Annotated in this window: 51 protein-coding genes and 2 pseudogenes (2 of these 53 only partly in view); 23 read left to right on the forward strand and 30 right to left on the reverse strand. The window is 65.6% G+C overall.

The annotated features are described in order from the left end of the window. The 6 genes from QX039_RS02200 to QX039_RS02225 all read left to right on the forward strand — a co-directional run. Positions 1-630, forward strand: partial view of a class I adenylate-forming enzyme family protein gene (locus QX039_RS02200; RefSeq protein ID WP_315771014.1) — the 3' portion only. The gene continues 963 nt to the left of window position 1, outside the view; 630 of the gene's 1,593 nt are visible here — the last part of the coding sequence; the start codon falls outside the window, past its left edge; the stop codon is at positions 628-630. Between the two features lie 177 nt (positions 631-807). Then, complete coding sequence (locus tag QX039_RS02205; RefSeq protein ID WP_315739356.1) at positions 808-1,461, forward strand: tetratricopeptide repeat protein; 654 nt, start codon at positions 808-810, stop codon at positions 1,459-1,461. A 46-nt stretch (positions 1,462-1,507) separates the two neighbouring features. Further along, on the forward strand, positions 1,508-2,038 hold the full coding sequence (locus QX039_RS02210) for a hypothetical protein (RefSeq protein ID WP_315771015.1): 531 nt from the start codon (positions 1,508-1,510) through the stop codon (positions 2,036-2,038). Between the two features lie 82 nt (positions 2,039-2,120). Next, entirely contained in the window at positions 2,121-3,491 is a 1,371-nt protein-coding gene (der, locus tag QX039_RS02215; protein WP_315771017.1) for a ribosome biogenesis GTPase Der, read from the forward strand. Positions 3,492-3,520: 29 nt separating this feature from the next. Further along, positions 3,521-4,774 carry a TCR/Tet family MFS transporter gene (locus QX039_RS02220; RefSeq protein ID WP_315771019.1) on the forward strand — a complete coding sequence of 418 codons (1,254 nt, stop codon included), beginning with the start codon at positions 3,521-3,523 and terminating at the stop codon, positions 4,772-4,774. A gap of 135 nt (positions 4,775-4,909) precedes the next feature. Then, complete coding sequence (locus QX039_RS02225) at positions 4,910-6,130, forward strand: PLP-dependent aminotransferase family protein (protein WP_315771021.1); 1,221 nt, start codon at positions 4,910-4,912, stop codon at positions 6,128-6,130. 99 nt (positions 6,131-6,229) lie between these two features. Here the strand turns inward: QX039_RS02225 and QX039_RS02230 are convergent, their stop codons facing one another. The 3 genes from QX039_RS02230 to QX039_RS02240 all read right to left on the reverse strand — a co-directional run bounded on the left by QX039_RS02230 (position 6,230) and on the right by QX039_RS02240 (position 9,480). Beyond that, a complete protein-coding gene (locus QX039_RS02230; protein WP_315739363.1) occupies positions 6,230-7,456 on the reverse strand; it encodes an ABC transporter substrate-binding protein in 1,227 nt (408 codons plus the stop codon). Between the two features lie 144 nt (positions 7,457-7,600). Next, positions 7,601-8,740, reverse strand: a complete 1,140-nt coding sequence (locus tag QX039_RS02235) for a hypothetical protein (protein WP_315739364.1) — start codon at positions 8,738-8,740, stop codon at positions 7,601-7,603. 101 nt (positions 8,741-8,841) lie between these two features. After that, positions 8,842-9,480 (reverse strand): TetR/AcrR family transcriptional regulator, encoded by a 639-nt coding sequence (locus QX039_RS02240; protein ID WP_315739365.1) that lies wholly within the window; start codon positions 9,478-9,480, stop codon positions 8,842-8,844. Between the two features lie 161 nt (positions 9,481-9,641). On the opposite strand from QX039_RS02240, the gene QX039_RS02245 reads away from it, so the two are divergent. From QX039_RS02245 to QX039_RS02255, 3 genes are read left to right on the forward strand one after another with little or no spacing between them, the layout of a single operon-like run. Then, on the forward strand, positions 9,642-10,559 hold the full coding sequence (locus QX039_RS02245) for a DUF3313 family protein (protein ID WP_315739366.1): 918 nt from the start codon (positions 9,642-9,644) through the stop codon (positions 10,557-10,559). Then, positions 10,556-11,797, forward strand: a complete 1,242-nt coding sequence (locus QX039_RS02250) for a patatin-like phospholipase family protein (protein WP_315739367.1) — start codon at positions 10,556-10,558, stop codon at positions 11,795-11,797. Before QX039_RS02245 ends, QX039_RS02250 begins: the two co-directional genes overlap by 4 nt. 35 nt (positions 11,798-11,832) lie before the next feature. Further along, positions 11,833-12,150 (forward strand): hypothetical protein, encoded by a 318-nt coding sequence (locus tag QX039_RS02255; protein WP_315739368.1) that lies wholly within the window; start codon positions 11,833-11,835, stop codon positions 12,148-12,150. Positions 12,151-12,211: 61 nt separating this feature from the next. On the opposite strand, the gene QX039_RS02260 is transcribed toward QX039_RS02255, so the two are convergent. The 5 genes from QX039_RS02260 to QX039_RS02280 form a co-directional block, all read right to left on the reverse strand. Further along, positions 12,212-12,955 carry an SDR family NAD(P)-dependent oxidoreductase gene (locus QX039_RS02260; RefSeq protein WP_315739369.1) on the reverse strand — a complete coding sequence of 248 codons (744 nt, stop codon included), beginning with the start codon at positions 12,953-12,955 and terminating at the stop codon, positions 12,212-12,214. A gap of 283 nt (positions 12,956-13,238) precedes the next feature. After that, positions 13,239-14,735 (reverse strand): amidophosphoribosyltransferase, encoded by a 1,497-nt coding sequence (gene purF, locus QX039_RS02265; RefSeq protein ID WP_315739370.1) that lies wholly within the window; start codon positions 14,733-14,735, stop codon positions 13,239-13,241. 59 nt (positions 14,736-14,794) lie between these two features. Further along, a complete protein-coding gene (locus tag QX039_RS02270; RefSeq protein ID WP_315739453.1) occupies positions 14,795-15,421 on the reverse strand; it encodes a CvpA family protein in 627 nt (208 codons plus the stop codon). A gap of 173 nt (positions 15,422-15,594) precedes the next feature. Continuing rightward, positions 15,595-17,073 carry a DNA repair protein RadA gene (gene radA, locus QX039_RS02275; RefSeq protein WP_315739371.1) on the reverse strand — a complete coding sequence of 493 codons (1,479 nt, stop codon included), beginning with the start codon at positions 17,071-17,073 and terminating at the stop codon, positions 15,595-15,597. A gap of 19 nt (positions 17,074-17,092) precedes the next feature. After that, positions 17,093-17,818: a sulfite exporter TauE/SafE family protein gene (locus QX039_RS02280; RefSeq protein WP_315739372.1), complete on the reverse strand. Its 726-nt coding sequence runs from the start codon at positions 17,816-17,818 to the stop codon at positions 17,093-17,095. 255 nt (positions 17,819-18,073) lie between these two features. On the opposite strand from QX039_RS02280, the gene QX039_RS02285 reads away from it, so the two are divergent. Together QX039_RS02285 and QX039_RS02290 are read left to right on the forward strand one after the other, a co-directional pair. Beyond that, positions 18,074-18,376, forward strand: a complete 303-nt coding sequence (locus QX039_RS02285; protein ID WP_315739373.1) for a hypothetical protein — start codon at positions 18,074-18,076, stop codon at positions 18,374-18,376. A 208-nt stretch (positions 18,377-18,584) separates the two neighbouring features. Continuing rightward, positions 18,585-19,445: an LssY C-terminal domain-containing protein gene (locus tag QX039_RS02290; RefSeq protein ID WP_315739374.1), complete on the forward strand. Its 861-nt coding sequence runs from the start codon at positions 18,585-18,587 to the stop codon at positions 19,443-19,445. Here the strand turns inward: QX039_RS02290 and QX039_RS02295 are convergent. From QX039_RS02295 to QX039_RS02315, 5 genes are all read right to left on the reverse strand, one after another. Next, positions 19,442-20,947: an MFS transporter gene (locus QX039_RS02295; protein WP_315739375.1), complete on the reverse strand. Its 1,506-nt coding sequence runs from the start codon at positions 20,945-20,947 to the stop codon at positions 19,442-19,444. The two genes, QX039_RS02290 and QX039_RS02295, sit on opposite strands and share 4 nt — an antisense overlap. 72 nt (positions 20,948-21,019) lie before the next feature. Further along, positions 21,020-22,828 (reverse strand): amidohydrolase, encoded by a 1,809-nt coding sequence (locus QX039_RS02300; RefSeq protein ID WP_315739376.1) that lies wholly within the window; start codon positions 22,826-22,828, stop codon positions 21,020-21,022. A gap of 317 nt (positions 22,829-23,145) precedes the next feature. Next, positions 23,146-23,499, reverse strand: coding sequence for a hypothetical protein (locus tag QX039_RS02305; RefSeq protein WP_315739377.1), 354 nt, complete (start codon positions 23,497-23,499; stop codon positions 23,146-23,148). Between the two features lie 73 nt (positions 23,500-23,572). After that, a complete protein-coding gene (locus QX039_RS02310; protein ID WP_315739378.1) occupies positions 23,573-25,069 on the reverse strand; it encodes an amidase in 1,497 nt (498 codons plus the stop codon). Positions 25,070-25,148: 79 nt separating this feature from the next. Then, positions 25,149-26,933 carry an amidohydrolase gene (locus QX039_RS02315; protein ID WP_315739379.1) on the reverse strand — a complete coding sequence of 595 codons (1,785 nt, stop codon included), beginning with the start codon at positions 26,931-26,933 and terminating at the stop codon, positions 25,149-25,151. Between the two features lie 420 nt (positions 26,934-27,353). Between QX039_RS02315 and QX039_RS02320 the strand changes: the two genes are divergently transcribed. Next, entirely contained in the window at positions 27,354-27,575 is a 222-nt protein-coding gene (locus QX039_RS02320; RefSeq protein WP_316219504.1) for a GlsB/YeaQ/YmgE family stress response membrane protein, read from the forward strand. A gap of 246 nt (positions 27,576-27,821) precedes the next feature. Here the strand turns inward: QX039_RS02320 and xth are convergent, their stop codons facing one another. After that, positions 27,822-28,592 (reverse strand): exodeoxyribonuclease III, encoded by a 771-nt coding sequence (gene xth, locus QX039_RS02325; RefSeq protein WP_315739381.1) that lies wholly within the window; start codon positions 28,590-28,592, stop codon positions 27,822-27,824. Positions 28,593-28,621: 29 nt separating this feature from the next. Here xth and QX039_RS02330 point away from each other — a divergent pair, with 29 nt between their 5' ends. Continuing rightward, the gene (locus QX039_RS02330; protein WP_315739382.1) at positions 28,622-28,855 is read left to right on the forward strand and encodes a hypothetical protein; all 234 of its coding nucleotides are present in this window, start codon (positions 28,622-28,624) and stop codon (positions 28,853-28,855) included. Positions 28,856-28,933: 78 nt separating this feature from the next. On the opposite strand, the gene QX039_RS02335 is transcribed toward QX039_RS02330, so the two are convergent. Further along, positions 28,934-29,761 (reverse strand): helix-turn-helix transcriptional regulator, encoded by an 828-nt coding sequence (locus tag QX039_RS02335; RefSeq protein WP_315739383.1) that lies wholly within the window; start codon positions 29,759-29,761, stop codon positions 28,934-28,936. 91 nt (positions 29,762-29,852) lie between these two features. Here QX039_RS02335 and QX039_RS02340 point away from each other — a divergent pair, with 91 nt between their 5' ends. After that, positions 29,853-30,743, forward strand: coding sequence for an SDR family oxidoreductase (locus tag QX039_RS02340; protein WP_315739384.1), 891 nt, complete (start codon positions 29,853-29,855; stop codon positions 30,741-30,743). Between the two features lie 224 nt (positions 30,744-30,967). Next, positions 30,968-31,528 carry a GNAT family protein gene (locus tag QX039_RS02345; protein WP_315739386.1) on the forward strand — a complete coding sequence of 187 codons (561 nt, stop codon included), beginning with the start codon at positions 30,968-30,970 and terminating at the stop codon, positions 31,526-31,528. 47 nt (positions 31,529-31,575) lie between these two features. Here QX039_RS02345 and QX039_RS02350 read toward each other — a convergent pair whose 3' ends face one another. The 7 genes and pseudogenes from QX039_RS02350 to QX039_RS02380 all read right to left on the reverse strand — a co-directional run bounded on the left by QX039_RS02350 (position 31,576) and on the right by QX039_RS02380 (position 40,466). Then, complete coding sequence (locus QX039_RS02350) at positions 31,576-32,325, reverse strand: hypothetical protein (RefSeq protein WP_315739387.1); 750 nt, start codon at positions 32,323-32,325, stop codon at positions 31,576-31,578. 15 nt (positions 32,326-32,340) lie between these two features. Then, a pseudogene (locus QX039_RS02355) lies at positions 32,341-33,834 on the reverse strand (PAS-domain containing protein); the annotation flags it as partial. Between the two features lie 168 nt (positions 33,835-34,002). Then, a pseudogene (locus QX039_RS02360) lies at positions 34,003-34,224 on the reverse strand (pentapeptide repeat-containing protein); the annotation flags it as partial. Further along, positions 34,196-35,038, reverse strand: coding sequence for a hypothetical protein (locus tag QX039_RS02365; protein ID WP_315739388.1), 843 nt, complete (start codon positions 35,036-35,038; stop codon positions 34,196-34,198). The gene QX039_RS02365 and the pseudogene QX039_RS02360, both read right to left, overlap by 29 nt. A gap of 791 nt (positions 35,039-35,829) precedes the next feature. Next, on the reverse strand, positions 35,830-37,020 hold the full coding sequence (gene alr / locus QX039_RS02370) for an alanine racemase (protein ID WP_315739389.1): 1,191 nt from the start codon (positions 37,018-37,020) through the stop codon (positions 35,830-35,832). Between the two features lie 45 nt (positions 37,021-37,065). Beyond that, the gene (locus tag QX039_RS02375) at positions 37,066-38,574 is read right to left on the reverse strand and encodes a replicative DNA helicase (protein ID WP_315739390.1); all 1,509 of its coding nucleotides are present in this window, start codon (positions 38,572-38,574) and stop codon (positions 37,066-37,068) included. A gap of 641 nt (positions 38,575-39,215) precedes the next feature. Further along, positions 39,216-40,466, reverse strand: coding sequence for a cyclopropane-fatty-acyl-phospholipid synthase family protein (locus QX039_RS02380; protein WP_315739391.1), 1,251 nt, complete (start codon positions 40,464-40,466; stop codon positions 39,216-39,218). Between the two features lie 422 nt (positions 40,467-40,888). Here QX039_RS02380 and QX039_RS02385 point away from each other — a divergent pair, with 422 nt between their 5' ends. Further along, complete coding sequence (locus QX039_RS02385; RefSeq protein WP_315739392.1) at positions 40,889-41,674, forward strand: hypothetical protein; 786 nt, start codon at positions 40,889-40,891, stop codon at positions 41,672-41,674. 61 nt (positions 41,675-41,735) lie between these two features. Here QX039_RS02385 and rplI read toward each other — a convergent pair whose 3' ends face one another. From rplI to rpsF, 4 genes are all read right to left on the reverse strand, one after another. Then, complete coding sequence (gene rplI / locus QX039_RS02390; protein WP_315739393.1) at positions 41,736-42,329, reverse strand: 50S ribosomal protein L9; 594 nt, start codon at positions 42,327-42,329, stop codon at positions 41,736-41,738. Positions 42,330-42,378: 49 nt separating this feature from the next. After that, complete coding sequence (locus QX039_RS02395; protein WP_315739394.1) at positions 42,379-43,329, reverse strand: hypothetical protein; 951 nt, start codon at positions 43,327-43,329, stop codon at positions 42,379-42,381. A gap of 132 nt (positions 43,330-43,461) precedes the next feature. Continuing rightward, positions 43,462-43,701, reverse strand: a complete 240-nt coding sequence (rpsR, locus tag QX039_RS02400) for a 30S ribosomal protein S18 (RefSeq protein ID WP_008963441.1) — start codon at positions 43,699-43,701, stop codon at positions 43,462-43,464. A gap of 5 nt (positions 43,702-43,706) precedes the next feature. Continuing rightward, the gene (gene rpsF, locus QX039_RS02405) at positions 43,707-44,171 is read right to left on the reverse strand and encodes a 30S ribosomal protein S6 (RefSeq protein ID WP_315739396.1); all 465 of its coding nucleotides are present in this window, start codon (positions 44,169-44,171) and stop codon (positions 43,707-43,709) included. A gap of 371 nt (positions 44,172-44,542) precedes the next feature. Between rpsF and fabD the strand changes: the two genes are divergently transcribed. The 7 genes from fabD (at position 44,543) to gmk (ending at position 51,681) form a co-directional block, all read left to right on the forward strand. After that, positions 44,543-45,502, forward strand: coding sequence for an ACP S-malonyltransferase (fabD, locus tag QX039_RS02410; RefSeq protein WP_315739397.1), 960 nt, complete (start codon positions 44,543-44,545; stop codon positions 45,500-45,502). Positions 45,503-45,535: 33 nt separating this feature from the next. After that, on the forward strand, positions 45,536-46,273 hold the full coding sequence (fabG, locus tag QX039_RS02415) for a 3-oxoacyl-[acyl-carrier-protein] reductase (RefSeq protein WP_315739398.1): 738 nt from the start codon (positions 45,536-45,538) through the stop codon (positions 46,271-46,273). A 436-nt stretch (positions 46,274-46,709) separates the two neighbouring features. Continuing rightward, positions 46,710-46,949: an acyl carrier protein gene (locus QX039_RS02420; protein ID WP_006610957.1), complete on the forward strand. Its 240-nt coding sequence runs from the start codon at positions 46,710-46,712 to the stop codon at positions 46,947-46,949. 220 nt (positions 46,950-47,169) lie between these two features. Further along, a complete protein-coding gene (fabF, locus tag QX039_RS02425; RefSeq protein ID WP_315739400.1) occupies positions 47,170-48,435 on the forward strand; it encodes a beta-ketoacyl-ACP synthase II in 1,266 nt (421 codons plus the stop codon). A gap of 278 nt (positions 48,436-48,713) precedes the next feature. Further along, positions 48,714-50,006 (forward strand): endolytic transglycosylase MltG, encoded by a 1,293-nt coding sequence (gene mltG / locus QX039_RS02430; RefSeq protein WP_315739401.1) that lies wholly within the window; start codon positions 48,714-48,716, stop codon positions 50,004-50,006. A gap of 124 nt (positions 50,007-50,130) precedes the next feature. Continuing rightward, positions 50,131-51,018, forward strand: coding sequence for a YicC/YloC family endoribonuclease (locus QX039_RS02435; RefSeq protein ID WP_315739454.1), 888 nt, complete (start codon positions 50,131-50,133; stop codon positions 51,016-51,018). Between the two features lie 3 nt (positions 51,019-51,021). Next, positions 51,022-51,681 (forward strand): guanylate kinase, encoded by a 660-nt coding sequence (gmk, locus tag QX039_RS02440; protein WP_315739402.1) that lies wholly within the window; start codon positions 51,022-51,024, stop codon positions 51,679-51,681. An 8-nt stretch (positions 51,682-51,689) separates the two neighbouring features. Here gmk and QX039_RS02445 read toward each other — a convergent pair whose 3' ends face one another. The 4 genes from QX039_RS02445 to pdxA all read right to left on the reverse strand — a co-directional run. Continuing rightward, positions 51,690-53,942, reverse strand: coding sequence for a hypothetical protein (locus tag QX039_RS02445; protein ID WP_315739403.1), 2,253 nt, complete (start codon positions 53,940-53,942; stop codon positions 51,690-51,692). Between the two features lie 381 nt (positions 53,943-54,323). After that, the gene (locus QX039_RS02450; protein ID WP_315739404.1) at positions 54,324-55,382 is read right to left on the reverse strand and encodes an alcohol dehydrogenase; all 1,059 of its coding nucleotides are present in this window, start codon (positions 55,380-55,382) and stop codon (positions 54,324-54,326) included. A 27-nt stretch (positions 55,383-55,409) separates the two neighbouring features. Next, entirely contained in the window at positions 55,410-56,270 is an 861-nt protein-coding gene (gene rsmA / locus QX039_RS02455; protein WP_315739405.1) for a 16S rRNA (adenine(1518)-N(6)/adenine(1519)-N(6))-dimethyltransferase RsmA, read from the reverse strand. Continuing rightward, positions 56,267-56,589, reverse strand: partial view of a 4-hydroxythreonine-4-phosphate dehydrogenase PdxA gene (gene pdxA, locus QX039_RS02460; protein WP_315739406.1) — the 3' portion only. It continues 679 nt past the right edge of the window; only the last 323 of its 1,002 coding nucleotides appear in the window; its start codon lies beyond the right edge, outside the window; the stop codon is at positions 56,267-56,269. Before pdxA ends, rsmA begins: the two co-directional genes overlap by 4 nt.

A 56,589-nucleotide genomic window follows, 5' to 3' on the forward strand; every position in this document is an offset into this window, starting at 1 on the left:
GTCCCCGGCCTGCGGCTGGTCAACGCCTATGGCTCGACCGAGACCACCTCGCCGGCGACCCTGATGCCGCCTGATCTCACCGCCCGTCAGATCGACAGCGTCGGGCTGCCGTGTCCGGGCGCCAGCATCCTGGTGATGGACGGGCAGGGGCGAGAGCTGCCACGTGGCGAGATCGGCGAGATCTGGATCGGCGGCGGCCAGGTCATCAAGGGTTACTGGAACAATCCCAGGGCCACCGCCGAGAGCTTCACTGCCGGCTATTGGCACTCGGGCGACCTCGGCTCGATCGATGCCGACAATTTCGTCCGGGTGTTCGACCGGCAGAAGGACATGATCAACCGCGGTGGGTTGAAGATCTACTCGGCCGAGGTCGAATCGGTGCTGGCGAGCCACCCGGCGGTGGTCGAGAGCGCGATCATCGCCCGGCCATGTCCGGTGCTCGGCGAGCGGGTGCACGCGGTGGTCGTGACCCGCGAGCCGATGAGCGCCGAAGCGCTGCGCAGCTGGTGCGCCGAGCGGGTCTCGGATTACAAGGTCCCGGAAACCCTGACCGTGACCGTGGACCCTTTGCCGCGCAACGCCAACGGCAAGGTGATGAAACGGCAGTTGCGCAAGGCCTTGACGGCGTGATAGCCGCGTTCGGACCTTGTGGCAGAACCGGGGAGTAACGCCTTGATTCGGCTGGACTCGCCTTGCCACCGCCATGCCGATGCGGTATCGGCGCCGGCGCGCGGGCAACGGGCCGCTCGCGCGGCACTTCAAACCCATGCGCGCGCGCTCGCAGCGAACCTGACGGGATGTCCTTAGGTGTCTGAATTCATTGATGAAGTAGACGAGGAGGTCCGTCGGGAACAGCTCAAGAAGCTGTGGGACCGCTACTCGATCTTGATCATCGCCATTGCCGTGCTGATCATCGCCGGCGTCGGCGGCTGGCGCGGCTACCAGTATCTCGAGGGTCAGAAGGCGGCCGAAGCCGGCTCGGCCTTCAACAAGGCCCTCGAACTCTCCGAGCAGAACAAGCATGCCGAGGCGGAGAAGGCCTTTGCGGATGTCGCGGCCACGGCCCCATCGGGATACCGCATGCTGGCCCGCTTCCACCAGGCCGCCGAGGCCGCGATGCGCGACAAGGCGGCTGCCGTGAAGCTCTATGACGAACTCGCCGCCGACCGCAGCATCGGGGCCGAGCAGCAGTCGATGGCGCGGCTGCGCGCGGCCGGCCTGCTGGCCGATACGGCGCCTTACGCCGACCTCAAGCAGCGCCTCGAAGGCGAAACGGCGCCCGGCGCGCCGTTCCGCCACGCCGCCCGCGAATTGCTGGCGCTGTCGGCGTGGAAGGCCAATGATGCCGCGGCGGCCCGCCAATGGCTCGACATGATTGCGCTGGATGGTGAGACCCCGCCGGGCCTGCGCTCGCGCGCTGAAGCGCTGCAGGCGCTGTTGCCTGCAGTCGCCAAGAGCTGATCGCGGACCTCGCGACGGCGAAACCGAGTTGATTGGAACGACGATCATGCGCCGCGCCCAACGTGCCATTGCCCTGACGGTCCTCATTGCGCTTTCCGGCGTGCTGGGCGGCTGCGCGAGTGGGGGAAGTTTCGACCCCTCGGACATGCTCGACTTCCTGGACACCAAGAAGAAGCTGCCGGGCGACCGCAAGCCGGTGTTCCCGGAGGGCGTGCCGGGTCTCGAGCAGGGCGTGCCGAAGGAACTCTACAAGGGTGCGCAGCAGCAGCCGATGACCGACCCGGGCGCTCAGGCGGCTACGCCGCCGGCGCCTCCGGTGGAGGAGCCCAAGGGCAGAAAGGGCCGGCGGCAGGCGGCCGTGACCAACGCGACGACGGCCGATCCGCAGGATGGCGAGGCTGCCGCGGTCGAGGAGGGCGCTGCCGCCGTTCCGCCGGCACCGAAGCCCAAGAAGATCGTGCGCCGCCGCACCACGGCACCACCGCCGGATGATGCTGCCCCGGCGCAGCAGCCGGCGGCCCAGCGATCCAGCGGCGGCTTCCCGGCGCCGATGCCGAGCGGCTCCTTCAGCCGTTAATCTCACCTGCGAATCGGCGGATCGCCCGTTCGGTTTTGCGGCCGAATGCGCTAAAGCTGCGCGCTCACGCGCACGGATCATCATGCCCTTCACCATCGCCATCATCGGCCGGCCCAATGTCGGCAAGTCGACCCTGTTCAACCGTCTGGTCGGGCAGAAGCTGGCGCTCGTCGACGATATGCCGGGCGTCACGCGCGACCGCCGCGAGGGCGAAGCTAAGCTGTTCGATCTCAACTTCACGATCATCGACACCGCCGGCCTCGACGAGGGGCCGAAGGGCTCGCTGACCGCGCGCATGCAGGAGCAGACGGAGACCGCGATCGCGCTCGCCGACGCGCTGTTCTTCGTGATCGATGCCCGCATCGGCCTGACGCCCGCCGACCGCGCCTTCGCCGATTTCGCCCGCCGCGCCGACAAGCCGGTGCTGTTGCTCGCCAACAAGAGCGAGGGCAAGCATGGCGAGCTCGGCGCCATGGAATCTTACGCGCTCGGCCTCGGTGATCCCATCCAGATCTCGGCCGAGCACGGCGAGGGCATGGGCGAGCTCTATGACGCCGTCAGCAAGCTCGTGCCGCCCACGGACGATGAGGAGGACGAGCACGAGGAGACCGACGAGGAGCGCGCCAACAGGCCGATCCGGGTCGCGATCGTCGGCCGTCCCAACGCCGGCAAGTCGACCCTGATCAACCATCTGCTCGGCGAGGAGCGGCTGCTCACGAGTCCCGAGGCCGGTACGACGCGCGATTCGATCGCGGTCGAAATCGAGTGGAAGGGCCGCGGTTTCCGCATCTTCGACACCGCAGGTCTGCGCCGGCGCTCGCGCATCGAGGAGAAGCTGGAGAAGCTGTCGGTGGCCGATGCGCTGCGCGCGGTGCGCTTCGCGGAGGTGGTGGTGCTGATGATGGATGCGCAGAACCGCTTCGAGGAGCAGGATCTGCGCATCGCCGACCTGATCGAGCGCGAGGGGCGTGCGCTGGTCATCGCCGTCAACAAATGGGACCTGATGGACGGCAACCCCGGCCAGATCTCGATGCTGCGCCGCGATGCCGACCACTGGCTGCCGCAGGTCGCGGGCGCGCCGATCGTGGCGGTGTCAGGCCTGATGGGCGAGGGCATCGACCGGCTGATGCAGGCGATCGTCGAAGCCTACGCGATCTGGAACCGGCGCGTGTCGACCGCGGCGCTGAACCGCTGGTTCGAGCAGGCGATCGCCGACAACCCGCCGCCGGCGGTGTCGGGCCGCCGGCTCAAGCTGAACTACATCACCCAGACCAAGGCGCGGCCGCCGAGCTTCGTGCTGTTCTGCTCGCGGGCCGACGCGATCCCGCAATCGTACCTGCGCTATCTCACCAACTCGATGCGCGAGACCTTCGAGCTGCCGGGCACACCGGTGCGCATCACCCTGCGCGAGAAGGCCAACCCGTTCGCGCACAAGCGCAAGCGGCCGAACTGATCAGTTGCGTCAGCGGAAGCGGTCCGGCCATGGAAGCAAGCCCGCCGAGCGTCGCGACAGAAGATGCGCCGCCCCCGCGCCGCGGCGCCGTCGCCTTCATCTTCGTCACCATCCTGCTCGACATGCTCGCGCTCGGGCTGATCATGCCGATCCTGCCGAAGCTGATCGAGAGCTTCGTGGGCAACGACACTGCGCAGGCGGCGCGCATCTTCGGCCTGTTCGGCACCGCCTGGGCGCTGATGCAGTTCGTGTTCTCGCCGGTGCTCGGCAGCCTGTCCGACCGCTTCGGCCGGCGGCCGGTGATCCTGCTGTCGAACTTCGGCTTGGCCGCGGACTACGTGCTGATGGCGCTGGCGCCGTCGCTCGCGTGGCTGTTCGTGGGGCGCCTGATCTCCGGAGTCACCTCGGCCAGCATCTCGACGGCTTTCGCCTACATCTCCGACCTGACGCCGCCCGACCGGCGTGCGGCGATCTTCGGGCGCATCGGCGCGGCGTTCGGCGCGGGCTTCGTGCTGGGCCCCGCCACCGGCGGCCTGCTCGGCGACATCGACCCGCGGCTGCCGTTCTGGGCTGCAGCCGCGCTCAGCTTCGCCAACGCGCTGTACGGACTGCTGGTGCTGCCGGAATCGCTGCCGTCAAAGCGGCGCAGTCCGTTCCGATGGCGAGCCGCGAGCCCGCTCGGCGCGCTGCAATTGCTGCGCTCGGATCGCATCCTCGGCGGACTGTCGGTCGTCAACTTCATCACCCAGCTCGCTCATGTCGTGCTGCCGTCGACCTTCGTGCTCTACGCGACCTATCGCTATGGCTGGGATACGCGCACGGTCGGGCTGACGCTGGCGATGGTCGGCATCTGCGCCATGGTGGTGCAGGGCGGGGCGGTGGGGCTGATCGTCCGCCTGCTCGGCGAGCGCGGCGCGCTGATGCTCGGCCTGTCCGCGGGGGCGGTGGGCTTCCTGATCTTCGGCCTTGCGCCGACCGGGCCGTTGAGCTGGCTCGGCATTCCCGTGATGGCGCTGTGGGGCGTCTCGGGCGCGGCCATGCAGGCTTTGATGACCCGCCTCGTCCCACCGGACAGGCAGGGCCAGCTACAGGGCGCGACGTCGAGCGTGCAGAGCGTGGCCCAGCTCGCAGGTCCCTTCCTGTTCACGCTGACCTTTGCCTATTTCATCGGAGCGGCCGCGCCGGCGCATCTACCCGGCGCGCCGTTCCTGCTGGCGTCGGCGTTGCTGATCGTCGCTCTCCTGATTGCGGTGCGGACGCTGTCCTCGGCAAAGAGCAGCTAGAGTAGCGCGCCGGCTGAAGGTTCTCATCCCCTGACCCTACCGATGCAGCTCTCGCGCTCTCGCGGGACGGGGATTGCACACGCTTCAAAATAGGTCAATAATACTGACATAAATAGCCGAATCACGGGAGGAATATTGGTGAGCTGGAAGCCCGTCTACGCGCGCCGCGCGGATCGCATGAAGGCATCGGAGATCCGCGAGCTGCTCAAGGTGCTGGAGCGGCCCGGCATGATTTCGTTCGCCGGCGGCATCCCCGATCCCGCGCTGTTTCCTGTAGCAGCGGCGGCGCAGGTCTATGCCGATGCGCTGGCGTCGCCCGACGTGGCTTCAGCTGCTCTGCAATATGCCGTCAGCGAGGGCTACGGTCCGCTTCGCCAGTGGATCGCCGAGCACATGACCACGCAGGGCATAGCGGCCTCGCCAGACAACATCCTCGTCACCGCGGGATCGCAACAGGCGCTCGATTTTCTCGGCAAGCTGCTGCTCACGCCCGCGGATACGGCGCTCGTCACCGTTCCCACCTATCTTGGCGCGCTGCAGGCCTTTTCGGCCTACGAGCCGCGTTACGATTCGATCGGTCCACGCGCTGCCAACCGCACCCCGGCCTCCTACGCGGACGAAGCCGCGAAAGAAGCTGCGGGGGCGCGCGTGAAGTTCGTCTACGTCGTGCCGGACTTTGCCAATCCGACCGGTGAGACGCTGTCGCGTTCGGCGCGCGCCGATGTCCTGGATCTCGCCGGCGAGCTGGACGTGCCGGTGTTGGAGGACAGCGCCTATTCTGCCTTGCGTTTCGACGGCGACGAGATGCAGTCGCTGCAGTCGTTGGACGTCCGTCGCCGCGGCTCGCTCGATGCTTCCCGCGTCATCCATCTCGGAACGTTCTCGAAGACGGTCGCGCCAGGCCTGCGCATCGGCTGGGTTTGTGCATCGCGCGCCATCATCAGCCGTCTCGTCCTCGTCAAGCAGGCGAGCGACCTCAACGTGTCAGCGATCAATCAGATCGTGATGCACAGGCTCGTGAAAGACGGAGGGCATGCCGGGCTGATCGCACGGGCGCGCGCGCATTATCGGCTCAAGCGCGATGCGATGCTGAGGGCACTCGAGGCACAGATGCCGTCAGAAGCGAGGTGGACGCGCCCCGACGGCGGGTTCTTCGTCTGGCTCACCCTGCCGGACGGCGTGTCCGGTGCCGCCTTGCTCGACCGGGCCGTGAATCAGGCCCAGGTGGCGTTCGTTCCCGGGGCTGCCTTCTTCCACGACGGCAGCGGCACCAACACGATCCGCCTGTCCTATTCGCTGCCCGAGGAAGCCGTGATCGAGGAAGGCATCGGCCGCCTCGCGAGTCTGCTGCGCTGACGATGACGTGATTCTGCGCAGCGAATGTCGTATCGTCTGCGCAGCGGCACTGGCGGGACGCGATGCTAATCCACCGCATCCCGCATCGGAGCTATCGGCTTACTTCTTCACCAGCGGGCACTCGCTGGCCTCGAGCGGCTTGGCGGCATCCTCAGGCGCGATCTTGGCGATCAGCTTGTAGTAGTCCCACGGATATTTGGACTCTTCGGGCTTCTTGACCTCGAACAGATAGGCCGGGATCAGGCGGCGGCCGTCGGCGCGCAGCGGGCCCTTGCCGAACAGCGGATCGTCGGTCGGAATCTCCTTCATCTTGGCCACGACCTTGGCGCCGTCATGCGGATTGCCGCCGAGTGCCTCGAGCGTCTTCAGGTAGTGCAGCGCGCCGGCGTAGACGCCGGCCACCGTCATCGACGGCATCGTGCCCTTCGGTGACAGCTTCTGGAAGCGGTTGGACCAGGTGCGGGTCTGCTCGTTCAGGTCCCAGTAGAACGACTCGGTGAAGGTCAGGCCCTGCGCGACCTTGAGCCCGAGCGCATGCACGTCGTTGACGAACAACAACAGTGCGGCGAGCTTCTGGCCGCCCTGGACGATGCCGAATTCCGAGGCCTGCTTGATCGAGTTGGTGGTGTCGCCGCCGGCATTGGCAAGCCCGATGACCTTCGCCTTCGACGATTGCGCCTGCAGCAGGAAGGACGAGAAGTCGGCGGTGTTGAGCGGGTGCTTCACCGAGCCCAGCACCTTGCCGCCACTGCTGGTCACGACTGCGGAGGTGTCGCGCTCCAGCGCATGGCCGAAGGCGTAGTCGGCGGTGAGGAAGAACCAGGTGTCGCCGCCGGCCTTGGTCAGCGCCTTGCCGGTGCCATTGGCGAGCATGTAGGTGTCGTAGGTGAACGAGATCGTGTTGGCGTTGCAGGCCTTGCCGGTGAGGTCGGCAGTGGCCGCGCCGGAGTTCAGGAGGATCGAGTTCTTCTCCTTGACCAGATTGGAGACGGCCAGCGCCACGCCGGAGTTCGGCGTGTCCATGATCACGTCGACCTTCTGGGTGTCGATCCACTGCCGGCCGATGTTGACGCCGACGTCGGGCTTGTTCTGGTGGTCGCCGCTGATGACCTCGATGGTCCAGCCCTTGGCCTTCAGGCCTGAATCCTCGACCGCCATGTTGACGGCTGCGACCGAGTTGGGCCCGCCGATGTCGGCATACAGGCTGGACATGTCGTTGAGCACGCCGATCTTGACGACCTTGTCGTCGGCGAAGGCGGAGCCGGCAAAGCTGAGCGTGGTGGCAGCAAGCAACGCGGCCATCCGCCGCGTATGAGACGTTGTCATCGAAGTCCTCCCTGGTGTCGTGTCACGGCGGGGCTTCTTGGGCGCCCTTTGCCGTCGATCTCCCTGGATAGCCGGTCTTGTGAGTTGCGGCAATGCGCCAAAAGGCGCGAGACGCGCGCAAGGTTTGTGCGTTTCGCTTGAGCGTTAACGCAGGGCGTCCGAGGTCAGCCGGAATTTCTGGATGCGCTTACCGGTGTCGACCTCGGCGGTATAAACGTTGCCCTGCCGGTCGACAGCCATCGCGTGCACCCAATGGAATTGGCCGGCATTGCGGCCATTGTGGCCGAAGCTGCCAACCACGCTGCCGTCATCCCGCCTGATGATGCGGATCTCGTTGTTCTCGCCATCGGCAGACAGCAGGTAGGTCTGCTTCGGATCCGGCCAGATCGCGATGTCCCACACCGCGCCATTGCCGAGCGTGTTCTTTTCGAAGAACCATTCGGTCACGAATGTCCCGTCCTTCCTGAACACCTGGATGCGGTCGTTGATGCGGTCGCAGACATAGACGAGACCATCGTCGGCGATCTTCACGCAGTGCACGGGATTGCCGAACTGCTGGGCGACCGGTGCCTTGGGATCATACGGTGGCTGCTTGGCATCATCAGGGACATGGCCGTAGGCTCCCCAATGCCGCTTGTAGGCGAGGGTGGTGGCATCGAACACGATGACGCGGCGGTTGCCGTAGCCGTCGGCGACGTAGATCTCGTTCGCCTCCTTGTCGATCGCTGTCTCCGCGGGCTTGCCGAGCTGGGTGGTGTCGTTGGAGCCCTTGCTCGGCGCCATCGTTCCGATCTGAGCGACGAACTTGCCATCGAGCGTGAACTTCAGGATGGCGTTGTCATTGTCGGCATTGCCGCCGATCCAGACGAAGCCGCGTTCGTCGACCTCGATGCCATGCTCGCGGCCGACCCATTCATAGCCCGGGCCCGGGCCGCCCCAGGCGCGCAAGAGATTGCCGTCGGTATCGAATTCGAGCACCGGGGGCGCCGGCATGCAGCATTTCGATCGCGGCGGATTGAGCGTGGCGCCTTTCTCGTCGTCGGTCAGCGAGCGCGGCCGGTGAATGACCCAGATGTGGCCCTGGTGATCAACCGTGATGCCGCCGACCTGGCCGAGGATCCAGTTGTTGGGGAGCTGCTTCGGCCAGGACGGCTCGACCGCGAACGCGGGCACCTCCGCTGCGGCGCTGGTGCTGCGAGAGAAGAGGACGTTGCCGGCCGCAACGGCGAACAGCAGAATGACCAGGGCAGGCCTTGTCGCGCGTCCGCGTCGTGCTCGCGTCATACCGTCCTCCCCGATATGTGCTGCCGTCATCCGCTTATGAGCGCAGTCAATCGCGAGCATGGCGGAGTGTCAATCGCGCGGGGGGACGCCGATCGGCAGGCTCAGACGGGCGCCTGCTCCACAGCTTCCTTTTTCGGCGGCGTCGGCAACGTGGGCGGCCGCAGAAAGCGCGTCAGCATGAGCCGCAGATGCTCACTGCTCTGCTTGATATCGACCGCCGGATTGCGGATCGGCAGCGCACGTGCACCGTCGACGATCACGAACAGGATGTTCGCGGTCGCCTCGGGATCGAGGCGGGGATCGACCTCGCCGCGGCCCTGTGCCTTGGTGAGGAAGTCGACCAGCAGCGCCCGCATCGCGCGCGCATGCGCGTGGACGATGGCGGCAAAGTCGGCATTGCGACAGGCCTCGGCCAAGGCCTCGGCGCTGAGGACCTGGGCCTGCGGCTGGTGAATGCTGGCGCTCTCGAGCTCTTGCACCAGGGCGTCGATCACGTCGGGCGAGGCCAGGATTGCCTGGAGGCGCGATGCAGCGTGGCTCAGATTCTGCTCGACCAGCGCCTGGATCATCGCCTCCTTGCTGGGAAAGTAATGATAGAGGTGGCCCGGGCTGATCTTCGCCGCAGCGCAGATGTCGGTGGTGCTGGCGCCGTGGAATCCGTTCCTGACGAAGCACGACAGGGCGGCCTGGAGAATCCCCTGGCGCTTCTGCTCGTGCTTGACCGGATCGACCTTTCTCATCGCGCTTCCCGTCGGGCCAACTCTCGCCACATTCGTCGTTTCCGCCAACTGCTTGTAATATAAAATAATATTTCTCGCCGCTCTAATCTAGAGAATTTGATCTAGTTTAGTTGGACAAGCGCTGCTGCTTGTGAGACTTAATTAGAGTGAGCTATCTATCAATGGGTCTCCCCGCTACGATGCGTCTCGCTCCGCTGAAGTCGACGGCCCTGATTTCCCTGGCGCTGGCAACGGCCGGCTGCGCCACTGCTCCGCTCGAGCGGGCCGGCTCGCTCAAGAATTACGATCGCCTCGCCGATGCCAACGGCCTGGTGACGCGCGCGCAGATCAAGGCCAACAAGAAGGAGCTGCTCGAGGCCAAGACGATCCGGATCGAGCCGACCGCGTTTCCGCCGCGTCCCGACATCGCCCTCGACGAGAACGAGCGCAAGCTGGTGGCCAACGTCATCAGCCGCGAAATGTGCCTGCGTCTCAGCGAGCGATTCCAGATCGTCGGACCCCGCGAGGAGGCGGATCTGACGGTCAAGGCGACCGTCACCCATGCCACGGCGACCAACGCGACCGCATCGGCAGCCTCGCAGGCGGCGTCCATCGCCAAGAGCGTCGCGCTGCCGGGCGTTCCCGTGCCGGTGCCCCGGCTGCCGGTCGGGCTCGGCACGCTGTCCGTCGAGGCCGAGGCGCGCGACTTTGCCGGCTTCCAGAAGGCCGCGATGGTGTGGGCGCGCGGCGCCAACTCGGTCTCCAATGCGCGGATGGCCAATGACGGCGACGCCTACGACCTCGCTTCCGAGTTCGGCGCCGACTTCGCCAAGCTGGTGTCGACCGGCGAGTCGCCGTTCTCAGGCGTCCCGTCGCTGGCCTCGCTGCCTTCGGTGTCGAGCGTGCCGGCCAAGCTGGGTGGCGCTCCCAAATATGCCGCATGTGAGCAGTACGGACGCTTCCCCGGCCTGAAGGGCTTTGTCGGTGCCGGTCTGGGCCTGCCGCCGGGCTGGACTGACAAGGGCGCTGACGAGGCCAGGCCCGACGCGCCGCAGCCGTCGCCGGAGATCGCAAGCGTGGAGCAGCAAGCGTCGCGATGAAGTCTGCCGCCTCGTTCCGCGCGCTTGTCCCGCGCATCCTGCTCGCGTTCGCCGCGTCGCTGCTGCTGGCGGCCTGCGCAGCCATCATGCCGCGCAACGCGCTGCCGGAAGCGGCTGCCGTCAGCGCCGACCCGGTCGGCTTCCGCAACGTCCGCTACTGGGGTGATGAGCCGGCGCCGCGCTTTGCCGAGGCCGCGATGTCGCGCGCGTCGGCCGAAATCCCGATCTCGCGTCCGCTGAATTTCCTCGCGATCTCCGGTGGCGCCGAGAACGGTGCGTTCGGCGCCGGGCTTCTGGCCGGCTGGGGCGAGGCCGGGAACCGGCCGTCGTTCGACATGGTGACGGGCGTCAGCTCCGGCGCGCTGATCGCGCCGTTCGTCTTCCTGGGGCGCGAGCACGATGACAAGCTGCGCGAAATCTTCACCGCCTATGAGCGCAAGGACATTTTCACGGTCAACATTCCCGGCCTGCTCCAGGGCTCGGCGCTGGCCGACAACACGCCGCTGTCGCGGCTGATCGAGAAATATGTCGATCGCGAGTTTCTCCGCGACGTCGCGCGCGAGAGCAGCAAGGGCCGGGTGCTGCTGGTCGGCACCACCAATCTCGATGCGCAGCGTCCGGTGCTGTGGGACATGGGCCGCATCGCAGCAGCCGATACGCCAGAGGCGATCGCCCTGTTCCGTCAGGTGCTGCTGGCCTCCGCGACCGTGCCGGGCGCCTTCGCCCCGGTTCGCATCAAGGTGCGGATCGGCGACAAGGACTACGACGAGCTGCATGTCGACGGCGGTGTCACCCGGCAGGTGTTCATCGGTCCCTCGGTGCTGCGCCTCGTCTCCGGCCGCGGCCCGCGCAGGAGCGTGAGCGGCGCACATCTCTACGTCATCCGTAACGCCCGCATCGATCCGCAATGGGACAGCGTCGGCGCCGACGTGCTCTCGGTGACGCAGCGCTCGCTGTCGACCCTGATCAAGAACCAGGGCATCGGCGACATCTACCGCATCTACTCGGTGGCGAAGTTCAACGGCATCGACTTCAACCTCGCCAGCGTGCCGGCCGATTTCCAGGTCAAGGCCGACGGCCCGTTCGATCGCACCTACATGACTGCGCTGTTCGATCGCGGCCACGACATGGGCCAGCGCGGCTATCCCTGGGTGAAGAGCCTGCCGGGGCTGCAGTCCAACGAGCACGGCATCACGGCGCAGGGGGCCACGCGCACGATGGCGGCGGCCGCGCGATGAACTTCCGTCAGACCTGCTTGCCATTTGCGCGACACGTGACCTTGCGTTCGGCGCTGGGGAGTGCGGCGCTGTTGACGTCCGTGCTGCTCGGCGGCTGCGCGACCTCGGGCACGACGCCATCGTCCGACACGGCGCAGTACGGCAATACGTACAACTATCTCCCGGTGAACGACGTGCCGCATGACGACCAGCGCCCGGTGCTGACGCCGGAGCAGCAGGAGAAGCTGCGCAAGGAGCTGACGGCAGTGCGCGATCGTCAGGCGCCGGCTGCGGCGAAGGCGTCTGCGGACAAGGCTGCGGCGGCCAAGCCTTCCGCGGCGAACTCTGCTGCCGCCAATCCGACCGCAAGATAACAACGAGATTCCGGATTCAAGGCCTGCGGCCTTGCCCCGGAATGACGGTGGTTGCGCAGGGCTACGCCGGCGGCTGGAAGCTCTTCAGGGTGCGCGTCTTGTACTCGTAGAGCTTGCCGGTCTCGGTCCACGACGGCAGGCACATCGGCACGATGAACTCGGCGACCTGCTCGGGCGTTTCGAGCGTCATCGGATCTTCGCCGGGGAACACCGTGGCGCGCATGCGGGTCCGGATCGGGCCCGGGCTGAACAGGTTCACGCGCAGCGGCGTCCGCTCGGTCTCGTGCGCCCACACCCGTGCCAGCGTCTCCAGCGCGGCCTTGGTGACGGCGTAGGGGCCGAGATAGGCCTGGGCCTTGTGGGCGGCACCTGACGTGAGAAACACCGCGCGGCCGGCGTCGGAGGCCTTCAGCAGCGGCTCCATGCAGCGGATCAGCTGGAAGTTGGCGGAGAGGTTGACGGCGACGACGTCGTTCCAGGGCTTCAGGTCGATATGGCCGAGCGGCGACGACGGGCCGGGCACGGCGGCATTGCCGACGAGAATGTCGAGCTTGCCGTGACGCTCGTGCAGCGCGGCGCCGAGCCGGGCGATGCCGTCGTTGTCGGTCATGCTGAGCGGCACCAAGGTGGCGCCGTTGCCGGTCTCTTTCCGGATCTCGTCGTCGAGCTCCTCCAGCCCGCCCTGGGTGCGGGCGACGGCCACGACATGGGCGCCGGCGCGGGCGAGCGCGCGGGCGGTCGCATGGCCGATGCCGCGCGAGGCGCCGGTGACGAGGGCAATACGGTTGGCGAGGGGAAGGGTCATGGTCGCAAATCTCTGACGTCGTCGTCCCGGCGAAAGCCGGGACCCATACTCCGCGGCGGTTATGAGGGAGTTGGCTGTCTGTGGCTAGTCCTGCCCGCCAAGGACGGCTGGCGATGATGGGTCCCGGTTTTGGCCGGGACGACAGCTCACGACGCATCGTCATTCCGGGGCGAGGCCGCAGGCCTCGAACCCGGAATCTGGAGATGATACGGGGATCAGCAAGCTCGGGATTCCGGGTTCGATGCTGCGCATCGCCCCGGAATGACTGCGTGTGGAAAGAACCTCAGCTCGCCTCGGCCAACAGCGACAGCTGATGCTGGGTCGACTCGACCATCGCCTGGTCCGTGAGGTGGGTGGGATAGCTGCCGGTGAAGCAGTGGTCGGAGTATTTCGGTGCGGCCGGATCACGGGCCGGCTCGCCCATGGCGCGGTACATGCCGTCGATCGACAGGAACGCCAGCGAATCCGCGCCGATCAGCTCGCGCATCTCCTCGAGCGAATGCGTCGCCGCCAAGAGGCCGCCACGGTCCGGCAGGTCGATGCCGTAATAGTCGGGGTAGAGGATCGGCGGCGAGGCGAGGCGGAAATGCACCTCCGTGGCGCCGGCGTCGCGCATCATGCGCACGATCTTGCGCGAAGTGGTGCCGCGCACCAGCGAATCGTCGATCAGGATGATGCGCTTGCCCTCGATCGCGGCGCGGTTGGCCGAGTGCTTCATGCGCACGCCGGATTCGCGGATCGCCTGGGTCGGCTGGATGAAGGTGCGGCCGACATAGTGATTGCGGATGATGCCGAGCTCGAACGGCACGCCGGAATGCTGGCTGTAGCCGATCGCCGCCGGCACGCCGGAGTCCGGCACCGGCACCACGACGTCGACGTCGGGATGGCTCTCGCGCGCGAGCTGCGCGCCGAACGCCTTGCGCACCTCGTAGACCGAGCGGCCGCCGACCACGGAATCGGGGCGGGCGAAGTAGATGTATTCGAACACGCACGGACGCGCCGGCTTCGGCGGGAACGGCTTGTGGCTGTGGGCGCCGGTCTCGTCGAAGATCACGACCTCGCCCGGCTCGATGTCGCGGATGTAGCGCGCGCCGATCATGTCGAGCGCGCAGGTCTCGGACGCCAGGATCGGGCAGCCTTCGAGCTCGCCATAGACCAGCGGACGGATGCCGAGGGGATCGCGGGCGCCGATCAGCTTCTTGTTGGTCATGCAGACCAGCGAGTAGGCGCCTTCGAGCGCGCGCAGCGCCTCGATGAAGCGATCGATGAAATTGGTGCGGCGGGAGTGCGCGACGAGATGCAGGATCACCTCGGTGTCGGTGGTCGACTGCATGATGGCGCCGGCGCGCACCAGCTCGCGGCGCAGGGTGAGGCCGTTGGTGAGGTTGCCGTTGTGGCCGACCGCGAAGCCGCCGGCATTGAGCTCGGCGAACAGCGGCTGCACGTTGCGCAGGATGGTCGCGCCGGTCGTGGCGTAGCGAACGTGGCCGATCGCGGCATTGCCGGGCAGGCGCTCGATCACCTCGCGGCGGGAGAAGGTGTCGCCGACGAGGCCCAAGCGGCGCTCGCTGTGGAAGCGTGCGCCATCGTAGGAGACGATGCCAGCTGCCTCCTGGCCGCGATGCTGGAGCGCATGCAGGCCGAGCGCGGTGATCGCGGCGGCGTCATTGTGCCCATAAATGCCGAACACGCCGCACTCTTCGCGCAGCGTGTCTCCGTCAAGGTCTGGGTCTCTGAGGTAGGCTTGAGGTCCGAAGTCCAGATCCGCGTGGGAGTCCATTTGGGCTTCGCCGGAAGAATCGTGGTGCTGGTCCATCGCGCCTCTCTTCTGGGCTAGGCTCACTTGGCCGCGGGTTTCTCGATCAGCTTCTTCAAGCTGTCGCGGGCAGGCTTGCTGTACCCATCGCCGCCCACTCCGGGCGACTCGGTGTCAGTCTGGTCGTCGTCCGGCTTGTTCTTCTTGAATTTCTTTAAAATGGTGTTCTCGGGATCATCAGGCAAGAGCGACATCAGCCAATCCCCGGTTCCCTGCAGGACCACGCGGGACTTGGCGCCGGTGACCCAGTCCGGACGCTGCTTGTCCGGTACCAGCCAGCTGAAGAACAGGAAGGCGACGACGACGATCAGGAGGCCACGGCCCAGTCCGAACAGGAATCCCAGGGTGCGGTCGAGCGCGCCGATGCGCGAATCGAGGATCATGTCGGAGATCTTGACCGTGATCACCGAGACGATGAGCAGGGTGCCCACGAAAGTACCGGCAACGACCACGACGCTGGCGACGGTATCGTTGTTGAAATAGGTCTTGGCGGTCGGCAGCAGCTTCGAGAATGAATAAAGCGTGACCAGGGCCGCCGCGCCCCACGCGGCGATCGACAGTATCTCGCGCATGAAGCCGCGGACCATCGCGAGCAGCCCCGACACCAGCATCACGCCGAGCAGGATGAGATCGAGGATCGTTATCGGCATCGGCTGCTCAGGTCCGCTTGTCAGGTCCAAGGTTCGCTTCGAATTGACGGAGGACCGCCCCTCCAGGCGGAGGAGAGCAGGGTTCCCCGGCAAGTCCGGACGCTGCACCATCCCGCGTGGGCGCCCGGTTGCGGCGTTGTATAGCGGCGAGTCACGCGAACGTCACGGTCCGGCTAGCCGTCCTGGCGGCGGAATCTCGCTGGTGTGGCATTTTTTTCGGCATGGCTGGGGCCACGGCGGCCCTGCTCACCCTCGTCGTGGCGGGCGCGGGGCGTGCCGCGCGCGGCGATGTCGGCGACCAGGCTGGTCAAGCCGCCGACGGTATTGAGGCTGAGCCCGGCATCGCCGCCGGCCTCGCCGCGGGCGCGCTCCGGCAGCACGACGCGGCCGAAGCCGAGCTTGGCGGCCTCCTTCAGCCGCGCCGAGGTCTGCGCCACCGGGCGGACCGCGCCCGACAGCGAAATCTCGCCGAAATAGACCGCATCGGGCGGCAGCGGCGCGTTGACCAGCGAGGAGACCAGAGCTGCGGCCGCGGCGAGATCCGCCGCCGGCTCGTTGATGCGCAGGCCGCCGGCGACGTTGAGATAGACGTCGTGGCCCGACAGCTTGACGCCGCAATGCGCCTCCAGCACGGCCAGCACCATTGACAGCCGGCTCGGATCCCAGCCGACGACGGCGCGGCGCGGCGTGCCGAGCGAGGTCGGCGCCACCAGGGCCTGGATTTCGACCAGCACGGGGCGGGTGCCCTCGATCCCGGCAAAGACCGCCGTGCCGGGGCTGCCGAGATCGCGCTCGGACAGAAACAGCTCGGAGGGGTTGGTGACCTCGCGCAGACCCAATCCGGTCATTTCGAACACGCCGATCTCGTCGGTCGGGCCGAACCGGTTCTTGACGGCGCGCAGGATGCGGAACTGCTGCGAGCCCTCGCCCTCGAACGACAGCACCGCGTCCACCATGTGCTCGACGACGCGGGGGCCGGCGATCTGGCCGTCCTTGGTGACGTGGCCGACCAGGATGATGGCGGCGCCGGATTTCTTGGCGAAGCGAATGAGCTTCTGCGCCGAGGCGCGCACCTGGGTCACCGTGCCCGGCGCCGATTCGACGGTGTCGGTCCACATCGTCTGGATCGAATCGATCACGATCAGTCGCGGCACGCCGCCTTCCGACAGGGTCGCGATGATGTCCTCGACCGAGGTCTCGGCCGCCAGTTGTACCGGCGCATCCGCAAGCCCGAGGCGCTCGGCGCGCAGCCGCACCTGGGCGACAGCTTCCTCGCCGGAAATGTAGACCGCGCGATGGCCGGCGCGCGCCAGCATCGAGGTCGCCTGGGTCAGAAGCGTTGATTTGCCGATGCCGGGATCGCCGCCGACCAAGAGCACCGAGCCGCGCACGAAGCCGCCGCCGGTGACGCGGTCGAGCTCGGTCATGCCCGACGACAGCCGCGGCGCGTCGATGGTCTTGCCGGTCAGCGATTCCAGCTGGAACGTGCGGCCCTTGCGCTTCGAGCGCAGCGAGACCGGCGCGGAGGTCGCGCCCGTCGTGTCTTCCTCCGCCAGCGTGTTCCACTCGCCGCAGGCCTCGCATTTGCCCTGCCAGCGCGAATAGGCCGCGCCGCAGTTCTGGCAGACGAAGGAGAGCGTGGTCTTGGCCATGGAGGGAGAATCGATGTGCTCAGGAGTGGGTGGCGTTCCATAGCATAGTTAGGCCTGCGGCCAGCATGATGCCATCCATCACCAGCCGGAACATGTCGGGCTTCATGTGCAGCACGAAGCGCTTGGCGACGAAGGCGCCGGCCATCAGCGAGCCGCCGGCGATCAGGCCCTTGAGCAGAATGTCCGGCGTCAGCGCGCCGAAGCGCTGGAAGGTGATGGATTTCGAGACATAGAGCCCGAGCGAGCTGGCAGCCTCGGTGGCGAGGAAGGCGCCCTTCGACAGCCCATAGAACAGGAACAGCGGCACGCTGAGCGGCCCGGTCGAGACCACGATGCCGGTCAGAAATCCGATCACCGCACCGCCGAGCGCGAGGTGCCAGAGGTTGGCCTTGAGGTCGTGCCGCGTCAGCCAATGCCGTACCGGCACCATCGCCATCAGGAACAGGCCGATCGTGATATCGACCGCCTGCGACGGCAGGATCAGCAAGGTGCGCGCGCCGAGTGCGGCGGCCGGAATGCCGGTGACCGAATAGGCCGCGCAGGCGCGCCAGTCGACCTCGCGCCACCACGCCAGGATGCGCGACAGGTTCGCCATGACGGCGGCCACCGCCATGATCGGCACGGCCTCCTTCGGGCCGTACTCGTAGGCCAGCACCGGCATCAGCATGATCGACGAGCCGGTGCCGACGATGCCGGACAACGTGCCGGCAACGAGGCCTATCGCGAGGACGAACAGGAAGCCCAAGATTTTCGCGCCTTCGTGATGGCGGGCAAGATCTCTCTCCCGTCATTGCGAGCGAAGCGAAGCAATCCAGAGTCGCGCGCATGACTCTGGATTGCTTCGTCGCTTCGCTCCTCGCAATGACGGATGAGAGAAGCAGGGCCCAGGTGGTTAACGGGTGGTTCGAGTCGACTCGAAATCGTCGATGATTGTGCGTCCGCATCATTAAAAGTTGAAGCGTATTCCTCGCACGTCCGCTCATGTTCTCGGACGATGACGATGAGCAAAACCCCGATGTCCTTGCAGATGCGGCCGTCCCTGACGGCAACCGCCGATGCGAAGTTCCCCTGGTTCACGGCCGCGATGCTGGCCATGGAAGCCGGCGAGGTCATCCGGCTCCGGCTGGAAAAGTTCGCGCGCGGCGAAGCCGACGCGGGCCAGGAAGCGGAGCTGATGGTCAGCGAAAAGATCGCCGCAGCCCTGGAGGCGACGGCGAAGCTGATGGCCGGCGCGAGCCCGGCCGCGGTCGTCGATCTCTATCGGGATTATGTCGCGGCCAACGCCGAGCGGCTGTCGGCGTAAGCACGCGCAGTCCGGCTGTCTTTGGGCTGGCTCGGGGCTGCGTGCCGCCGCAGACGAATGTCGAGCAACCCAGGGCGGACAACCTCGTCATAGCGCCGGCGACCGGGCGGCCTCGTGCCTTCACGTGCGGTGTTGCCAACGAAGAGAAGATCGGACACCCTACCGAAAACGCGAATGCTGATCACCTCGTTTTCACCGGACCGATCCAGTGCGACTGCTCTTACGCCTCATGCAACGCGTGCTGGTCGCCGGGCTCGGGATCTTCACGGTCTGGCTGATCGTGTTCGTGGTGTTCGAGACGGCGGATCGCAGGCTGCCCTGGATTGCCGCCGTCGGCGTCAGCTACGCAATCGCGGCCTATGTCATTCTGCCACGCGTGATCAGATTGAGTCTCAGGATCCTCCAGAGTCGGCGGGTGCCCAGCTACACGATCACCAGCGATGGATTGCCTGGCGACCCCGTCAATCTCGCCCTGATCGGCACGCTTCGACAGCTCCGCGCGAGCTTTGCTGCGATCGGTTGGTGCGAGGCGGACCGATTGGGGCTGGCAAGCTCGTGGGCCATGGTCCGCGCCTTCGTCCTCGCCTGGCCGTACCCCACCGCTCCTTTCAGCACCCTCTATCTGTTCGGTCGCGGCCAGGATATCGGCTTTCAGAAAGCCATCGGCAACAGTCCGCGAAAGCGTCATCACGTCCGGTTCTGGGCCGTTGACCTCGCCCACGCCGAGAAGAGCTGGAACGCTGGCGATTTCTGGTCAGCGACCGACACGCCTGCGGCCGATGAGTCCGTCCTCTGGGTCGGTGCCGGCACGAAGGACACGGGCCTGTCGCTCACCCGACTGACCTTTCAGATCACGCACGCCACCGATCCGGATGCCAATGCGGAGCGGGACTACATCATGGCCGAATTGATCAGGACACGATCGATCGAGACCGTCGAGCTGTACAAGGCCGGCCGGAACCTGCCCGAGCGGGTCAATCACTATGTGACGGACGGCGACATCGCGTTGGCGAGCGTGGTGATCGCCGCCAATGCCGACGCGCATGAGGGGTCTTCGTCGCCGGCCTAGTGGACATGCTGACGAGCCGCGTTCGAGGTCGTTCGCCCTGCTCGGGGCCGGACCAGGAAGGCGGTGCCGAGCAGGACGACCATCGCAACGCAGACGACGGTCAGGAACGCCTGATCGAAGGCGCGATGAGCGTGCGAGGTGACGAGGGCAGCGAGCCCGGTCGGCAGCCGCTCGGCGGCGATCAGCGCCTCGTCGATGCTGTCGCGCGCAGCGGCGGGAATGCCGAGGCCATCGGGCAGAACCATGAACGCCGTATAGACTCCGGACAGGATGCTTCCGAAAATGCTGATGCCGATTGTGCCGCCGAGCTCGAACGACACCTCCTCGATCGACGCGGCCATGCCTTCGCGGCCTTCAGGCGCGTGATTCATCACAGCGTTGGAGGCGGCGGCGATGGATGCTCCCAGCCCTAGACCATTGACCGCGATGCAGATCAGTTGCAGCGCCAGGCTGGCGTTGTAGCAGAGCAGGTAGCCGGCCGCGCCGATGCCTGCGATTAACAACGCGCCGGACATCGTGGTGGCGGCTCGGACGCGACGGAGCATCAGGCTCGCGAGCGGCCCGCCGATGAAGGCACCGAGCGGGGCCGGAAGGATGTACAATGCCGCCTGCAGCGGCGAATAGCCGAGGACGAGTTGCAGGCGTTGGCTGATCGCGAGCTCCGTCCCCGCAATGGCGAGTGAAGCCACGATCGCGGTGATCACGCTGAGCGTGAACTCGACGTTTCGGAACAGGGTGAAGTCGAGCAAAGGATCCTCGAGACGCAATTGACGGCGTACGAACACCGTCAACATGATGACCGTCGCGACAGCCGTGCCGGCAAGGACGACATAGGAAGACTGGCGACTGCCGAGCTCCTCGACGACGTAGGCGAAGCCGATCAGCCCGGCCATCACCTGCACTGAACCGAGGAGGTCCCAGTCGCGCTCAGCACGATCGGCCGGTGCAGGAATCAGCAGCAGGCCGGCGACCAGCGCCAGCACGACGAGCGGCACGTTGATCAGAAAGACCGAGCCCCACCAGAAATATTCCAGCAGGACACCGCCGACCAAGGGGCCGACTGCCGCCCCGCTGGACGCAACGGCTCCCCAGATCGCGATGGCGAGCGCCCGTTCGTGATCATCGGAGAAGGTGACGCGAATGATCGACAGCGTCGCCGGCATCATCAGTGCAGCGCCGATTGCGAGCAGGACGCGCCCGCCGATCAGGACCATGGCGGTCGGCGAATAGGCGGCGACGACCGAGGCTAGTCCGAAGACGATGAGGCCGGCTATGAACGTCCTCTTGTGCCCGACGCGATCGCCGAGCGAGCCGAAGCCGGGAAGCAGGCCGGCGACGACGAGCCCGTAGGCCATGACGATCCACAATTTCTCCGAGGCGGTTGCGCCGAGCTCATGGGTCAGGCTGGGCAGCGCCGTATAGAGCACCGTCATGTCGATCACGACGAGCGCGAGCGCGCTGGAGACGGTCAGGAGAACCATCCAGCGATTGCGTTTCGACATTGGCGCGCTCGCTTGCGCAAGCCGTGGTTCATTCGGCGCGCTCGTCGTCTCCAGCACGTTCACCGCTCCCGCTCAGATTCCACGACGATGCGTGATCCGGCCGTTCATCATCGTCAGCTGAATATTGACCTTGCCGATGTCGTGTGGCCCGACATCGAACAGATTGTTCTCGAGCACGATCAGATCGGCCAGCTTGCCGACCTTGATGGAGCCGATCTTGTCCTCCATGCGAAGCTGGTAGGCTCCGTTGATGGTGTAGCCTCGGATGAGGTCCGGCAGGCCCAGGCGTTCGGTCGCGGGCGGATGGACCAGGCCGTCGGGCTTGCCCGGCTCCTGACGTGTATGGCCGGCCTGCAACGCCTCGAGTGGCTTGACGACGACCTTCGAGCCGGTCGCCAGCGCATCCATGCCGAACGACACCGTGACGCCTTCGTCGATGAACGTCTTGAAGGTGTACATGCGGCTCCAGCGCTCGTCGCCGTAGATCTCGCAGACGCGACGCTGGCTGGCATCCGGCACGCCCCATTGGATCTGCGTATTCGCGATCACGCCGAGCTTTCTGAAGCGCGCAATGTCCGATGGCGCGGTGAGGAATGCGTGGCAGATGGTATGACGGCGGTTGCCGGGGCCGTTCTTGCCAAAGGCGGCTTCGTATCCATCCAGGCTCATGCGGACGGCGGCATCGCCGACGGCGTGAAGGTGCGTATCGATTCCCTCGGCATGGGCTTCGCGCAGTATCCGATTCAACACGGGCGATGGCAACAATGGTTCGCCGCGCCAATCCGGGCTTCCGGCATAGGGATCCAGCAGATAGGCGGTGCGGCTCAGCTCGGTGCCATCGACGATCAGCTTGAGCACCTCGGCCTTGACCAGCGGAGTGCGATAGCGCTTCCGGTAGGCCCGAATGATCGGCAGCGGATCGACGCTGGGATCATTGTGATACAGGCTGCCGATCACGCGCTGCAGCAGCTTGCCGCGCTTCTCGAGCTCGACCAGCATGTCGAAACCGTGATGCTGCTCGGTCGGCCAGGCGCTGAAGCCGGCATCGAAGAAGGTGGTGATGCCGGCGGCTGCGAGCCTGGGCTGCCATTCCTCGATCGCGGCGGCGGTCGACTTCAGGCCGAATGGTTCGATGCCGTGCTTTTCGAGCGCCTTGAGCACCGCGAACAGCGCAGGCACTTCTGAAATGAAGCCGGTCGGCAGGCCATTGGGATCCTTTTCGTACCAGGAGGAGCCGGGCACGACGTCGCGCGGGGTATCCTTCGTAATGCCGGCCATCTCCAGCAGCTTGGAATTGACCCAGTAGCCGTGCAGATCGCAACTGACGAGCAGGACCGGTCGATCGGGGAAGATCTCGTCCAGCGGCTCCTTGCGCGGACCCGAGGCGGGAAACGCGCTAGCGATCCAGCCGAAGCCCAGAATGAACTTTTCGTCGGAATGCGTCTTCGCGTAATCGCGCAGGATCGCGTAGATGCGCTCCGGATCCTCCTCGTTGACCCAGGCGCCGCGGGCGAAGGCCAGCGTGCAAAGATGCCAATGCGCCTCGACGAAGCCCGGCATGAGCATCCGCCCCTTGAGGTCGATGACGTCAGCCCCGCGTCCGGCAAATTTCATCGCGCCTGCGTCGTCGCCGACGTAGACGATCGTGTCTCCCTTGACGACGACGGCCTGGGCCCAGGGCAGGGAGTCGTCCACCGTGTAGACGCGCCCGCCGCGAAAGATGGTCGTGCTGCTGGAGGCGGCCCAGGCCGGAGCCGAGGCAGCGGCGAACGCTGCGGCCGCAGCCGAGGTCGCGACCATCTGGCGACGGGTCAGTCCGCCGCGCTCCGACTTAGATGCCGCAAACAGCGAACCGATGGCGGAACCGCATGCAATGCACATTGTCCTGCTCCGAAGTCCTGCTCCGAAAATTCCGCGCTCCGGGTGAGCTGCACGATTGCCGAGTCAGACGCTGAAACTACTTCACTCAGCACCCGCCAAGATTGACAACGATCAAGTCAATCTCGGCGGCGTCGAGCGCCAGCACGCATACTGAAGTCTTCGTTTCCTGTTGATGGATAAACTTCAAATCGAATGCTTTCAGACAGAGAAAAGGAGGACCGCCGCAACGACTCATCGTCTATGCGTCGCCCGAGCGCGAGGGTGTCATTCATGCCGTGGAGGTCATCGATCCCACCGATGCCTGGTCCCGAGCACCGTCACTTCGGGAACAGGAAAGCCAGGCTGGCGCGAAACTGCCACCGCGATGCCAGGTCCGGCCTCAGCACATTGTAGTAGACACCGATCTCGGCGTTGACCGGCTGCTTGTCGACCATGAAGAGCTTGCCTATTCCCGCGCCGACCGGAACGTCAGCCGTCTGCCGGTACGCACCCGTGTTCGGCATGGCGATATTCTCCAGCCCGACGCTGATCGTATCCGCGATCGGGTTTTGCGCCGCCTTGGCGAGATCTTCGAGCGATGGCGTCCTCTGCTGTGCCGAGGCGCCGGCGCCTGGGTACAGCGCTGAGATCAGGAACAGGAGAACCGCTCGTCGAAAAATTCTCGGAGTCATGGCCGACCTCACTGTCGAAGCGCTGCTCTCGCATCCGTTGTCGCGCATCTGCACCGTTCCGGCCGCTATGGAGTCAGGCGAAGGTCGGAAATTGCCCGCCGGCGAACAGTGACGGCCGCAGGCGAGACCAGTTCGACGCGAACTGGAACGTGTCGAGATCGGTGTAGGTCTGGCCGATCACCTGCATGCCCGAGGGAATGCGGTCCTCGACCACGCCGAGCGGGACATCGACGACCGGATAGCGGTTGAGCAGATTCCAGTGCCACGTCAGCGCCAAGCCCAGACCGGTGCCCACCCACGGGTCGACCTTGTTTTCCTTGCTCTTGAACATGTCGGCCCCGACCAGAGGCGTTGCCATGGTCGGCATGAGCAGGATGCGGTAGCCCTTGCCGAACACGCGCTGCTGCACCTGGCGGTGCAGCCGCTGCAGCAGCTCTTCGGCTTCTTCGGCCTGGCGCGGTCCGACCGCGCCGACCTGGTCGAGCATTTCGGTCATGTAGGGCGAGAGCTGATCGCGATGCGCATTCGAGATCTCGATCGCAGTGCCGATGGACGTCGACATCAGCCCACGGATGAAGACCATCTTGTGGGCCTTCGTGAAGCCGCAGTCGACCTCGTCCACAGTGCACCCCGCGGCGCGCAGCGCCTCGATTCCTCTCAGCATCGCAGCCTTCACGGACGGTATGACGTCCGCAATGCCGGCGCCCCAATCCACGGCGATGCGCCACCCGGAAAGGCGCGGATAACGGGTGGGATAGTCGAGGCGAGGGCGCATCGCGGCCATCACCCGCTCGGACGGACCGACGATCGCGTTCTGGAGGCGGACGAGGTCGTCGAAGCGCCGCGCCATCGGGCCCGAGGTCGAGAACGGGATTTCCCCGCCAGCCACGCGTCCGAACGGCGGCCTGAAGCCATAGAGACCACATTGTGAGGCGGGAATTCGGATCGAGCCGCCCATGTCCGAGCCCATGGCGAGCGTCGTGAAGCCTGCGGCCAACGCCGCGCCCGATCCCGCCGACGACCCGCCCGGAGAATATTCGAGATTCCACGGATTGCGTGTCGTGCCCCAGGCGCGGGTGGACGCGCCGAGGAAGAGGTAGAATTCCGGCACGGTCGTCTGGAACGGCATGACGGCGCCGGCGGCCTCGAGCGCGTCGGTGATGGCCGAGTTTTCCGTTGCGGGCGGCGAGTCCTTGAAGAGGAGCGAGCCCTGCGTCGTCCGCCAGCCCGGCCTGGAGAATTCGTCCTTGATGGCCACCGTGATCCCTTCGAGCGGCCGCGGATTGCCGCGCCGATACCGGTCTTCGGACTGCTTGGCCTCCTTCATCGCCTGGTCGAAGTGCGCGTAGGTGATACAATTGACCTTCGGGTTGTAGGCTTCGATCCGCTTGATCTGCGCCTTCAAGAGATCGACCGGCGACGCCTTGCGGGCCCGGAACATGGCGATGAGATCGGCGACCGACGCATAGCAGAGCGGATCGGCGGACTCGGCGCGCGCGGCCGGCAAATCGAGTCCGGACGCGACCAACGCCGCTCCCGCGCCTTTGATGAGCGTTCTTCTGTCAATCATATACGCCTCCGTATTTCCGGGAATCGGTCTGAGTTTGTCGATGTGGCCCTGAAGGTGACGGTCCGAGAAGTCGCTGGATTCAGCTTCGCTGTTCGTGCCTGACCTGACCGTTCATGACGGTCATCAGCACCTTTGTGTTGTGGATGTCGTGCGGGGCGACTTCGAACAGGTTTCTTTCAAGCACGATCAGATCGGCGAGCTTGCCGACCTCGATCGAACCGATCTTCTGGTCGAGTCCGAGCTGATAGGCCGGTCCCGTGGTGGCGGCGCGGATCGCCTCTTCGAGGCTGATCCGCTCGTCGAGCGGCACCAAGGCCGGCTGACCCGGCTTGTTCAACTCCCGCCGCGTGGTCGCGATCTCGATCGCATCCAGCGGCTTGTAGGTGCTGTAATAGCCGGCGGCCGGCCAATCGGTGCCGAGCGAGATGTTGGCGCCATGACGCAGGATCGAGCCGGTGCGAAACGCCTGCTCGGCGCGCGCGCCGACGCGGGGCCGCATCACGCCCTGCCAATAGGCATCCGCCACCGACCATTGGGCGGAGAACTGCGCGGTGACGCCGAGCTTGGCGAAGCGCGGCAGATCGTCAGGCGAAACAAATATGAGATGCGCCAGCGTGTGCCGGCGATCGCGCGGCGGATTGACCTTGATCGCGGCTTCGAACGCGTCCAGCGACAGGCGGTTGGCGCGATCACCGTAGGAATGGATGTGAATATTGAGGCCCGCCCTGTCGGCGCGGCGGATGATGTCCTTGAACTGATCCGGCGGGACCAGCGTCTCGCCGCTCGTGCTCGGATCGTCGCTATAGGGGGCCAGCAATGCGGCGGTCCGTTGGGCTTCGCCGCCGTCGATGTTGAGCTTGAGAACGGGGGCCTGCACCAGTTCGGAATTGAAGCGTCGACGCAGGGCCTTCGCGATCGGCACGGGGTCGATCGCCGGATTGTTGTGGTAGGTCGATCCGACCACACGGAACGGCAGTTTTCCTTTGCGCTCCAGATCCTGATAGAGCTCGTAGCCGGTCTCCTCGGGGAGAACGAGCAGTCCGGCATCGAACACGCTGGTGATGCCGGCCGCCGACGCCTTCGGCAGCCACTGTGCGAGCGAGTCCGCAATATAGCCGGGCGTGAACGGCGAGACCGCGTTGAGGACCGGAAACATCGCCGGTGGCTCGACCAGATAGCCGGTCGGCTCTCCCGAGGCCGGGTCCCGCTCGAAGTAGCTGTAGCCGGGCAACGGATCCTTGGTCGCCTTGGTCACCTTGGCAATCGCCAGCGTCTTGGAATTGACCCAGGCTGAATGGCCATCGATCCCGACGAGAAAGACGGGCGTGTCCGGCCAGATCTGATCGAGATCCTCCTTGCGCGGGCCGGTCGGCGGAAAGGCGTTATAGCGCCAGCCGAAGCCGCGGACGATGCCGGCCTGGCCCAGCTTGGCGCGATAGGCCTTCAGGGCGTCGAGCATCTCCTCCCTTGTGTCGTATTGAAGATCGACACCCCGAGTCACGACAGCGCCCGCTATCGGATGGATGTGTCCTTCCACGAAACCGGGCAGCAGCATCCTGCCGGCGAGATCGACGACGCGGGTCTTTGGGCCGATGAAGGACCGGACGCCCGCGTCATCGCCGACATAGACGATGTGTTGTTGCTTGACGGCGACCGCGCGGGCCCATTCCCGGCCGCCGTTCACGGTGTAGACCGGGCCGTTGCGAAACACGATGTCGGCCTTGCCGCCGCCGGTTCGCGCCTCGGCGTTCGTCGGAGCGGACACCGAGGCAACGCCGGCCGCAGCGAACGCCGCGCCTGTCTGCAGGAGCTGGCGTCGTGACGGCTCGGCCTCGTTGACGGAGTCAAAATCAAGCTTGAGCAAACCATGGAATCTTGCCCAGTTGCATGCGATGCACATGCATTCACCTTTGCACGCTCTGCGGGAACCGCATTCTTCCCGATTCCGAGGATTGTATGAACTCGGGGGAACTACGTAGCCCTTTGCGTGCGAAGCGTTCGCATGAGCTGCTCGTGTTCGAGACGATTAGATTCGAATGACTGTCATTTCGGTGGACGCCGGCCTGAGCATCGACCAGTTTGCGATTGGGTCACGAACTCATCCGAGCTGCAGAGTTCAGTTGATGGCAGCGAAATCGATGTAACCTGCAAGTGCACGATTCTGGCCGTAATGCTCCAACCGAGGGGTAACGGCAGACCGACGGAGTGAAGAATGTTCACACTGGTACATGCAGGGACTTGGCTCGTCGTCGGCTTGATTGGTGGCGGCCTTGCCGGAATCCTGGTGAAGCGCCGCCGAGCAGGTTTCGGGCTTTTGACCAACATCGGATTGGGATGCGTCGGCGCCCTCATCGGTGGTGTCCTGTTCAACCTGTTTGGGCTGTTTCCAGGCATGGGCAGCATCGTCATTTCGCTGCGCGACGTCGTCGCGGCGTTCGTCGGCTCGCTCGTCCTGCTGGCGGCAATCTGGTTGTGGGGCGCGGCCCGCGAACGGAGTCCGCGCTGACCGCAGGCGGTCGACAGCCGGAGTGACGCGCGGTCTCCGCCCGCCAGTCGCGCGGGCGGACGCCGAAGCCCATGAGCTGTGCTTCTCCGATCCGGCGCGGCTCGCGCACGCGATCATGGATGCGGGACGGGACTGACGGTGTGCGGCGTAACGCTCCCATTCGACGTCACATTCACCGGGAGGCGCGATCGGCCAGAGTGATCTCCGATGAACGCAGCTCGCGGGGCATCCTTCTCGACCTTCGGACTATTTCAGCACGATCCAGGCCGGCGCGTGATCGCTGGCGCCGTCCTCGCCGCGGATGGCGCGGTCGACGCCGGCCTTGCTAAGGCGCGGCGCGAGTTGCGGGCTGAGCAGCAGGTGATCGAGCCGCAGGCCGGCATCGCGCGGCCAGCGGTTGCGCTTGTAGTCCCAGAAGGTGAACATCGGCGCGTCCGGATGCAGCGCGCGGATCGCATCGCACCAGCCTTGATCGACCAGCGCCTTGTAGGCGGCGCGGCTCTTCGGCTGGACCAGCGCATCCTTGTCCCAGGACTTCGTCGGATAGATGTCGAGCGCATCAGGCGCGACATTGTAGTCGCCGGCGAGCACGATCGGCCGGTCGTCCTTGATGAAATCAGCCGCGTGCTTGTGCAGCCGCTCGAACCAGGCGAGCTTGTAGTCGAATTTCGGTCCCGGCTGCGGATTGCCGTTCGGCAAGTAGATGCAGCCGACGACGATGCCGCGCACGGCGGCCTCGATGTAGCGCGCCTCGCGATCCCTGATATCGCCGGGCAGGGTGGTGCGCGTCAGCACCGGCTCAGCCTTGCGCGCGAGGATCGCGACCCCGTTCCAGGTCTTCTGGCCCTGCCACACAGCGCCATAGCCGGCCTTGGCGATCTCATCGACGGGGAAGTCGGCCTGGGCGCATTTCAACTCCTGCAGGCAGACGATGTCGGGCTTGGCCGCGCCCAGCCAGCGCAGCAGGTTGGGGAGCCGCCGCCGGACATTGTTGATGTTGAAGGTCGCGATCTTCATGATGCCCGTTGCATTGAGGGGAAGGCCCGATGTCCAAGCTCGCCATCGCCTTTTTGTTCACGCTGTCGCTGGGCCTTGCGGATGCGGCCCGCGCGCCGCTGCTGCCGACCGACGAGCAGCGCGCCGCCTGTCAGGCCGACTACCCAAGGTTCTGCAGCGATGTGCTTCCCGGCGGCGGCCGCATCGTCGCCGGCCTGACGCGCAACTATGCCCAGCTCGCCGACGCCTGCAAGAAGGTGCTGGACGCCGCGAAGACGGAATAGCCGCAGGGACGTCGCGCTTCCGCGCCCCCCTGGCCGACGCTGGCGAGCGAGGCGCGCGAGCCGAGTGCGGTTGTGTGGCTATTTCGGTCGCGACGTCACCAGCGCGCGGATCTTGTCCGCATCCGCCGGCGTCGCGGGATTGTAGATCACCATGGTGAGGTCGGGCCGGCCATCGACGGCGAAGCCCGAAAATTCCAGCGAGAGCGATCCGGCGATGGGATGCTGCAGGACCTTCACGCCATCGCCATGCCGTCCCTGCACGTCGTTGTCGCGCCACATCGCCGCAAATTCCGGGCTCGTCGCGCAGAGCTCATCGACCAGCGACTGGACATTGCGGGCCGCACCGGCGCGCGCCACGTCGGCGCGGAAGGACGCGACCACATAGCGCGCCACGGCCTGCCAGTTGGGCTGTGCTGCGCGGACACGGCTGTCGTGGAACATCATGCGCAGAACATTGCGCTGGCCCTCCGGCAGGGTGCTGTAGTCGGTGAGGACAGCCGCAGCCGCCCTGTTCCAGGCGAGGATGTCCCATGTCGCCGTGCGAACGAAGGCGGGACTGTATTCCAGCGTGTCGAGCACGCGTTGGAGACGGGGTGAGATGCCGTCGATCGCGTGATAGCGGGCTTCGGGTGGCCGGCCGAGACCGAGCAGGAACAGATGCTCGCGCTCGGCGTCGGTCAGCATCATGGCGCGAGCGATGCGGTCCAGCACGTCGGCGGAGGGCGCGCCGCCGCGCCCTTGCTCGAGCCAAGTGTACCAGGTGGCGCTCACATTGGCGCGTTGCGCCACCTCTTCGCGCCGAAGCCCCGGCGTTCGCCGCCGCTGCAGCGGCAGGCCGAAGGCGGTCGGATCGAGCTTGGCGCGGCGATCCCTGAGATAGGTCCCGAGAGGGTTAGCGTCCGTCATCCTGTTAGCGATTATACCCGTATAAAGTCACGACTTTACCAGCATGAGCAGCCTAGCAATATCCCGGCGGTCTGAACAGGGAGTGTGTCTCATGCGCGTATTCGTCACCGGCGCCGCCGGATTCATCGGCTCCGAAACCACCAGGAAGCTGATCGCCGCCGGGCATCAGGTCATCGGCCTCGCGCGCTCCGCCGAGAACGTCCGCACGCTCGAGCAACTGGGCGCGCAGGTTCATCGCGGCTCGCTGCAGGACCTCGACAGCCTGAAGCGCGGCGCGAGGGATGCCGACGGCGTGATCCATCTCGCCTTCATCCACGACTTCGCGAAATTCGCGGAGAACGGCGCCATCGACAAGGCCGCCATCGAAGCTATGGGCGACGTGCTGGCCGGAACGAACAAGCCGTTCATCGTCACCTCCGGAACGGGGCTCGTTGCACCAAACGTGGTGGTCACCGAAGACATGCGGCGCGAGTCGTCAGCGCATGCTCCGCGCGTGTCCGAACGGTCCGGTCTGGCCTATGCATCGCGTGGCGTGCGCGCGATGGCGATCCGCCTGCCGCAGGTGCACGGCGCGCCGGGCAAGGCGGGGCTGATCTCCTATCTGGTGGAGCTCGCGCGGCAGAAGGGCCGCGCAGCCTATGTCGGCGAAGGCACCGAGCGCTGGGCGGCGGCGCATCGATCGGACGTCGCCCGCCTCTACCGGCTTGCCCTTGAGAAGGGCGTGGCAGACGCGATCTACCACGCCGTCGGCGAGGAAGGCGTCCCGATGCGCGAGGTCATCGAGGTGATCGGCCGCGCGCTGAACGTGGCGGTCGTTTCGATCAGGCAGGACGAGGCGGGCGATTATTACGGACCGCTGGCGATGTTCGCGGGCCTGGACATGCCGGCCTCCAGCATCCTGACGCAGCAGCGCCTGGGCTGGAGACCGGACGGGATCGGTTTGATCGCCGACATCGGCCAGCCGGATTACTTCAAGGCATGAGCGTCGGCCGCGAACGTGGGAAGTGCACGAGCCAAGCGCAGGGTCGCGCGAGTCTTGTGCACTGCCACCGGCCTCATGCGATCGGCACGACGCCGGCACCGTGTCGTCCGCGCGCCCCGCAATGACGGCGACGCGGAGATTGGGGCCTTCGGGCGAGAGGCGACTGAACGTAGCGCTCCTGCCGTCATCGCTGCTAGTCTGGTTCATCCCTGCATGAGCCCGCCATGGCAAGACAGCCCATCCCGCACCCGATCCTCTCGACCGCCCGCCTGCGCCTACGACAGTTCGATCCCGCTGACACCGAAGCGATGCACCGGTGCTTCAGCGATCCGGATGCGATGCGCTTCTGGAATCATCCGGTTCACACCAAACGGATCGAGAGCGAACGTGCCGTCCGCCGGTTCATCGATTGTACGCCGTCCTACTACCGGTTCTGGGCGGTGGCAGAAGCCGAGACCGACCGCTGCATCGGCATGGTGAACTATCACGACGGTCACATGCGTGCGAAGCGCGTCACGATCGGCTACATCGTCGATCCTGCCCGGCAGCGCGATGGCATCGCCACCGAGGCGGTCGGTGCGATGCTCGATTTCTGCTTCGGCGAGCTCGGCCTGCACCGCGCGCAGGCGCTGATCCATCCAGACAATGCCGCGTCGCGCAAGCTGGCCGAAAAGCTCGGCTTCCGCTGCGAGGGCCAGTTGCGCGACCACCTGCGCGTCGGCGGCGAATGGCGCGACGACATGCTGTATGCGTTGCTGAAGACGGATCCGCGCGGGTGGGGATGAGGGTGGCCCGCCGGTGAAGCTTAGCTGTGCTCAATCAACGCGTGGCATCATTCCGCGGATGGCGGCCGATGGCTCGATGGAAGCTCCGACTTTGGGACGTCGCCGTCTTCCGATGCTGTTGAGACATGCGACATGTCAGCCTCCTCCTCATCCGCAAGCGGGGAGGTCGGTTGGGGTTGATCTTCGTCGCGATGGCCGCGAATACGCCGGTGCAGTTTTCCGCCCTGGTCGAAGATGATGTTGAGCAGCCAGCCTGCGATGGGGCGCGCGATTGCACGGAACGATCTGGCGATGATGAAGCCGCCTTTGACGTTCTCGATCGGGAAGGCCAGCGCGTTGATCAGCGTGTCGGCGGTCACGTGCCGGTAGTTGTCCGCGAGATGATCGGAGTTGATCAGCATCTGGATGGCGGGCTTGTCGTCCTCACCGTTGAACAGGATCTTCGAAAAGAACTTGCCGTCCGAGCCGGTCAGCTCATTGGCGTCCGCCGCTGCGACCGGATGCAGGCGCACCAAACTCGCCTCAGTTTCCTTGCGGTAGTGGACAGCCAGCGTGAGCTCGCCCATCTGCACCGCAGCCAGCAGCGTGTCGAGATAGTCGGCATCGACCTCGGGCCGGTCGAAACTGACGCCCGGAACCTTTTCAATGATATCGAGGATGCGACCGAGATCCGCCGCCGCTGCGGCGCGGGTCGCAAGACTGGCGGCGAGATCGGCAATCGCCCTGGAGGCGTTCGCGAACTGTCCGCCGACGCTTTTCACGGCACCCGAGGCGATGTCTTTGAGTTTCGAGAACACGAATGTCCACTCGGCTCAAGCAAGCCGTGCGGCTTTTTGAGCCTCTTGTTCAGATCTATGTTGTGAAAGAGGAAACTTGCATGTGACGGTAGTGCCGATACCGACCACCGTGTCTATTTGGACCCTCCCGCCATGTAGCTCGACAAATGAGCGCACAAGCGACAAGCCGAGCCCGGCACCGCGATGGCGCGAGCCCTGGGAATTGCTCTCGAACCATTCGAACACTTTATCCTTCATCCCGGGTGGAATGCCGGGGCCCGAATCGGTAACCGAGAATGCGACATTGTGATCCGTCTGGCGAGCGCTGACCACGACGGTAGAATTTTGCGGCGAGAAGCCTATGGCATTGACCAACAGATTGTAGAGCACCTGTACGATGCGGCGCTCGTCGCCGAGGAAGATACCAACATTGTTATCGACCTCGATCTTCAGTCGGATGCGGTCGGTAGCAAGCCGGTCCTGCACGCCCTCGGTCGCGGCCTCGATCACCTTAACTGCATCCACCGGGCCCAGTTCCAACCTCATCGCGCCTGCATCAATGGTGGCGAGATCGAGAATGTTGTTGGTCAATGCAAGCAGCGCGTTGGACGATTTGGTGACGTAGTCGAGATATTCAGCCTGTTTGGGCGTCAGCGGGCCGTTGGCCGGATCGCTTAGGAAATGTGTGAAGCCCACGATCGTAGTGAGTGGTGCGCGCAGTTCGTAGGACACATGGTGGACGAAATCGATCTTCATCTGTCCAGCGGCCTCGAGCGCTTCATTACTTTCGCGTAACGCCTGCTCAACTTGCTCGGTATCAGTGATGTCTTGGAAGGTGAGCATTGTTGCATCCTCAGGCAGCGGCCGACTGATGCAGTCGAGCACAGTGCCGTCCTTGCGCTTGAGCTTTAGAGCCATGTTGCTCCGGCTTTCGAACGAGGTAATGGTTTCGCTGATTGTGCGCCAGGCCTCAGGCTCGTCGTAGAGGTTCCGGCACCAAGATACGAGGGTGTCGATGTGCGGGTGTCCGCGCAATGCGTCAGGCGTCAGCCTCCACATTGTTGCGAAGGCCGGGTTAAATAACTCGACACGGCCATTGCTGCCGAACACGACGACACCCTCGGCGAGGCTATCTAGCGTCTCGCGCTGCACCCGAATCAGGCCATCGAAGCGGCGGGCGAGGGCGAAGCTCTCGGTGACGTCATCGAAAAGGTAGGTGATGCCGCCCTCGGGATTGGGCGTGGTGACGACTGACAACGTGCGGTCGTCGGGTAGGAACCAGGTATCCTTGGCGACCTCGACTGCGCGATAGGCATGGTGCAGCTTGGCTTTCCAGGCGCTGAAGTCGGCCTGCTCGGGCAATTTGCGCGCTGCGCGCAGACGATCGAGCACGGAGGAATCATCCGGCTGGCTGTTGAGGAATGCCGCGTCGAGATCCCACAGGCGTCGATACGATTCGTTATAGAACACCAGGCGGCGCTGGTTATCAAAAACGGCGACACCCGATGACAAATGATCAAGCGTGTGGCGGAAGAACTGCTTCAGCCCCCCTTCAGAAACATGGCTGAGTCCGTCAGGTTTTAAGGTCTCATAACCTTTCGCGCCGGTTAGAATCGCACCTTCAATGTTTGTTGTTGTGTCCCATCGTGCTTCGTTCCAGTGCGTGTATGACAGGTTTGCTCCAAAAAAGTTGTAACCACGCAGATCTGAACCCCGAAAGTCGACGCCCACGAGGTTGGCGAACCGAAAATCCACGTTCGGGTTCAATCCCGAGATTTCTACCAAGTCAGAAAAGCAGGCAGAACTAGATTGGTAGACGGCTGCAATATTGCGCTTCTCAGCGTCTTTAAGCCAATCAGAATCTGACGGAACAAGGGGATGTTGATCGCCGCTAGTCATGTTTGCCTTTCTGCGTATCATGCAGTTCAGCCACAAGAGTCTGCTTCGCAAGAATTAGATCGCCTTCGGTGTATCCAAAGTCATTGGATTTCGCCGTTCGGCTAAGCGCAATTGCAGCAATTATGCCGACCACGGCGGCTCGGTTCTGTTCAGCCTGCTTTTGGCTGAATCGTTGATCTGTGTTGATCGGGATTGTATTGGTCCGATGAAACCACAGGTCCGTCATGGAACATCGGAAGGTGACTGAGACTTCGATCGTGTCGCTGCCAAGATCAGGCAGGATATGGCAAAGTGGTTCATCGCCAATTATCTTGTGTTCCAACACTCCATCATCGTTCAGTCCCTCTCCGTAAACTCGCCAGAAGTTATGTCCTGCATCGGCTACGCGCCAGACTCGCTGGACGTACTCGTGATCTTTTTGTTCTGATTGAGAGTTGCTGCGCTCTAATTTTCCTCCGACGTCGACTTCGGCTTTTCCGAGGTTTCCTATTAATTTGGAAAGGCCGAAACCGATGCGTCCGCCGACCATGCCCTCTTTTTTTGAGTGGTCGATCTCCGAGTGCTTGACCTTGATCAGTCCGACCGTGGTCTGCAGACGTCCTCGATTACTTATTTGTCCACCTTTGGGCTCGACCACAACGTCACCCGCCAGAAAACCAATTGTAAACTGGAGTGGACTTTGGTCGGTCCTAATCTCGCCGCGCAGTTTGCCGCACCATAGCCCGACTAGCAGTCCGAGGCCCTCTTTCGTATGGAGGTTAGTTGGACTCTCGACGGAGAGAGAGGCTAGCCTGTCATCGGCAAATTGAGTTCGCGCGATCGAAATGCTCCACATCGATGGCCTCGTTTTGAGGGTGGTGATCGCATAATGACACAACCCGATAAAGACTGCCAAGTTGTGGTGTTGCCTTAGAAGAGCGGGGGCTGGCTGCGTCCGTACGAGAGTTGAAAACCTAGACGAGAGCCTGCGTCAAATGATCGATTTCCTCAATGATCTCAACGCGACTCACCCTGTCCAGCCCTCCCGCGAAAAATATTTACATTTCGTTTTTCCGAAAATCATGCTTCACTCCCTCCGTCCCGCCTCGGCACGAGGGGCGTATCGCGATCGTCATGACACGCGGGGCGGGATGCGGTGGGCGCTTCGGGTCGCAGCATGGCTTGACGTCATGCGGACGAACGGCACGAGGCGCACGTCGAAAACGTATGGTCCTGGCATCTCGACGCTGATGCTACGCCGGCGGTGATGATCCGCCGGTCACGGGGGCAAGACAGCCGATCCCCGGGGAGAGTACGTATAAGACGTAAAGCCATCGCGCAGGGAATGCCGGTTGACCGGCTGGACCTGTGGTGACTGCCGCCTGCTTTTTTTCTGCAGGCGGGCCATGGGTTGCGGCCAGCACCCGGCATTCCCTGCGCCCTCGTCTTTCGAAGAGGGTGAAATGAGATGCAAGCCTCGGGCGTTACATGCCGCGAGAACGATGGCTCATGTCAGTTCACCGTCATTGCGAGCGCAGCGAAGCAATCCAGGGTGGTGTGCGGGACTCTGGATTGCTTCGCTGCGCTCGCAATGACGATGTGGCAGCAGCTGTGTGCACGTCAGACAGAGAGCGTTGCTGCGCGCGATCAGCTTTCCGCTGTCGCCGCGCCGCCCTTGTAGATGCGATGATAGCGCCGGCCGAGATTGGTCAGGACTTCGTAGCCGATGGTGCCGAAATGATGCGCGAGCTCGTCGACCGTGATGCCCTCGCCGAGCAGCGTGGCGAAGTGGCCGCGGCGGGCGGCCTTCGGCGGCAGGTCGGTGACATCCACCGCGATCAGGTCCATCGAGATGCGCCCTGCGATCGGGCAGCGTTGGCCGGCAATGATGACGTCGGCGCCGCGGGTGCCGTCGTTGGAGCTCGCCGCGCGGAAATAGCCGTCGGCATAGCCGGCGGAGAGGATCGCGATCTTTGTCGGGCGGCGCGCCGTCCAGGTGCCGCCATACCCGACCGTGTCGCCACGGGCGAGGTCGCGCAACTGCACGATGCGCGCTCTTATCTCGGCCACCGGCTGCATCGGATTGTCGGCCTCCGGCGTCGGGTTGACGCCGTAGAGCGCTGCACCCGGGCGGACCATGTCGAACTGGAACGAGGCGCCGAGGAAGATGCCGGAGGAGGCGGCAAGCGCGGCGGGCACGCCGGTGAAGACGCTGGCGACCTCGCGGAATGTCGCGAGCTGGCGCGCGTTCGACGGGCTGTTGATCTGCTCGGCGGAGGCCAGATGGCTCATGACCAGCGTGATGCCGTGGTCGCCGCTCTGGATGCGCGGGATCATGCCCTGCGCATCGATCGGGGTGAGGCCGAGCCGGTTCATGCCGGTGTCGACATGGACGGCGGCGCCGCCCTTCCAGCCAGTGCGGCGGCAGAAGATGTCCCATTCGGCGAGCTCGTTGAGCTCGCCGATGACCGGGCGGCAGTTGATCGCAGCGTAGTCGTCGCCGGTGTTCTGGAAGAAGCCGTCGAGCACGTAGAGCGCGGCAGTGTCGGGCAGGGCCGCGCGGGCGACCTTGGCCTCGGCGAGCGTCGCGACGAAGAAGGTCTTGCAGCCGGCGGCCGCGAGCGTGCGCGCCACCTGCGGGATGCCGCAGCCATAGGCGTCGGCCTTGATCACGCCGGCGCATTCGGCCGGCACCGCGGTCTTTTCCAGCTTGCGCCAATTGGCGGCGAGCGCGTCGACATCGATCGTCAGCACGCCGGTGGCGCTGGCGGGCACCTGGACCTCCTCAGGACCGGGGGCGGGCTGATCAGCGGCGGGTTTCAGATCGGGAACGCTCATGTCGCGCTTTTACGCGGTGCAGCGTCCCGGTTCAACAGCACACGGTCAATAGTCGTGATGCTGCGGCGGCAGGCCGTCATGGGCGAGGTCGCCGAAGCGCGTGACCGAGGCGTCGAAGTGCAATTCAACCGTGCCGGTCGGACCGTGGCGCTGCTTGCCGATGATCACCTCGGCCTTGCCGAGCGCCAGATCCATTTCCATCTGCCACTTCTGGTGCTCCTCGGTGCCGGGGCGCGGCTCCTTGGCGGCGAGGTAGTACTCGCCGCGATACACGAACAGCACCACGTCGGCGTCCTGCTCGATCGAGCCGGATTCACGCAGGTCCGACAGCTGCGGCCGCTTGTCCTCGCGATTCTCGACCTGACGCGACAGCTGCGACAGCGCGATGATGGGAACGCTGAGCTCCTTGGCCAGCGCCTTCAGGCTGGTGGTGATCTCGGTGATTTCCTGCACGCGGTTGTCGTTGCCGCGCTTGCCCGAGCCCGACAGTAGCTGGATGTAGTCGATCACCAGGAGGTCGAGGCCCTTCTGGCGCTTCAGACGGCGGGCGCGCGCCATCACCTGGGCGATCGAGATGCCGCCGGTCTCGTCGACATAGAACGGCAGCGACTGCAGCTCGATCGAGCATTCGCGCAGCTTCTCGAAATCGGCCTCGGTGATGCCGCCGCGGCGGATGTGGCTCGACGGAATGCCGCTGCGCTCGGCGATGATACGGGTGGCGAGCTGCTCGCCGCTCATTTCGCACGAGAAGAACCCGACCACGCCGCCCTGGGCGGCCCGATAGGTGCCGTCGGGCTGCAATTCGGGCACATAGGCCTGGGCGACGTTGTAGGCGATGTTGGTCGCGAGCGAGGTCTTGCCCATGCCGGGACGGCCGGCGAGGATGATCAAGTCGGAGTGCTGCAGGCCGCCCATCTTGGCGTCGAGATCGCGCAGGCCCGTCGAGATGCCGGACAGCTTGCCGTCGCGCTGGAACGCCTTGGCGGCCATGTCGAGCGCGGTCGTCAGGGCTTGCGAGAATTTCTGGAACCCGCCGTCGTAGCGGCCGGACTCCGCGAGCTCGTACAGCCGGCGCTCGGCGTCCTCGATCTGGTTGCGCGGCGCGAAGTCGACCGGCGCGTCATAGGCGACGTTGACCATGTCCTCGCCGATGCCGATCAGATCGCGGCGCAACGACAGGTCGTAGATGGTGCGGCCATAGTCCTGGGCGTTGATGATCGTGGTCGCTTCGGCCGCGAGCCGCGCCAGATACTGCCCGACGGTCATGCCGCCGATGTCGACGTCGGCGGGCAGGAACGTCTTCAAGGTCACCGGCGTCGCGACCTTGCCCATCCGGATCAGGCTGGACGCGGTCTCGAACACGGTCTGGTGCAGCGGCTCGAAGAAATGCTTCGGCTCGAGGAAGTCCGACACGCGATAGAACGCGTCGTTGTTGACCAGGATCGCGCCGAGCAGACCCTGTTCCGCCTCGATGTTGTGAGGAGCGCTGCGATAGGCCGGCGTTGCTGCGTCAGTCGGCGCCAGCTTGTGAACGTTCGAATCGGTGAGTGCCATGACCGCGTGTTTAGCAGCTTTGAAGGGGAGGGGATAAAGCGCCAGTCGCGCGCGAAGCGGAAGCGAAAGCTGAGCGCTATTCACCGTCCGGTAAATCTGGTGGATGAATCCGGACTCGCCAGATGTCGCGCTTGACGGAACCGGCGGGACTCAACGCCGCGCAGGCGGGAGCGACGCGCCGCTGCAATCAGGGAACGCGATCGTTCGACAGTTCTGCGATATGGGAACGGGAGCCGGCACGCCCATGCGCGCCACGGCCGCCAGCGGATCCGCGCGGGACGTCAGACCAGCAGCAGATAGAGGAGGGCGAGGAGGGAGGCACCCACGCCGGCGGCAATCAGCGCGTAGTCGGTGCTGAAGTCGGTCTGCGGTTCCAACATGGCTCTGGTGGGGCTCTGGGACATGCGGGGACACTACGGCCAGGCTTTCCCGGGGTCTGTGAGCCAGTTCACAGACCGCACGATTTGTTTGAAAATTTGAGTCGGATGGGCGTGATCTCGCGCGCGAGACGCAACCTGTCCACCGCGCGTCTCAAAATTGAACCCGAGCCCGGCGGGGCGCTGCCGAGCGAATGCGGGCATCCGTCTCTGCAAGACCATCGCACTGACGCCGCCCTCCGCTGTCGTCCCGGGCCGCGCGCGCTACTCCCCTGCCATCCGCAGCGCCGGACGGCTGCCGCGCTCGCGCGCCCGCAGCCGCGTCTCCTCACGGGGAATGTAGTCGCGCGTCATCGGCACGATGCCCTGGCGCTTCGTCAGCTGGATCTGGACATTCATCAGGTTCTGCTTGCGGAACGCCATCTCCGATATCGCCAGGTAGAACTCCCACATCCGCGCGAAGCGCTCGTCATAGAGCTGCACGGCCTCGTCGCGCCGGGCCATGAAGCGTTCGCGCCACGCCTTCAGGGTCTCCGCGTAGTGCAGCCGCAGGATCTCGATGTCGCAGACGAGCAGCCCGGCGCGCTCGATCGCCGGCAGCACCTCCGAGAGGGCTGGGATGTAACCGCCGGGGAAGATGTATTTGGCGATCCATGGATTGGTCGCATCCGGCCCCCCGGAGCGTCCGATCGAATGCAGCAGCATGACGCCGTCGTCCGCGAGCAGCTCGGCGCAGCGGCGAAAGAAGGTGTCGTAGAAGGCGACCCCGACATGCTCGAACATGCCGACCGAGACGATGCGGTCGAAGGTGCCGGGCACGTCGCGATAATCCTGCAGCAGGAAGCGGGCGGAGGCGGAGAGGCTACGTTCGGCCGCGCGGGCTTCGGCGACCTGCAACTGCTCGGCCGACAACGTCACGCCGGTCACGTCGGCATCACACATCTCAGCCAGGTAAAGTCCAAGCCCGCCCCAGCCGCAGCCGATGTCGAGGATGCGATGGCGGCGGCCGATCAGCAGCTTGGCTGCGAGATGACGTTTCTTGGCGAGCTGGGCGTCGTCCAGCGTCGCGTCCGGCGTCTCGAAATAGGCGCAGGAATATTGCCGGTCGGCATCGAGGAACAGCGAATACAGCCGGCCGTCGAGATCGTAATGATGGGCGACGTTGCGGCGCGCGCGTCCCCTGACGTTGAGCTGGCGCAGATGGCGGGCCAGGTAGCGCAGCCACCATTGCGGTTTTGCCCAGTCGGGCACCACGGCCGGCTGGCTCATCACGATCGACAGCAGATCCGCGATCGATCCCCGTTCGACCACGAACGAGCCGTCCATATAGATCTCGCCGAGCGCGAGCTCGGGATTGGCCAGAAGCCGGCGCTCGGCTTCATGGGTCAGGAATCGTGCCGCCACGGGAACACCGGTTCCATCCCCGCAGCTGAACGTCGTGCCGCTGGCGGTCGTAAAGCTGATCGACCCACGGCAAATGAAGCTACTCAACAGACTTCGCAGCAAACGGTCCATCCACACCACCCAACGAGCCATCCCGTGAGTTGTTGACTTTCCCGGCCGTCGCACTCGACGCATCGAGAACCGATTGGTTCCCTGTCATCACCTTGTTATGTTACTCAGCGGGCACAAGCCGACGCCACTGCCATGAACACAACGCCGATATTCCGTCATGTCATTGATCGATGGACATCTCAGCGCAGGAACATCTGTGCGCTTTCATTCGCTCCGCAATCCGTTAAAAAGGCCGCGGCCGCCGGCCTTTTGGCCGGTGTCCGGCATCTGACCGCCGGACGAGGTCTGAAGGAATCGCCATCGAGGGCGTGGAGCGACCGCAATGTCCGCTGTCACGTTCGGCTGATCGCGAGAGGAAACACGGCAGCGGATGTCGCGCGGGGGCGGCGCCGTGTGGGCGAAACCATAGCTGGAGAATGAGAATGGTGGGCCGAGCGCTCAATTTGGCGACGGTGGTGGCGGTGTTCTGCATGGGCTTTGCGGGGGCCGCCGTTGCGCAGGAAAATCTCGATGCGGGCAAGAGTCCTGCGCAGATCTACAACGGGACCTGCGTGGTCTGCCACAAGTCGCCGCGCGGCCTGGTCAAGAACACCTCGGCCGGCTCGCTGCCCGGGTTTCTGCGCCAGCATTATACGACGAGCCCCGAGATGGCCGGCGTGCTCGCCAACTACCTGATTGCGAACGGCGCTGCGGATGCGCGCTACACGGGCCATTCGGCCAAGGACGGCAAGGAGACGCGGTCCGAGCGCCGCGCTCGGTCGGCCGCCACCGAGCCGTCGGAGGCGAAGCCAGCCGCCGCGGATGCTGCTGCCAGCCCAGGCGAGCCGCGCCGCCGTTCGGGTCATCACTCCAAGCGCTCCGCGCCGGCCGAGGCGAAGCCCGACGCGGCAGCGGATCCAACCGCTGCGCCGGCCGATGGCGAGGGCAGCGCGCCCGCGAAGAAGGGCAGGCTCGGCAAGCGCAAGAAGCCGGCCCAGGAGGGCTCGGCTGCGGAGGAGACGCGCGGCGAGCCGACCGGTGCGACCCGGCCGTCGCCGTCGCGCGAGGACAGCGCCGCCGGCTCCGAGCCGCCGCGGGTCGAGCCGGCGAGATCGAGCGACGCCGCCCCGGCGCTGCGGGCCGATCCGGTCCCGCCGGTGACGCCGGCGCCGGCCACGACCCAGTCGGTGCCGTCGGATCCCTCGGTTCCGTCCTCGCCCTCGCGGTGAGACGACAATGAAAAAGCCCGGCTCGTTGAGCCGGGCTTTTCCGCAAATGGGCTGAGCGCGCTTACTGCTGCGCGGGCTCGCCGGCAGCGCCCTCGTCCTGGGCCTCCGGATCGAAGAACTCGCCGGCGGCGGCAATCGCTTCGGCGGCGGCGTCGCGGTCCTCCTGGCGGGTCGAGATGTCCTCGCCGCGCTTGATGCGCTCGGCCTCGTCGGCGCTGCGGGCGACCGTCACGGTCACCGAGGTCTCGACCTCCGGGTGGATCGCGATGGTGATCGTCTGCTTGCCGATCGTCTTGATCGGGGCGTCGAGCCAGACCTGCGGCCGGCTGACGGTGATGCCGTCGGCGGCCAGCGCGGCGACGATGTCACGCACCGAGACCGAGCCGAACAGCTGGCCGGATTCGGAGGCTTGGCGGATGATGACGATGTCGCGGCCGTCGATCTTCTCGGCGACCTTGGCCGCCTCGCCCTTGGCCTTGATATTGTTGGCCTCGAGATCGGCCTTCATGCCCTCGTACTTGGCCTTGTTCTCGGCCGTCGCCCGCAGCGCCTTCTTGCGCTTCAGCAGGAAGTTGCGGGCGAACCCGTCCTTGACCTTCACGATCTCGCCCATCTGGCCGAGCTTGGCGACACGTTCCAGCAGAATGACTTCCATCGATGTTCTCCTTGTGATGTTCGGAAGCGGTTGGTGTGAGGTTGAGCCTTTACGGCACCGGCAAAGGCGGCGGCTGCCGCGGGCCGAAACGGTGGCGGAGGTCGAAGGCGGCGTCGGCGAGGCCGAGGACGATCATCGCCAGCATGGGGATCGGCCAGATGAAGGTCAGCATCAGCGCGTAGGCGAGGCCGAGCCAGAGCGGCCGGGTGCGCAGCGGCAAGGTCAGCGTATGCAGGACCGCGAAGCCGGTCAGCGCATAGGCGGTCAGCAGCGCTGCGGCGGCGATCCGCGCCAACATGCCGATCAGTCCGCCTGGGAAGCAGAAGGCGATGATCGCAAACAGCGCCGGAAGCGTCATCAGCGGCAGCTTGGTGTCACGCAGGCGAGGCCATGGGCGCATCAGCCGGCCGGAGATCGCCGTGATCTTTGCGGCTGCCAGAACGTTGAGCGACAGGATCGTGGTCATGATCACCGCGGCCATGGGCGGCGCCATGAAGACCAAGAGCTCGATCAGCCGGGGAATGTCGACCGCGTCGGTCGACGTGACGGTATTGCCGAGCACGCGCGACAGCAGCCGCCTGAGACCCTGATTGGTGGCCGTCATGTCGGTGCCGAAGGAGAACGCGGCGATCAGCGCCGCGATCACCGCGATCCACAGCAGGATATGGCCGGGCGGATACCATTCGATGCCATCCTGGCCGGACGGGCTGGTCGTCGGACGGCCGAGCAGGACGAGGTGGCCGAGCCACCAGGCCGGCAGCGTCACGGAGACGGCAAAGGCGAGAGCGCGATCGAAGCCGAAGATGGCCAGCACGCAAGCGGTTGCCACGAGACCGCCGATGACAGCGCAAGGCCGGCCCCAGGCGATCGCGGCGACCAGCAGCGGCACGGGCGCGAGCAGCGCAAGCACGAGCGCCGTCATCACGCCCGACCCGGTCGAGGCGAACATGACCGCGGAGGCAGCGCCTGCCGCGAGCGCGATGAGAAGCGTTCCGATCATCAGCTGTCCCGCTCCCTTCGAGCGGTTAGAGGCGTGATGGCCCCAACCATCGGCGACCGGACGACCCGGAAGCCTTATGAGAATTCAACGAGAGGAGCCGGCGGCGCGGGGCCGCCGGTCCGAGGTCCGCAATCAGCGGATGACGTAGGGCAGCAGGCCGAGGAAGCGGGCGCGCTTGATGGCGCGCGCGAGCTCGCGCTGCTTCTTTGCCGAGACGGCCGTAATGCGGCTCGGCACGATCTTGCCGCGCTCGGACACGTAGCGCATCAGCAGCTTGGAGTCCTTGTAGTCGATCTTCGGCGCGTTCGGCCCGGAGAACGGGCAGGTCTTGCGGCGGCGGAAGAACGGGCGACGTGCGGGGGCTTCAGCCATTGATCTTACTCCTCGTCCGCAGTTTCTTCGTCACGGGGACGGCGCGGGGGACCGCGATCACCACGGTCGCCACGATCACCGCGGAAACCGCCGCCATCGCGCTCACCACGGAAGCCGCCGCCACGGTCGTCGCGCTCACGGTCGCGATCGGCCTTGCGCATCATCGCCGACGGACCTTCCTCGAGCTCGTCGACGCGGACGCTCAGGTAACGAATCACGTCCTCGCTGATCCGCTCCTGACGCTCGATCTCGGCGATCGCCGCCGAAGGCGCGTCGATGTTGAGCAGCACGAAGTGCGCCTTGCGGTTCTTGTTCATGCGGTAGGTGAGGGAGCGAACGCCCCAATTCTCGGTCTTGGTGATCTTGCCGCCGAGACCTTCGACGATGCCGGTCATCTGGGCCGTCAGTTCTTCCACCTGCTGGGTGCTCGCGTCCTGACGCGCGAGAAAAACATGCTCATAAAGAGGCATGGCTGTCCTTTCCATGTTGCGCAGATCCCGGCGTCAAGCCCTTCGAGCCCTTGTGGAAAGGACTCGCAGACGTCAGCTCAGAAGGCGGGAACACGGGACGACGGGCCGACTGGCCCTGCCCCACCAAAGTCGCCTGGACATCCTGGAGGAGATACATCCCCAGGATCGAGCAAGGTTAATTTGCTGGGACCGTCCGTTCAGCTCCCGGCTCGGGATCCACGGATGGCGGGCCTTATACCGATTTTCGGCGCCAAGGCAAGGGAAAGTGGTCGAATTGCGCCCGTCACGCGCTTGACATCCCAGCCTTTGCCAGTGTCTTTCCGGCCAAAGCTACTCAATTCCAGGGATTTTGGAACGTTCAGGGGGCGGCCATGACGGCAGCATTCACTTTTCCGGGGCAGGGGTCCCAGGCCGTCGGCATGGGCAAGGCGCTCGCGGACGCCTTCCCGGTCGCCCGCTCCGTGTTCGAGGAGGTCGACGCCGCCCTCAGCGAGAAGCTGACCGCCCTCATCTGGGAAGGCCCGGCCGAAACCCTGCAATTGACCGAGAACGCCCAGCCCGCCCTGATGGCGGTTTCGATGGCAACCTTGCGGGTGCTGGAGGCCGAGGCGGGGTTCTCGGTCGGGCGTGATGCGGCCTTCGTCGCCGGCCACTCCCTCGGCGAATATTCGGCACTCGCGGCTGCCGGCAGCCTGACCATCGCCGACACCGCCCGCCTGCTGCGGACGCGCGGTCTCGCCATGCAGAAGGCCGTTCCGGTGGGCGTCGGCGCCATGGCCGCGCTGCTCGGGATGGATTACGAGGCCGCCGTGGCTGTTGCCGACGAGGCGGCCCAGGGCGAGGTCTGCCAGGCCGCCAACGACAATGGCGGAGGGCAGGTGGTGGTGTCCGGCAACAGGGCCGCCGTCGACCGCGCGGTCGAGATCGCGCGCGGCAAGGGCGCCAAGCGCGCCATGCTGCTGCCGGTCTCCGCGCCGTTCCATTGCAAGCTCATGCAGCCGGCGGCGGACGTCATGGCGGAGGCGCTGTCCAAGGTCACCATCAAGGCGCCAGCCGCGCCGCTGGTCTCGAACGTGCTCGCGGCGCCGATCAGTGATCCCGACGAGATTCGCCGTCGCCTGGTCGAGCAGGTCACGGGTACGGTGCGCTGGCGCGAATCGATCGCCTACATGGCGAGCCAGGGCGTGACGCGGTTTTTCGAAATCGGCGCCGGCAAGGTGCTGAGCGGCCTGGTCAAGCGGATCGCGGACGGTGCGGTCGGTGTCGCCGTCGGCGGGCCGGCGGACATCGCGGCCGCCAAGGATGCGCTGGCCGCGGCCAAAACGTCGTAAAGGGCTGCGTGCAGCGGCATTGAGGAGAGTTTGATGTTCGATCTGAGTGGCAGGACCGCGCTGGTCACCGGCGCGACCGGCGGCATCGGCAATGCGATCGCCAAGGCATTGCATGCCCAGGGAGCGACCGTGGCCGTTTCCGGCACCCGGCGCGAGGTGCTCGAGACCCTCGCGGGCGAGCTGGGCAGCCGCGTGCACGTGCTGCCCTGCAATCTGTCGGATACGGCCGAGGTCGAGGCGCTGGTACCGGCCGCCGAACAGGCCATGGGGCAGGTCGACATTCTCGTCGCCAACGCCGGCATCACCCGCGACAACCTGTTCGTGCAGCTGCGCGACGAGGATTGGGACGAAGTGATCAAGGTCAACCTGACCGCGACATTCCGCCTCTCGCGTGCCGCCACCAAGCTGATGATGCGCAAGCGCTTCGGCCGCATCATCGCGATCACCTCGATCGTCGGCGTCACCGGCAATCCGGGGCAGGGCAATTACACGGCGTCCAAGGCCGGCATCATCGGCATGATCAAGACGCTCGGTGCCGAATATGCCAAGCGCGGCGTGACCGCCAACTGCATCGCCCCGGGCTTCATCAAGACACCGATGACCGACGCGTTGAACGAGAAGCAGCGCGAGTCGATCCTCGCCAAGGTGCCGGCGGCGCGGTTGGGCACGCCCGAGGACATTGCTGCAGCTGCGGTGTACCTCGCCTCAAACGAGGCGGCCTATGTCACGGGCCAGACCATCCACGTCAATGGCGGCATGGCCATGATCTAGGCTCTGCCGCGGCTCGGAATGCGGCGAAAAGACGTCGCGACCACCATACCGGGCCGTGTGGTCAATGATTCGCGTGTATGGTAACCGGGCGGCTGATGGGGGCACGAAGAACGCCATTGCAGGATTTCCAAACCCTGTATATTGGCGGGGCGAGCTACCATCGTTCGCCGGGCCTCCGTCGACTGGTGCTGCTGATCCGGGTTTCTGTTTGAGCGCTCTGGATCGGAGGCGTACCGGCCTCATGGAGAGTGTGGATTGGAGTTTGTGAGTGGCCCCGTTTCCGAAGTTTTCGGACCGCAAGTCGTCCGCCAAATTTCGGTAAAGGGGCGCTGCGGGGCAAATCTGGTTTTGCGCGATCGCGAAGGAAGTTTAGCGGCCGGGGTGATGCGGATCATCCGGGGGTCGGGTCTTAAAGGAACAAGCACGAGGTTGAACGATGAGTGAGATTGGCGAGCGGGTTAAGAAGATCGTGGTCGAACACCTTGGTGTCGAGCCCGAGAAAGTGGTCGACAACGCGAGCTTCATTGACGACCTCGGTGCTGACAGCCTCGACACGGTCGAGCTCGTCATGGCCTTCGAGGAAGAGTTCGGTTGCGAGATTCCGGACGACGCCGCGGAGACGATCCTGACTGTCGGCGACGCCACCAAGTTCCTCGAGAAGAACGCCAAGAGCTGACGCTCTAGCGAAGTTGCGCGAAACCGGCCGATCCGTCTTGTGCGGTCGACCGGTTTCTTGCTGTTGGCGGCGTCGCGATGAGCCGTCATCTGGCGGCCGGCGACGGACGATTCGGACGCGCTGCCTGGCCAGAACGTGTTACTCGAACAATTGACCCGAGGTGCGGCGACGGCAGTCAGCCGATCCACAAGCGCTCAAGGTCGGGTCTGGAGAAACGAACATGAGGCGGGTTGTCGTCACTGGCCTTGGCATGGTTTCGCCGCTTGGCTGTGGTGTGGAAACGACCTGGCAGCGCATCCTTCAGGGCAAGAGCGGTGCGCGCTTGATCGAGTCGTTCGATGTCTCCGATCTTCCCGCCAAGGTGGCCTGTCAGGTGCCGCGCGGCGATGGCTCCGACGGCACCTTCAATGCCGACCAGTGGATGGAGCCGAAGGACCAGCGCAAGGTCGACGATTTCATCATTTTCGCGATGGCTGCGGCGCGTCAGGCGCTCGATGACGCCAACTGGCATCCGGCAACGGAAGAGGACCGCTGCGCCACCGGCACGTTGATCGGGTCCGGCATCGGTGGCCTCTCGGGCATTGCCGACACTGCGATCCTCCTGAAGGAGCGTGGTCCGCGCAAAGTGTCGCCCTTCTTCATTCCCGGACGTCTGATCAACCTCGCCTCGGGCTATGTCTCGATCGAGCACGGGCTCAAGGGCCCCAATCATTCGGTAGTCACCGCCTGCTCGACCGGCGCGCATGCGATCGGCGACGCCAGCCGACTGATCGCGCTCGGCGATGCCGATGTCATGGTCGCCGGCGGCACCGAATCGCCGATTTGCCGAATCGGCATGGCCGGGTTCTGCGCGGCGCGCACGCTGTCGACCGGATTCAACGAGACGCCCGAGCGGGCATCGCGCCCTTACGACAAGGACCGCGACGGCTTCGTGATGGGCGAGGGCGCCGGTGTGGTCGTGCTCGAGGAGTATGAGCACGCCAAGGCACGCGGCGCGCGGATCTACGCCGAAGTCTCCGGCTACGGACTGTCCGGAGATGCCTATCACATCACCTCGCCATCTCCGGACGGCGACGGCGGCTTTCGCAGCATGAGTGCCGCCTTGAAGCGTGCCGGCATCACGGCAGCCGATCTCGACTACATCAACGCCCACGGCACCTCGACGCAGGTCGGCGACGAGATCGAGCTCGGCGCCGTCGAGCGTCTGCTCGGCAATTCCGCGTCGAAGATCTCGATGTCCTCGACCAAATCGTCGATCGGTCATCTCCTGGGAGCTGCGGGCGCCGTCGAAGCGATCTTCAGCATTCTCGCGATTCGGGATAACATCGCTCCGCCGACGATCAACCTGGAGAACCCGTCGGTGGAGACCGCGATCGACCTCGTGCCGCATGCGCCTCGCAAACGCGAGATCAACGTGGCGCTGTCGAACTCGTTTGGTTTCGGCGGCACCAACGCGTCGGTGGTTTTGCGGCGCGTGGCGAACTAGTGCGGAAGGACGGATGCCGCTCGGGCCGATTGTCGCTTGGTCACGTGGATATCCGACTGCAGCCACACTAGAACCCAAGACTTCGCGTGTCCTTCGCAGGTCGGCCTTCGGCGCCGATGCGGTAAGTGGATGCGCATGGCGGTGAGGCCCGGCGAAAACACCTTTTCGCCGTATTCGATGACGACATGACGAATCGTTAAATTGGGCGTGGACTTCAGGTCGCTTGCGTTGGGGAGCGCACGGCCACGACGAGAGCGACAGGACTGAAGGTTGCATCGATGAGTGAACGGCCGCCCATCTCACCCCGCAGCCCGCGCGCAGCGCTGGAGCCGGAACGCGTGCCGCCGCCGCCGCGCCGCTCCGACCGCGCCCGCAATCCGTTCGTGGTGGTCGGCAATGCGATCATCACCTTGCTCATCCTGGCCATGCTCGGCGTGGGCGCGGCCTACTATTATGGACGGCAGATCCTCGAAGCGGCAGGACCGCTGCAGGAGGACAAGATCGTCAATATCCCGCAGCGCGCGGGTAAACGCGATATTGCCGACGTACTCGCGCGTGAAGGCGTGATCGACGTCAATCCGTGGATCTTCATTGGTGGGGTCTATGCCCTGAAGGCCAGTTCCGACCTCAAGCCGGGCGAGTATGCGTTCCAGAAGAATGCGTCGTTGCGCGACGTGATCGGCGTCATCGTCGAAGGCAAGGTCGTGCAGCATTCGGTGACCGTGCCCGAGGGCCTGACGTCAGAGCAGATCGTGGCCCGCCTGTCCGAAAACGAGATCTTCACCGGCAGCGTCCGCGAGATTCCGCGCGAAGGCACGTTGTTGCCGGAGACCTACAAGTTCCCGCGCGGCACCAGCCGCGATCAGGTCGTGCAACGCATGCAGCAGGCGCAGAAGCGGGTGTTGGCCGAGATCTGGGAACGGCGTAGTCCGGATCTGCCGGTCAGGACGCCGGAGCAGCTGGTGACGCTGGCTTCGATCGTCGAAAAGGAGACCGGCAAGCCCGACGAGCGCAGCCGGGTGGCCGCCGTATTCGTCAACCGGCTGAAGCAGAGGATCAAGCTGCAGTCCGATCCGACCATCATCTATGGTCTGGTTGGCGGCAAGGGCACGCTGGGCCGTCCGATCAAGCGCAGCGAGATCACCCAACCGTCGCCCTACAACACCTACGTGATCGAGGGCCTGCCGCCGGGACCGATCTCCAACCCCGGCCGCGCCTCGCTGGAGGCGACGGCCAATCCGGCGCGCACGCGCGATCTCTATTTCGTCGCCGACGGCACCGGCGGCCATGCGTTCACTGAAACCTACGACCTGCACCAGAAGAACGTCGCCAAGCTCAGGGCGATGGAGCGGCAGACCCAGAACGACACCGTCGAGCCCGACGAGGCGCCGCCTGCCGTCGTGGGCGGCGCGGCCGATCCGGCGGCCGGAGCGGCGGCCCCACGGACTCCCGCAGCGGCAAAGAAGCCGCCGGCCAACCGCGCCACCGGCGGAGTTGCACCGGGGGCCGCACCTGGCAATGGCGCCCGTCAGGGGGCGGCGCAGCCGAGCCCGCCGGTCGTTCAGCAATAATTTCCCACGCATGTCGGCCGCGCAGAACCGGGCTTAACATTTGCCCAAAAGGCCGTAAGGTTCGCGCACTTTTGGCGGGGGCTGAGTCTGTCCTCGTTCCCAATGTGCCGGAGACATGGACGAAATGGCGCTGTCGAGCATGACCGGCTTTGCCCGTAGCCACGGAGCAAGCGGTCCCTACTCGTTCGAGTGGGAGTTGAAGTCGGTCAACGCCAAGGGATTGGACATCCGGGTGCGGTTGCCGCAGGGCTGGGACGAGGTCGAGGCCTTCGCCAAGAAGCGCGCAACGGAAGTCCTGTCGCGCGGCACCGTCTATGCGAATCTCACCGTCAAGCGCACCGAGACCGGGTCGACGGTGCGAATCAACGAGGACGTGTTGGCTGCGGTGGTGAAGATGGCGAGCTCGCTTGCGGGCCGGATCGACGCGGTCGCACCGAGCATCGATGGGCTGTTGTCGATCAAGGGCGTGATCGAGGTGGCGGAGCCGGAGAGTGACGAGGCCGAGGACAAGGCCGCCAAGGAGGCGGCGATCGCGGCGTTCGAGACCGCGCTGAAGCATCTCGTCGAGATGCGCCGGCGCGAGGGCGACACACTCGGACAAATCCTCAATCAGCGCGTCGACGAGATCGAGGCGCTGGCGAAAAAGGCGGAGGCATCGCCGGGCCGCAAGCCCGAGGCGATCAAGGCGCGGCTGGCCGAGCAGGTGGCAGCCTTACTCGAGACCTCCGATCGTTTCGATCCCGATCGCCTGGCGCAGGAGGCGCTGCTGATCGCGGCCAAGGCCGACGTGCGCGAGGAGCTCGATCGCATTACCTCGCACATCGCGCAGGCGCGCGAGATGCTCGGCAAGGGCGGGCCTGTCGGCCGCCGGCTCGACTTCCTCGCCCAGGAATTCCATCGCGAGGTCAACACCACCTGCTCGAAGTCGAACGATATCGAGCTGACGAACATCGGCCTCGAGATGAAGACCGTGGTCGAGCAGTTCCGCGAACAGGTTCAGAATCTGGAGTGATCCATGGCGGCTCACGACGGAAGCTTCGATGGGGTCGAGCGGCGCGGCCTGATGTTCGTGCTGTCATCGCCTTCGGGGGCGGGCAAGACGACGCTGTCGCGCCTGCTGATCGAGCGCATGCCGGGCCTGCGGATGTCGGTTTCGGCGACGACGCGTCCGATGCGCCCCGGTGAGATCGACGGCCGCGACTATCACTTCGTCGACCGGGCGCGCTTCGAGGACATGGCCAAGCGCAACGAGCTGCTCGAATGGGCCACCGTGTTCGACAACCGCTATGGCACGCCACGCGCGCCGGTCGAAGCGGCGCTCTCCGGCGGCCAGGATGTGCTGTTCGACATCGACTGGCAGGGCACGCAGCAACTGCGCGAGAAGGCGCGGCAGGACGTCGTCAGCGTGTTCATCCTGCCGCCGTCCGCCGCCGATCTCGAGAAGCGGCTGCATACGCGTGCGCAGGACTCCGATGAGGTCATACGCGGGCGCATGAGCCGCGCCAGTCACGAGATGAGCCACTGGGCGGAGTACGACTACATCGTCATCAACCGCAACGTCGACGATGCGTTTGCCGAGGTGCAGTCGATCCTCAAGGCAGAGCGCCTGAAGCGCGAGCGCCGGACCGGATTGACGACCTTCGTCCGCGAGTTGCAGCGCCAGCTCGAAAGCTGAGGCGCCTGTCACGCCCGTCGGCCGAGGCGCGCCAGGATGTCCTGGATGCCGTCGAGCGACTCATCCTGCTGAATGTTGCGCGGCCGCGGCCGCAGCGCGGGCGGCCGCGGAATGAAGTCGAGCGGCGGGGTCGCCGGGTCCTCGAACGGCGTCGGCACGAACAGGGGGCGCTGCTGCTGCGGCCGCTGCGCCTGCGGTCTGTCGATGGGGAGCGCGGCGGGGATCGACGACCGCGATTCCAGGAGACTCATCAGTCGGGCCGCGGGATCATCATGCATGTGCGCGACGTTCTGCTGAGCCTCGACGGAGAACTCCTCGTGCTCCTCCTGCTGCGGCTCTGCCTCCAGCTCGTCCTCGGGCAATGAAAAGCGCGACTGCAGAAGGTTGATCAGCGCCGCCGCGGGATCGTCGAGCTCATCGTCTTCGGCGGCAGGGGCCTCCGACATCATCGCGGGTCCGGCCATGGCGATGTCATCGTCAGGCTGAGGGGCCGGTTGTCGTGCCGCATGCGCGCGAAGCGTCTCGATCAGTGCGGCCGCTGGATCGGCTGGTGCCGTCGACGGCGCGCGCGTGGGTTGATCGGGCATCGCGGGAACGGGCTGAGCGGCCGGCTGGCCGCCACGCAGACGATCCGTCAGATGTTGCGATGCCGGCGTGGTCTGGGGGGCCGCGTCCTCACGCGCTGGCGGAGCCGTCTCAGCGAGGACCGCTGCAGCCGGAGCATCGCCAGCCTCGCCGGGTTGCGTGGTACGCCGCTTGGCCGCGCGCGATACCAGCAGCGCGGCAATCACCTTGGCGGCGTCGACCGGGGCGCCGGCAGAGGGGGACGCGGCTTCGCTGCTGCGGGCCTTGCGCAGCGCCGACACGATTTCGCTGACGTCGACAGGGGCGGGTGGGGCGGCGCTTGTGCCAGCCTGCGTCGGTGGCGGGGCGGGTGGCGGCATCGGTGCGGCCGCCTGGACGCGGGTGGGATTCGCAGGTTCAACTCGCTGCGCAGCCGGCCAGGGCTCGGCGGGTGCGGTCGGCGCCGCATAGGTCGGCGAGCGTTGCGAGGCGGCTGCGGCACTCGCCTGGGCTGCTGCAATCTTGGTGGCAGCGGCCTGCGCCGCGGCCATCTGGGCAGCCGTCAGTTGTGCTTGCGCCGGAGCAGCAGGCGATGGAGCAATTGCGGCAGCCGGCGATGGCTGCACGTTGGCCGCAGCGGCCTGTGCCCCGGAAGGCTCAGCCCGGCGCACCGCTGCGCGATCCACCAGCTCATCGACCGCCTGCCACACTGCGTCGGTGGACTGCGACCGTTGCATCTCCGCAGCCGCGTCCCGGTCGCGTCGGCGAGCGGCCACGGCCGGGTGATCCTGATGCTGGGGAGACGGCGCCGGTCGCTGTGCACGGGGGTCGATCTGGTCCGTTGAAGCGGACAGCCGCGCGCTGGCGAGGTCGAGCGCCGAAGCCGGCTGAGAGCCGCGGCTGCTGCCTGGATGGGATGGTGCCGCCGGCATGCTGCCGCGGTTCGCACGCATCCCGCCCTGCGGCGCCTTGGACCGTGGTTTGATGCGACTACGGCGCATCCGTACTGCGTCCGCGTGCCAGCTGCCGTTGCGCCGTTGCCGCCGTCCCATCCGGCTGAGCCGATAGAGCGCGCTCGCCAGCAGTCCTGAAATCGCGAGTGCGCCGATGACCACGAGCATGAGCACGTGGATGGGCGCTTCGGGCTTGCTCGGCTTGGGTGCGATGATCGGCCCGTCGGCAGCCGGCGCCGCATTCGCGTCCGGCTCCACATTGCCGTCGTCGGCCATTGCCGGCGGTGGCGCATCGGCCGCAATCGGGTCAGCCTGTTGCGGCGGGGCGGAGGGCCAGGGCGAGGTATCGAGGCTGCGCGGCAGGCTGGCGTCCGACGCCGTCAGCGTCGTCCGTGTGGCGAGGGTCTGCGGCTTCGGCGTGCCTCGCACGGCGAGATCGGTACGCAGCCGCGGCTGCGGCGCTTCTGCGAGGGCGTCGCTGGTGCGAACGACCGGGCCATCGGTGCGTCTTGGCGTCAGTTTGGGTGGAGCGGGCTGTGCGAAGTCCCAGGGAGCCGGCTGCTGCGTCGCCCGTATCGGTGCCGCGGCGTCACGGGGGTTGCCGTTGGCGTCTTTCAGATACCAGCAGCGCCGATTGGTGCCACGATCGAAACGATAGTACCAGCGTTGCGCGTCGGACTTCTCTCCCGTCGGCTCGGTCAGACATTCCTCCGCCGCGAAGACGACGCGCGGCAGCACGAGCACGACGGTGCCAGCGATTCCGGCAGCAATGGCAAATGCAACTCCTGCCGTTCGGCTTGCCATTGAAGACTCCGGATACGCTTACGCAACGGCGCGTTCTCGGAGACAAGTTGGGTGGCAATGAGCCGCAATTCCGGATTAATTCTGTCTCGATCCTTTCGTGTCCGAGTGCGGCTTTTTTCCCACAAGAGGGTTTGCATCGCGCCGCGATTTTGGCCGCGCTATCGCGCCAAATCGGTCACATCGGTGAAGATGGACCTGGTTTTTCACCCTCAGGGATAAAGGGCGTCACACCGACAACCTCTGCGTTTGTGGACAAATGATTGGCAGCAGCGGCGGCGGTGCAGCACCGCCGCCGCGTCCGATGTCGCAACAGGCGACGGATCAGTTCGTCAGCACCACACGTCCGACCACATGGCCGGCGCGCAGTGCATCGATCCACTTCTGTACGTCAGCCATCGGCTCCTCGCGCATCGGCGGCGGCTTGATCTTGCCGGCGCGCGCGAGCGCCATCAACTCGTGCGCCTCAGCCAGCGTGCCGACCATGAAGCCCTCGATGGTCATGCGCTTGTACACCCATTGAACCATCGGCAGGGTGAACTGGCCGCCCATCAGTCCGGAGACGACGATCTTGCCGCCGCGTGCGACGACGGACACCGCAAAGGCCATCGACTTCTCGTTGCCGGCGAAATCGACGACCTCGTCGAAGCCGCCCTCGGTCTCCTTGAGGATGCGCTTGATCACATCCGGCTCGGCCGGATCGTAGGCCGTCGCGGCGCCATTCTTCAGCGCGGTCTCGCGCGCGGCCGCCGAGAGGTCGGCCACCGAGATCGGTTGCTTGAACATCGCCTGCGCGAACGACAGGCCCATCATGCCGACGCCGCCGAGTCCGATCAGCAGCAAATTGCGCTGGCGCGGCCGATCCACGAGGCGCTTGAGCGCGCCATAGGCCGTTACGCCGGAGCACATCAGGGTCGCGGCCTGGTTGACCGGCAGCGGATCATACTCCAGCAGATATTTCGCGTCGGGCACCAGCACGTGGGTGGCGAAGCCGCCGTCGATGGAGACGCCGAGGAAGCGCTGCTTGGCGCACAAATTCTCGTCGCCATTGGCGCAATCGCGGCATTGGCCGCAGCCGATCCACGGAAAGACTGCGCGGCGCGCGCCGATCAGCTCCTTCGGCACATCGGGTCCGACCTCGTCGACGACGCCGGCAATCTCGTGTCCGAGCGTGAAGGGCAGGGTCATGCCGCGTGTGGTGTCGAGTCGCTTGCCATTGCCGAGATCGGCATAGCCGTCCTGGATGTGCAGGTCGGAATGGCACAGGCCGCAACGCTCGATGCGAACCAGAACTTCCCGGCCTTGCGGCTTCGGCGTCTCGGCGATCGTCTCGCACAGCGGTGCATCGAATTTGACGAGCGACTGACGGCGCATCAACGCCATGATGAAACTCCCTGAAATGCTTGTTGATTAAGACTTGTTCTCGTTGCGACTATTGGTCAATTCGCGGGCCATGGCAACAAAGCCGGAAACCGGGATGGTCTCGGCGCGGCGCGTGGAATCGACCCCGGCCGCGGCAGCCAGACGCGCGGGATCGGCGGGCAGCGACTTCAGGCTCTGCCGCAGCATCTTGCGGCGCTGGCCGAAGGCGGCTGCGGCAACCTGTTCGAGCGCGCGGCGGTCGCACGGTTCGGGTGAAAGGCGCGGCACCAGCCGCACCACCGACGAGGTGACCTTCGGCGGCGGTACGAAGGCCGAGGGCGAGATGTCGAACAGGATCTTGGTCTCGCAGCGCCAGTTGGCGAACACGCCGAGCCGGCCATAGGCGTCCTCGTTCTCGCGCGCGACGATCCGCTCGGCGACCTCGCGCTGAAACATCAGCACCATCATGTCGTACCAGGGCGGCCACGGCTCTACGGAAAGCCAGCCGATCAAGAGATGCGTGGCGATGTTGTACGGCAGGTTGGCGACGATCTTCGCCTTGGTGCTGCCGAGATAGGGCCGGACGTCGAAGGTGCGGGCGTCGGTGCAGACGATTTCGAGCCGGCCGGGGTAACGGTCGGCGATCGCCTGCAGCGCCGGGATCGCGCGCTCGTCGTGCTCGACCGCGATCACGTGGCGCGCGCCGAGCGCGAGCAGCGCCCGCGTCAGGCCTCCCGGGCCGGGGCCGATCTCCACCACGGTGGCGTCCTCCAGCGGACCCGCGGCCCGCGCGATCCGGGCGGTGAGATTGAGATCGAGCAGGAAGTTCTGGCCGAGCGCCTTGCGCGCCGACAGCTGATGATCGCGAATGACCTCGCGCAGCGGCGGGAGGTCGTCGATCGCGCTCATGACGACTGGCTGGCCATGCGTGCCGCGAGCTCGAGCGCCGCGATCAGGCTCGCCGGATTGGCGGTGCCCTTGCCGGCAATGTCGAAGGCCGTGCCGTGGTCGGGCGAGGTGCGGATGAAGGGCAGGCCGAGCGTCACGTTGACGCCCTCGTCGAACGCCAGCGTCTTGATCGGGATCAGCGCCTGATCGTGGTACATGCAGATCGCGCAGTCGTAGGACTTGCGCGCGGCTTGATGAAACATGGTGTCGGCCGGCAGCGGCCCCTGCACGTCCAGGCCCGCGTTGCGCAAGGTGGCGATCGCCGGAGCGATGATCGTGT

The organism is Bradyrhizobium sp. SZCCHNR1043, from assembly GCF_032489675.1.
In the GTDB taxonomy this organism is placed as follows: domain Bacteria; phylum Pseudomonadota; class Alphaproteobacteria; order Rhizobiales; family Xanthobacteraceae; genus Bradyrhizobium.

What these genes read in the sequence shown, in the direction of transcription:
- QX039_RS02435 (WP_315739454.1), top strand. Translation starts at nt 50,131, where the DNA reads ATGGCGCTGTCGAGCATGACCGGCTTTGCCCGTAGCCACGGAGCAAGC.
- QX039_RS02235 (WP_315739364.1), bottom strand. Translation starts at nt 8,740, where the DNA reads ATGACGCGAGCACGACGCGGACGCGCGACAAGGCCTGCCCTGGTCATT.
- QX039_RS02245 (WP_315739366.1), top strand. Translation starts at nt 9,642, where the DNA reads ATGGGTCTCCCCGCTACGATGCGTCTCGCTCCGCTGAAGTCGACGGCC.
- mltG (WP_315739401.1), top strand. Translation starts at nt 48,714, where the DNA reads ATGAGTGAACGGCCGCCCATCTCACCCCGCAGCCCGCGCGCAGCGCTG.
- QX039_RS02310 (WP_315739378.1), bottom strand. Translation starts at nt 25,069, where the DNA reads ATGATTGACAGAAGAACGCTCATCAAAGGCGCGGGAGCGGCGTTGGTC.
- QX039_RS02365 (WP_315739388.1), bottom strand. Translation starts at nt 35,038, where the DNA reads ATGTGGAGCATTTCGATCGCGCGAACTCAATTTGCCGATGACAGGCTA.
- QX039_RS02300 (WP_315739376.1), bottom strand. Translation starts at nt 22,828, where the DNA reads ATGTGCATTGCATGCGGTTCCGCCATCGGTTCGCTGTTTGCGGCATCT.
- QX039_RS02250 (WP_315739367.1), top strand. Translation starts at nt 10,556, where the DNA reads ATGAAGTCTGCCGCCTCGTTCCGCGCGCTTGTCCCGCGCATCCTGCTC.
- QX039_RS02450 (WP_315739404.1), bottom strand. Translation starts at nt 55,382, where the DNA reads ATGGCGTTGATGCGCCGTCAGTCGCTCGTCAAATTCGATGCACCGCTG.
- QX039_RS02330 (WP_315739382.1), top strand. Translation starts at nt 28,622, where the DNA reads ATGTCCAAGCTCGCCATCGCCTTTTTGTTCACGCTGTCGCTGGGCCTT.
- purF (WP_315739370.1), bottom strand. Translation starts at nt 14,735, where the DNA reads ATGGACTCCCACGCGGATCTGGACTTCGGACCTCAAGCCTACCTCAGA.
- QX039_RS02230 (WP_315739363.1), bottom strand. Translation starts at nt 7,456, where the DNA reads ATGACAACGTCTCATACGCGGCGGATGGCCGCGTTGCTTGCTGCCACC.
- QX039_RS02345 (WP_315739386.1), top strand. Translation starts at nt 30,968, where the DNA reads ATGGCAAGACAGCCCATCCCGCACCCGATCCTCTCGACCGCCCGCCTG.
- QX039_RS02335 (WP_315739383.1), bottom strand. Translation starts at nt 29,761, where the DNA reads ATGACGGACGCTAACCCTCTCGGGACCTATCTCAGGGATCGCCGCGCC.
- QX039_RS02380 (WP_315739391.1), bottom strand. Translation starts at nt 40,466, where the DNA reads ATGGACCGTTTGCTGCGAAGTCTGTTGAGTAGCTTCATTTGCCGTGGG.
- alr (WP_315739389.1), bottom strand. Translation starts at nt 37,020, where the DNA reads ATGAGCGTTCCCGATCTGAAACCCGCCGCTGATCAGCCCGCCCCCGGT.
- QX039_RS02305 (WP_315739377.1), bottom strand. Translation starts at nt 23,499, where the DNA reads ATGACTCCGAGAATTTTTCGACGAGCGGTTCTCCTGTTCCTGATCTCA.
- QX039_RS02285 (WP_315739373.1), top strand. Translation starts at nt 18,074, where the DNA reads ATGAGCAAAACCCCGATGTCCTTGCAGATGCGGCCGTCCCTGACGGCA.
- rsmA (WP_315739405.1), bottom strand. Translation starts at nt 56,270, where the DNA reads ATGAGCGCGATCGACGACCTCCCGCCGCTGCGCGAGGTCATTCGCGAT.
- QX039_RS02385 (WP_315739392.1), top strand. Translation starts at nt 40,889, where the DNA reads ATGGTGGGCCGAGCGCTCAATTTGGCGACGGTGGTGGCGGTGTTCTGC.
- QX039_RS02340 (WP_315739384.1), top strand. Translation starts at nt 29,853, where the DNA reads ATGCGCGTATTCGTCACCGGCGCCGCCGGATTCATCGGCTCCGAAACC.
- rpsF (WP_315739396.1), bottom strand. Translation starts at nt 44,171, where the DNA reads ATGCCTCTTTATGAGCATGTTTTTCTCGCGCGTCAGGACGCGAGCACC.
- fabD (WP_315739397.1), top strand. Translation starts at nt 44,543, where the DNA reads ATGACGGCAGCATTCACTTTTCCGGGGCAGGGGTCCCAGGCCGTCGGC.
- der (WP_315771017.1), top strand. Translation starts at nt 2,121, where the DNA reads ATGCCCTTCACCATCGCCATCATCGGCCGGCCCAATGTCGGCAAGTCG.
- radA (WP_315739371.1), bottom strand. Translation starts at nt 17,073, where the DNA reads ATGGCCAAGACCACGCTCTCCTTCGTCTGCCAGAACTGCGGCGCGGCC.
- QX039_RS02260 (WP_315739369.1), bottom strand. Translation starts at nt 12,955, where the DNA reads ATGACCCTTCCCCTCGCCAACCGTATTGCCCTCGTCACCGGCGCCTCG.
- QX039_RS02210 (WP_315771015.1), top strand. Translation starts at nt 1,508, where the DNA reads ATGCGCCGCGCCCAACGTGCCATTGCCCTGACGGTCCTCATTGCGCTT.
- fabG (WP_315739398.1), top strand. Translation starts at nt 45,536, where the DNA reads ATGTTCGATCTGAGTGGCAGGACCGCGCTGGTCACCGGCGCGACCGGC.
- QX039_RS02295 (WP_315739375.1), bottom strand. Translation starts at nt 20,947, where the DNA reads ATGTCGAAACGCAATCGCTGGATGGTTCTCCTGACCGTCTCCAGCGCG.
- rplI (WP_315739393.1), bottom strand. Translation starts at nt 42,329, where the DNA reads ATGGAAGTCATTCTGCTGGAACGTGTCGCCAAGCTCGGCCAGATGGGC.
- xth (WP_315739381.1), bottom strand. Translation starts at nt 28,592, where the DNA reads ATGAAGATCGCGACCTTCAACATCAACAATGTCCGGCGGCGGCTCCCC.
- gmk (WP_315739402.1), top strand. Translation starts at nt 51,022, where the DNA reads ATGGCGGCTCACGACGGAAGCTTCGATGGGGTCGAGCGGCGCGGCCTG.
- QX039_RS02220 (WP_315771019.1), top strand. Translation starts at nt 3,521, where the DNA reads ATGGAAGCAAGCCCGCCGAGCGTCGCGACAGAAGATGCGCCGCCCCCG.
- rpsR (WP_008963441.1), bottom strand. Translation starts at nt 43,701, where the DNA reads ATGGCTGAAGCCCCCGCACGTCGCCCGTTCTTCCGCCGCCGCAAGACC.
- QX039_RS02395 (WP_315739394.1), bottom strand. Translation starts at nt 43,329, where the DNA reads ATGATCGGAACGCTTCTCATCGCGCTCGCGGCAGGCGCTGCCTCCGCG.
- QX039_RS02420 (WP_006610957.1), top strand. Translation starts at nt 46,710, where the DNA reads ATGAGTGAGATTGGCGAGCGGGTTAAGAAGATCGTGGTCGAACACCTT.
- QX039_RS02240 (WP_315739365.1), bottom strand. Translation starts at nt 9,480, where the DNA reads ATGAGAAAGGTCGATCCGGTCAAGCACGAGCAGAAGCGCCAGGGGATT.
- fabF (WP_315739400.1), top strand. Translation starts at nt 47,170, where the DNA reads ATGAGGCGGGTTGTCGTCACTGGCCTTGGCATGGTTTCGCCGCTTGGC.
- QX039_RS02270 (WP_315739453.1), bottom strand. Translation starts at nt 15,421, where the DNA reads ATGCCGATAACGATCCTCGATCTCATCCTGCTCGGCGTGATGCTGGTG.
- QX039_RS02375 (WP_315739390.1), bottom strand. Translation starts at nt 38,574, where the DNA reads ATGGCACTCACCGATTCGAACGTTCACAAGCTGGCGCCGACTGACGCA.